The organism is Aeromonas rivipollensis (assembly GCF_010974825.1).
Taxonomy (GTDB): Bacteria; Pseudomonadota; Gammaproteobacteria; order Enterobacterales; family Aeromonadaceae; genus Aeromonas; species Aeromonas rivipollensis.
In genome coordinates, this window is sequence record NZ_JAAILA010000004.1 from 1 (window position 1) to 56057 (window position 56057).

The 56057-nt window shown below is 61.8% G+C and carries 52 protein-coding genes and 1 pseudogene (1 of these 53 running past the window's edge); 33 read left to right on the forward strand and 20 right to left on the reverse strand.

Translation table 11 applies throughout. The features are described from left to right. Window positions 1-25: 25 nt before the first annotated feature. A pseudogene (locus G4923_RS02570) lies at window positions 26-235 on the reverse strand (hypothetical protein). Window positions 236-370: 135 nt separating this feature from the next. On the opposite strand from G4923_RS02570, the gene G4923_RS02575 reads away from it, so the two are divergent. From G4923_RS02575 to G4923_RS02635, 13 genes are all read left to right on the forward strand, one after another. Further along, window positions 371-1636, forward strand: coding sequence for a cytosine deaminase (locus tag G4923_RS02575; protein WP_163135429.1), 1266 nt, complete (start codon window positions 371-373; stop codon window positions 1634-1636). 89 nt (window positions 1637-1725) lie between these two features. Continuing rightward, the gene (gene crcB, locus G4923_RS02580) at window positions 1726-2103 is read left to right on the forward strand and encodes a fluoride efflux transporter CrcB (protein WP_106885397.1); all 378 of its coding nucleotides are present in this window, start codon (window positions 1726-1728) and stop codon (window positions 2101-2103) included. Between the two features lie 65 nt (window positions 2104-2168). Beyond that, window positions 2169-2921 (forward strand): bifunctional demethylmenaquinone methyltransferase/2-methoxy-6-polyprenyl-1,4-benzoquinol methylase UbiE, encoded by a 753-nt coding sequence (gene ubiE, locus G4923_RS02585; protein ID WP_163135430.1) that lies wholly within the window; start codon window positions 2169-2171, stop codon window positions 2919-2921. An 8-nt stretch (window positions 2922-2929) separates the two neighbouring features. Beyond that, the gene (locus G4923_RS02590) at window positions 2930-3538 is read left to right on the forward strand and encodes a ubiquinone biosynthesis accessory factor UbiJ (protein WP_111913007.1); all 609 of its coding nucleotides are present in this window, start codon (window positions 2930-2932) and stop codon (window positions 3536-3538) included. Beyond that, complete coding sequence (gene ubiB, locus G4923_RS02595; RefSeq protein ID WP_163135431.1) at window positions 3538-5178, forward strand: ubiquinone biosynthesis regulatory protein kinase UbiB; 1641 nt, start codon at window positions 3538-3540, stop codon at window positions 5176-5178. Before G4923_RS02590 ends, ubiB begins: the two co-directional genes overlap by 1 nt. Window positions 5179-5218: 40 nt before the next feature. Next, window positions 5219-5467 carry a Sec-independent protein translocase subunit TatA gene (gene tatA, locus G4923_RS02600; RefSeq protein WP_025328841.1) on the forward strand — a complete coding sequence of 83 codons (249 nt, stop codon included), beginning with the start codon at window positions 5219-5221 and terminating at the stop codon, window positions 5465-5467. A gap of 3 nt (window positions 5468-5470) precedes the next feature. Then, window positions 5471-5923: a Sec-independent protein translocase protein TatB gene (gene tatB, locus G4923_RS02605; protein ID WP_163135432.1), complete on the forward strand. Its 453-nt coding sequence runs from the start codon at window positions 5471-5473 to the stop codon at window positions 5921-5923. Then, window positions 5920-6675, forward strand: coding sequence for a twin-arginine translocase subunit TatC (gene tatC, locus G4923_RS02610; protein WP_163135433.1), 756 nt, complete (start codon window positions 5920-5922; stop codon window positions 6673-6675). The genes tatB and tatC overlap by 4 nt, the downstream gene beginning before the upstream one ends. 111 nt (window positions 6676-6786) lie before the next feature. Further along, window positions 6787-7572 carry a TatD family hydrolase gene (locus tag G4923_RS02615; RefSeq protein ID WP_163135434.1) on the forward strand — a complete coding sequence of 262 codons (786 nt, stop codon included), beginning with the start codon at window positions 6787-6789 and terminating at the stop codon, window positions 7570-7572. Between the two features lie 3 nt (window positions 7573-7575). Next, window positions 7576-8595 carry a porphobilinogen synthase gene (gene hemB / locus G4923_RS02620; RefSeq protein WP_106885403.1) on the forward strand — a complete coding sequence of 340 codons (1020 nt, stop codon included), beginning with the start codon at window positions 7576-7578 and terminating at the stop codon, window positions 8593-8595. 221 nt (window positions 8596-8816) lie between these two features. Next, window positions 8817-10859: an oligopeptidase A gene (gene prlC / locus G4923_RS02625; protein ID WP_163135435.1), complete on the forward strand. Its 2043-nt coding sequence runs from the start codon at window positions 8817-8819 to the stop codon at window positions 10857-10859. A 205-nt stretch (window positions 10860-11064) separates the two neighbouring features. Further along, entirely contained in the window at window positions 11065-13629 is a 2565-nt protein-coding gene (locus tag G4923_RS02630) for a putative bifunctional diguanylate cyclase/phosphodiesterase (RefSeq protein WP_163135436.1), read from the forward strand. A 51-nt stretch (window positions 13630-13680) separates the two neighbouring features. Continuing rightward, entirely contained in the window at window positions 13681-14442 is a 762-nt protein-coding gene (locus tag G4923_RS02635) for a class I SAM-dependent methyltransferase (RefSeq protein WP_205597092.1), read from the forward strand. Between the two features lie 69 nt (window positions 14443-14511). On the opposite strand, the gene G4923_RS02640 is transcribed toward G4923_RS02635, so the two are convergent. The 3 genes from G4923_RS02640 to rhlB are packed head-to-tail and all read right to left on the reverse strand — an operon-like array spanning window position 14512 to window position 17590. Then, window positions 14512-14766 (reverse strand): Rho-binding antiterminator, encoded by a 255-nt coding sequence (locus tag G4923_RS02640; RefSeq protein WP_163135437.1) that lies wholly within the window; start codon window positions 14764-14766, stop codon window positions 14512-14514. A gap of 30 nt (window positions 14767-14796) precedes the next feature. Further along, a complete protein-coding gene (gene gppA, locus G4923_RS02645; RefSeq protein WP_111913021.1) occupies window positions 14797-16287 on the reverse strand; it encodes a guanosine-5'-triphosphate,3'-diphosphate diphosphatase in 1491 nt (496 codons plus the stop codon). Between the two features lie 13 nt (window positions 16288-16300). Then, window positions 16301-17590 (reverse strand): ATP-dependent RNA helicase RhlB, encoded by a 1290-nt coding sequence (rhlB, locus tag G4923_RS02650; protein WP_106885407.1) that lies wholly within the window; start codon window positions 17588-17590, stop codon window positions 16301-16303. Window positions 17591-17703: 113 nt separating this feature from the next. On the opposite strand from rhlB, the gene trxA reads away from it, so the two are divergent. The 5 genes from trxA (at window position 17704) to fre (ending at window position 22971) form a co-directional block, all read left to right on the forward strand. Further along, window positions 17704-18030 carry a thioredoxin TrxA gene (gene trxA, locus G4923_RS02655; RefSeq protein WP_025328829.1) on the forward strand — a complete coding sequence of 109 codons (327 nt, stop codon included), beginning with the start codon at window positions 17704-17706 and terminating at the stop codon, window positions 18028-18030. Between the two features lie 206 nt (window positions 18031-18236). Next, the gene (rho, locus tag G4923_RS02660; RefSeq protein ID WP_041206691.1) at window positions 18237-19502 is read left to right on the forward strand and encodes a transcription termination factor Rho; all 1266 of its coding nucleotides are present in this window, start codon (window positions 18237-18239) and stop codon (window positions 19500-19502) included. Between the two features lie 108 nt (window positions 19503-19610). Beyond that, window positions 19611-20615 (forward strand): hypothetical protein, encoded by a 1005-nt coding sequence (locus G4923_RS02665; RefSeq protein ID WP_163135438.1) that lies wholly within the window; start codon window positions 19611-19613, stop codon window positions 20613-20615. A 33-nt stretch (window positions 20616-20648) separates the two neighbouring features. After that, a complete protein-coding gene (gene ubiD / locus G4923_RS02670) occupies window positions 20649-22118 on the forward strand; it encodes a 4-hydroxy-3-polyprenylbenzoate decarboxylase (RefSeq protein ID WP_163135439.1) in 1470 nt (489 codons plus the stop codon). 154 nt (window positions 22119-22272) lie between these two features. Beyond that, a complete protein-coding gene (gene fre / locus G4923_RS02675) occupies window positions 22273-22971 on the forward strand; it encodes an NAD(P)H-flavin reductase (RefSeq protein ID WP_025328826.1) in 699 nt (232 codons plus the stop codon). 172 nt (window positions 22972-23143) lie between these two features. On the opposite strand, the gene ubiK is transcribed toward fre, so the two are convergent. Next, window positions 23144-23401 carry a ubiquinone biosynthesis accessory factor UbiK gene (gene ubiK / locus G4923_RS02680; RefSeq protein ID WP_025328825.1) on the reverse strand — a complete coding sequence of 86 codons (258 nt, stop codon included), beginning with the start codon at window positions 23399-23401 and terminating at the stop codon, window positions 23144-23146. A gap of 302 nt (window positions 23402-23703) precedes the next feature. Between ubiK and G4923_RS02685 the strand changes: the two genes are divergently transcribed. Further along, window positions 23704-26121: a VolA/Pla-1 family phospholipase gene (locus G4923_RS02685; RefSeq protein WP_163135440.1), complete on the forward strand. Its 2418-nt coding sequence runs from the start codon at window positions 23704-23706 to the stop codon at window positions 26119-26121. Window positions 26122-26331: 210 nt separating this feature from the next. On the opposite strand, the gene glpG is transcribed toward G4923_RS02685, so the two are convergent. Together glpG and glpE are read right to left on the reverse strand one after the other, a co-directional pair. Further along, window positions 26332-27165, reverse strand: a complete 834-nt coding sequence (gene glpG, locus G4923_RS02690) for a rhomboid family intramembrane serine protease GlpG (protein WP_163135465.1) — start codon at window positions 27163-27165, stop codon at window positions 26332-26334. A 29-nt stretch (window positions 27166-27194) separates the two neighbouring features. Next, window positions 27195-27518 (reverse strand): thiosulfate sulfurtransferase GlpE, encoded by a 324-nt coding sequence (glpE, locus tag G4923_RS02695; protein ID WP_025328822.1) that lies wholly within the window; start codon window positions 27516-27518, stop codon window positions 27195-27197. A 167-nt stretch (window positions 27519-27685) separates the two neighbouring features. Between glpE and G4923_RS02700 the strand changes: the two genes are divergently transcribed. Beyond that, a complete protein-coding gene (locus G4923_RS02700; RefSeq protein WP_205597093.1) occupies window positions 27686-28279 on the forward strand; it encodes a LysE family translocator in 594 nt (197 codons plus the stop codon). On the opposite strand, the gene G4923_RS02705 is transcribed toward G4923_RS02700, so the two are convergent. The 6 genes from G4923_RS02705 to G4923_RS02730 all read right to left on the reverse strand — a co-directional run bounded on the left by G4923_RS02705 (window position 28258) and on the right by G4923_RS02730 (window position 33979). After that, window positions 28258-29103, reverse strand: coding sequence for an AraC family transcriptional regulator (locus G4923_RS02705; RefSeq protein WP_163135441.1), 846 nt, complete (start codon window positions 29101-29103; stop codon window positions 28258-28260). The two genes, G4923_RS02700 and G4923_RS02705, sit on opposite strands and share 22 nt — an antisense overlap. A gap of 2 nt (window positions 29104-29105) precedes the next feature. Further along, complete coding sequence (locus G4923_RS02710; RefSeq protein WP_106885413.1) at window positions 29106-29807, reverse strand: ABC transporter ATP-binding protein; 702 nt, start codon at window positions 29805-29807, stop codon at window positions 29106-29108. Between the two features lie 10 nt (window positions 29808-29817). Further along, the gene (gene livG / locus G4923_RS02715; RefSeq protein WP_111913035.1) at window positions 29818-30603 is read right to left on the reverse strand and encodes a high-affinity branched-chain amino acid ABC transporter ATP-binding protein LivG; all 786 of its coding nucleotides are present in this window, start codon (window positions 30601-30603) and stop codon (window positions 29818-29820) included. Continuing rightward, window positions 30600-31868, reverse strand: a complete 1269-nt coding sequence (locus G4923_RS02720; protein WP_163135442.1) for a high-affinity branched-chain amino acid ABC transporter permease LivM — start codon at window positions 31866-31868, stop codon at window positions 30600-30602. The genes livG and G4923_RS02720 overlap by 4 nt, the downstream gene beginning before the upstream one ends. Further along, a complete protein-coding gene (livH, locus tag G4923_RS02725; RefSeq protein ID WP_111913037.1) occupies window positions 31865-32791 on the reverse strand; it encodes a high-affinity branched-chain amino acid ABC transporter permease LivH in 927 nt (308 codons plus the stop codon). The genes G4923_RS02720 and livH overlap by 4 nt, the downstream gene beginning before the upstream one ends. A 66-nt stretch (window positions 32792-32857) precedes the next feature. Continuing rightward, on the reverse strand, window positions 32858-33979 hold the full coding sequence (locus G4923_RS02730; RefSeq protein WP_162520030.1) for a branched-chain amino acid ABC transporter substrate-binding protein: 1122 nt from the start codon (window positions 33977-33979) through the stop codon (window positions 32858-32860). Between the two features lie 435 nt (window positions 33980-34414). Between G4923_RS02730 and G4923_RS02735 the strand changes: the two genes are divergently transcribed. Then, window positions 34415-35419, forward strand: coding sequence for a substrate-binding domain-containing protein (locus G4923_RS02735; RefSeq protein ID WP_106885418.1), 1005 nt, complete (start codon window positions 34415-34417; stop codon window positions 35417-35419). A gap of 76 nt (window positions 35420-35495) precedes the next feature. On the opposite strand, the gene norR is transcribed toward G4923_RS02735, so the two are convergent. Next, window positions 35496-37019, reverse strand: coding sequence for a nitric oxide reductase transcriptional regulator NorR (gene norR, locus G4923_RS02740; RefSeq protein WP_163135443.1), 1524 nt, complete (start codon window positions 37017-37019; stop codon window positions 35496-35498). A gap of 171 nt (window positions 37020-37190) precedes the next feature. On the opposite strand from norR, the gene norV reads away from it, so the two are divergent. The 10 genes from norV to G4923_RS02790 all read left to right on the forward strand — a co-directional run bounded on the left by norV (window position 37191) and on the right by G4923_RS02790 (window position 47472). Then, window positions 37191-38672: an anaerobic nitric oxide reductase flavorubredoxin gene (gene norV, locus G4923_RS02745; RefSeq protein WP_163135444.1), complete on the forward strand. Its 1482-nt coding sequence runs from the start codon at window positions 37191-37193 to the stop codon at window positions 38670-38672. Then, window positions 38669-39835 (forward strand): NADH:flavorubredoxin reductase NorW, encoded by a 1167-nt coding sequence (gene norW, locus G4923_RS02750; RefSeq protein WP_163135445.1) that lies wholly within the window; start codon window positions 38669-38671, stop codon window positions 39833-39835. Before norV ends, norW begins: the two co-directional genes overlap by 4 nt. 51 nt (window positions 39836-39886) lie before the next feature. Beyond that, window positions 39887-40240 (forward strand): TehB family protein, encoded by a 354-nt coding sequence (locus tag G4923_RS02755; RefSeq protein ID WP_163135446.1) that lies wholly within the window; start codon window positions 39887-39889, stop codon window positions 40238-40240. A gap of 141 nt (window positions 40241-40381) precedes the next feature. Further along, window positions 40382-41599, forward strand: a complete 1218-nt coding sequence (locus G4923_RS02760) for a 4Fe-4S binding protein (RefSeq protein ID WP_163135447.1) — start codon at window positions 40382-40384, stop codon at window positions 41597-41599. Between the two features lie 154 nt (window positions 41600-41753). Beyond that, window positions 41754-41816 carry a tryptophanase leader peptide gene (gene tnaC, locus G4923_RS21430; RefSeq protein WP_226173187.1) on the forward strand — a complete coding sequence of 21 codons (63 nt, stop codon included), beginning with the start codon at window positions 41754-41756 and terminating at the stop codon, window positions 41814-41816. A 202-nt stretch (window positions 41817-42018) separates the two neighbouring features. Next, complete coding sequence (gene tnaA / locus G4923_RS02770) at window positions 42019-43485, forward strand: tryptophanase (protein ID WP_163135448.1); 1467 nt, start codon at window positions 42019-42021, stop codon at window positions 43483-43485. A gap of 70 nt (window positions 43486-43555) precedes the next feature. Further along, on the forward strand, window positions 43556-44770 hold the full coding sequence (locus G4923_RS02775; protein WP_163135449.1) for an aromatic amino acid transporter: 1215 nt from the start codon (window positions 43556-43558) through the stop codon (window positions 44768-44770). Between the two features lie 238 nt (window positions 44771-45008). Next, complete coding sequence (locus G4923_RS02780; protein ID WP_163135450.1) at window positions 45009-46226, forward strand: aromatic amino acid transporter; 1218 nt, start codon at window positions 45009-45011, stop codon at window positions 46224-46226. A 160-nt stretch (window positions 46227-46386) separates the two neighbouring features. Continuing rightward, entirely contained in the window at window positions 46387-46767 is a 381-nt protein-coding gene (locus tag G4923_RS02785) for an amino acid-binding protein (protein ID WP_163135451.1), read from the forward strand. A 24-nt stretch (window positions 46768-46791) separates the two neighbouring features. Then, the gene (locus G4923_RS02790; protein WP_163135452.1) at window positions 46792-47472 is read left to right on the forward strand and encodes an ArsR/SmtB family transcription factor; all 681 of its coding nucleotides are present in this window, start codon (window positions 46792-46794) and stop codon (window positions 47470-47472) included. A gap of 177 nt (window positions 47473-47649) precedes the next feature. Here the strand turns inward: G4923_RS02790 and G4923_RS02795 are convergent, their stop codons facing one another. The 5 genes from G4923_RS02795 to glyQ form a co-directional block, all read right to left on the reverse strand. Continuing rightward, a complete protein-coding gene (locus tag G4923_RS02795; protein ID WP_163135453.1) occupies window positions 47650-47877 on the reverse strand; it encodes a lipoprotein in 228 nt (75 codons plus the stop codon). Window positions 47878-48400: 523 nt separating this feature from the next. After that, window positions 48401-49351, reverse strand: coding sequence for a transposase (locus G4923_RS02800; RefSeq protein ID WP_163135454.1), 951 nt, complete (start codon window positions 49349-49351; stop codon window positions 48401-48403). 737 nt (window positions 49352-50088) lie between these two features. Continuing rightward, window positions 50089-51138, reverse strand: coding sequence for a DUF2971 domain-containing protein (locus tag G4923_RS02805; protein WP_163135455.1), 1050 nt, complete (start codon window positions 51136-51138; stop codon window positions 50089-50091). Window positions 51139-51242: 104 nt separating this feature from the next. Then, complete coding sequence (gene glyS, locus G4923_RS02810) at window positions 51243-53312, reverse strand: glycine--tRNA ligase subunit beta (RefSeq protein ID WP_163135456.1); 2070 nt, start codon at window positions 53310-53312, stop codon at window positions 51243-51245. A gap of 9 nt (window positions 53313-53321) precedes the next feature. Then, the gene (gene glyQ / locus G4923_RS02815) at window positions 53322-54245 is read right to left on the reverse strand and encodes a glycine--tRNA ligase subunit alpha (protein WP_163135457.1); all 924 of its coding nucleotides are present in this window, start codon (window positions 54243-54245) and stop codon (window positions 53322-53324) included. Between the two features lie 221 nt (window positions 54246-54466). On the opposite strand from glyQ, the gene G4923_RS02820 reads away from it, so the two are divergent. Continuing rightward, a complete protein-coding gene (locus G4923_RS02820; RefSeq protein ID WP_106885430.1) occupies window positions 54467-55048 on the forward strand; it encodes a DNA-3-methyladenine glycosylase I in 582 nt (193 codons plus the stop codon). A gap of 62 nt (window positions 55049-55110) precedes the next feature. Here the strand turns inward: G4923_RS02820 and G4923_RS02825 are convergent, their stop codons facing one another. Continuing rightward, window positions 55111-55671: a cysteine hydrolase family protein gene (locus G4923_RS02825; protein WP_106885431.1), complete on the reverse strand. Its 561-nt coding sequence runs from the start codon at window positions 55669-55671 to the stop codon at window positions 55111-55113. Window positions 55672-55959: 288 nt separating this feature from the next. Between G4923_RS02825 and G4923_RS02830 the strand changes: the two genes are divergently transcribed. Beyond that, a protein-coding gene (locus G4923_RS02830; RefSeq protein WP_163135458.1) for a hypothetical protein crosses the window boundary here: on the forward strand, window positions 55960-56057 show its beginning. It continues 157 nt past the right edge of the window; 98 of the gene's 255 nt are visible here — the first part of the coding sequence; its start codon is at window positions 55960-55962; the stop codon falls past the right edge of the window.

Here is a 56057-nt window from a genome sequence, read left to right on the forward strand (position 1 = left end):
CCTATTTCAGGACTAGACATACCATTCAGTTCATCGAGATCTGTCTGGCATCGAGATAGAAGCGGGCCCGCCCGGACGCCTCTATCTGAATGGCTGCGACCAGCTGTTCGTTCCACCTCTACTCCCACTGTTCGTCGAAAGCTGTCAATGGGGGCTTGTTGATGCCCAGCGTCTGCAGATATTCGTGAAACAAGCCTGCGCTGCCGATCTCGGTCAATCCTGCTTTCATCCCCATCCACTCTCTTTATTCTTGCTGTTCTTCAATGATGTCAGCCCCATATGCATTCTGTGTGAATGCTTTTCTATTAAATTGATCCGAGCTAAGTTGTGGATTGGCAAAGGCAACCAGCGTCTCGAAGGGGAAAGGAACATGTTGATAAAGAATGTGCGTCTGAGTGGCTGGGAGGGGCTGTGGCAGATCCTGTGTCAGGATGGCCTGATCAGGACCATAGCCCCCATGAGCCAGATCCTCCTCTCTACCCGGGAACTGGATGGGGAGAAGGGGATGGCGATAGCCCCCTTTATAGAGCCCCACATTCACCTCGATACCACCCAGACCGCCGGTGAGCCGAGCTGGAACCTCTCAGGTACCCTGTTCGAGGGGATAGAGCGCTGGGCCGAACGCAAGGCGCTGCTGACCCATGAGGATGTGAAGCGACGGGCCATACAGACGCTGAAGTGGCAGATCGCCAACGGCATCCAGTTCGTGCGCACCCATGTGGATGTCTCCGACCCCAACCTGGTTGCCCTGAAAGCCATGCTGGAGGTGCGGGAGGAGATGAAGGGGTGGGTCGAGCTGCAGATCGTCGCCTTCCCGCAGGAGGGGATCCTCTCCTATCCCAACGGCAAGGCCTTGCTGGAAGAGGCACTCAGGCTGGGAGCCGACGTGATAGGCGCCATTCCCCATTTCGAGTTCACTCGGGAATATGGGGTCGAAAGTCTGCATTATGTCTTCGATCTTGCCGAGAAATATCAGGTTTTGGTGGATGTGCACTGTGACGAGATCGATGACGAGCAGTCCCGCTTCATCGAGACCCTGGCGACCCTGGCCTACGAGCGAGGTATCGGCCACCGGGTGACCGCCAGCCACACCACCGCCATGCACTCCTACAACGGGGCCTATGCCTCTCGCCTGTTCCGACTGCTCAAGATGGCGGACATCAACTTCGTCGCCAATCCGCTGGTGAACATCCATCTGCAGGGGCGTTTCGATACTTACCCCAAGCGCCGTGGTATCACCCGGGTGAAGGAGATGCTGGAGGCGAACATCAACGTCTGCTTCGGTCATGACGATGTGTTCGATCCCTGGTATCCCATGGGGACGGCCAACATGTTGCAGGTGCTGCACATGGGGCTGCATGTCTGCCAGATCATGGGTTACGAGCAGATCAACGACGGCTTGAAGCTGATCAGCAGCCACAGCGCCCGTACCCTGAACGTGCAGGACCGCTACGGCATCGAGGTGGGAAAACCGGCCAACCTGCTGATCCTGCCCGCCGAGAACGGCTTCGATGCGGTGCGTCGTCAGGTGCCTGTGCGCTACTCCATCCGTCATGGCCGCGTGATTGCCGAGACCCGGCCAGCGCAGACCTCCCTGCATCTGGATCAGATAGAGCCGGTGGATTTTCGTCGATGAGGCGGCTCATCCCCGTAGATTAATTGCCCCGCTATCCCCGCTTGCCGGCATTTTGCATAATGTCAGCCTGACACTTATGGAGCCTCCCCATGCAAACCTGGTTATTTGTCGCGGCCGGCGGTGCCATCGGCGCCTGCCTTCGTTTTGGTATCGCCGAGTTGATGGCGTTGCTGCTGGGGCGCCACTTCCCCTATGGCACCCTGGTGGTCAACGTGGTGGGCTCCTTCATCATGGGGGTGGCCTATGCCCTCATTCTGCACGGGCATGTTGCCGAGCACCCGCTCAAGCCACTCTTGATGGTGGGTATATTGGGTGCCCTGACCACCTTCTCTTCTTTTGCCCTGGATACTGTGGTGCTGGCTCAACACGGAGCCTATCTGAAGGCGCTGCTCAACATAGGCCTCAATCTCTTCCTCTGCCTGGCCATGGTCATGCTGGGGATGCAGTTGGTTGCCAGCCGGGTTTAAGGTGTCCGCAGGTCACTGGCTCTGGTAAACTGGCGGCCATTCTTTGCTCTATGGGTGTTTGAGGGATGTCGGAACAGACTAATACTACGCATTTTGGCTATAAAACCGTGGCGGCGACCGAGAAGGAAACTCTGGTGGCTGGCGTCTTTCATTCGGTGGCGGCCAAGTATGATCTGATGAACGATCTGATGTCGTTCGGCATTCACCGCCTGTGGAAGCGCTTCACCATCGATTGCTCCGGCGTGCGCAAGGGCCAGAAGGTGCTGGATCTGGCCGGTGGTACCGGCGATCTGACCGCCAAGTTCTCCCGCATCGTCGGCGAGACAGGTCAGGTGGTGCTGGCGGACATCAACGATTCCATGCTGAAAGTGGGCCGCGACAAGCTGCGCAACCTGGGGGTGACGAACAACGTCTCCTACGTGCAGGCCAATGCCGAGGCTCTGCCCTTCCCGGACAATCACTTCGACGTCATCACCATAGGCTTCGGCCTGCGCAACGTGACCGACAAGGACAAGGCGCTGGCCTCCATGTTCCGGGTGCTCAAGCCGGGTGGTCGCCTGCTGGTGCTGGAGTTCTCCAAACCCGCCAGCGAGGTGATCGCCAAGCTCTACGATCTCTACTCCTTCAAACTGCTGCCGAAAATGGGCGAAATCGTCGCGAACGACGGTGAAAGTTACAAATACCTGGCGGAATCCATTCGCATGCACCCGGATCAGCAGACCCTGGCTGGCATGATGGAGCAGGTTGGCTTCGAGCAGGTGGAATTCTACAACCTGACTCAGGGTGTGGTCGCCCTGCACCGTGGTTACAAGTTTTAAGGTCGCCTATGCCGATGGATGCCATGGTCACAGCGGTGATCGAAACCAGCCTCAACCAGTTGCTGGCACTCGACAAGCAGAGCCCGGCGCGGCTGCGCAAGCTCGCGAGCAAGGTGCTCAAGCTGGAGCTGCGTGAGCTCAAGCCGCTCTGGTTTGTCTTCTCCGAGCGTCGGCTGGACGTGCTGGCCCGCTATGAGGGGGAACCAGACGCCGTGCTGAGCCTGTCGCTGACGGCGATCGGCCTGCTGAAGGATCCTTCCGCCCTGACTCGCTACATCCGCGAGGATAAGCTGGACTTGAGCGGCGATCCCCAGCTAGTACAGGCCTTCAGCGCTTTGCTGGGGGAGCTGGACATCGACTGGGAAGAGGAGCTGTCGCGCTATACCGGCGACGTGCTGGCTCACACCCTGTGCGGTGGCGCCCGTCAGGCCCGTCGCGTGGTGGGCCGCGAGCTGTGCCGCTCCCAGCGCCAGCTGGCCGAGTATCTCACCGAGGAAGCCCGTCTCGCCCCAGGCCCCCTGGAAGTAGCGAGTTTCAACGACGACGTCGAGGTGCTGGCACAGCACATGAAAGCGGTCGAGTTGCGGCTGGCCCGCCTCGAGCAGCAGGTGAGCTGATGACCCCCAAGGAGTTCAAGCGCCTCTATCGCATCGTCAGCATCCTGCTGGAGCAGGGCATCGACGAGCTGGTGCCCGCCCGCTATCAACCCTGGCCCGGACGCCTGGTGCGCCGCAGCCTGTTCTGGCTCAAGAACAAGCAACCTGAGCTGTGCCGTGGTGCCCGCATTCGCCTAGCCTTCGAGGCCCTGGGCCCCATCTTCATCAAGTTCGGCCAGATGCTGTCGACCCGCCGGGATCTGCTGCCGCCTGACATCGCCGAAGAGCTGGCCCTGCTGCAGGACAGGGTGCCCCCCTTCTGCGGGCAGGAGGCCAGGCGCCAGATAGAGGCGAGCCTGGGCTGCCCCATCGAAACCCTGTTCGATGACTTCGACGAGACGCCGCTGGCGTCCGCCTCCATTGCCCAGGTCCATACCGCCCGCTTGAAGGAGAATGGCCGGGAGATCGTCATCAAGGTGATCCGTCCCGACATAGAGCCCGTTATCGAGGCCGATCTGCGCCTGATGCAGGCGCTGGCTCGTCTGGTGGCCCGTTTCGTGCCCCAGAGCGCGCGGCTGCGCCCCGTCGAGGTGGTGGAGGAGTACCGCAAGACCATACTCGACGAGCTGAACCTGATGCGAGAAGCGGCCAACGCCATCCAGCTGAGGCGCAACTTCACCGGCTCAGAGGCGCTCTATGTGCCCGAGGTCTACACGGATCACTGCCGCGAGCAGGTACTGGTGATGGAGCGCATCTACGGCATTCCTGTCTCCGACATAGCCGCGCTGGAGGCCAACGGCACCAACATGAAACTGCTGGCGGAGCGCGGGGTTGAGGTCTTCTTCACCCAGGTGTTCCGTGACAGCTTCTTCCACGCCGACATGCACCCCGGCAACATCTTCGTCTCCAATGAGCACCCGGAGAATCCACTCTGGATCGGCATCGACTGCGGCATAGTCGGCACCCTGAACCGGGAAGACAAACGCTACCTGGCGGAGAACTTCCTCGCCTTCTTCAACCGTGACTATCAACGGGTGGCGCAACTGCACGTGGAGTCCGGCTGGGTACCGCCCGACACCAAGGTGGACGAGTTCGAGTTCGCCATCCGCACAGTACTGGAGCCCATCTTCGAGAAGCCGCTCTCGGAAATTTCGTTCGGTCACGTGCTGCTCAACCTGTTCAACACAGCCCGTCGCTTCAACATGCAGGTGCAGCCCCAGCTGGTGTTGCTGCAGAAGACACTGCTCTATGTGGAAGGGCTGGGGCGTCAGCTCTATCCCCAGCTGGACCTGTGGCAGACAGCCAAACCCTACCTGGAAAGCTGGATGCACGAGCAGGTTGGCCCCAAGGCGGTGCTCAATGCGATCCGCGAGAAGGCCCCCTTCTGGGCGGAGAAGCTGCCTGAGCTGCCGGAGCTGGTCTACGAGACCCTGCGCCAGGCGCGGCATCAGCAGCACCATTTCGAGCAGATGTTCGCCGATTTTCGCCTGCACAGCCGTCGTCAGGGACAGGCCCGCTACCTCTTAGGGGTGGGAGCCAGCCTACTGTTGGTGGGTGTATTCTTGCTGACCCAGAAACAACATATTGAGTGGGGACAAATCAGTCTCGCCGGCGCCGGGTTATGCTGGCTGCTGGGCTGGTTGAAGACCCGCATTCATTAATTAAACTGCGCCATCAGGCGCCTATCCTGGAGAGAAAGTCATGGGTGGTATCAGTATTTGGCAATTGTTGATCATCGCAGTCATAGTCGTGCTGCTGTTCGGTACCAAGAAGCTGCGCGGCATAGGTGGCGATCTGGGTGCCGCTGTGAAGGGGTTCAAGAAGGCGCTGTCGGATGATCCGGCCGATGCCAAGCCTGAGCAGAAGGATGCGGAGTTTCCGGCCAAGCAGCTGAACGAGACGGCCAGCAGTGCCGAGACCGCCAAGCAGAAAGACAAAGATCAGGCCTAAGCCATGTTCGACATCGGTTTTTGGGAGCTGGTCGTCATCGGTGTCGTCGCCCTGGTGGTGCTGGGTCCCGAGCGGTTGCCGGTTGCCATCCGTACCGCCAGCCACTGGATCAAGCTGATCCGCAGTACCGCCAACTCGGTCAAGACAGAGCTGGAGCAGGAGCTCAAGTTGCAAGAGCTGCACAATGATCTGAAGAAGGCCGAGCAGTTGCAGATGAACAACCTGAGCCCCGAGCTGCAGGAGTCCATCGAGCAGCTGAAGGCGGCGGCCCAGTCGGTGAACCGTCCCTATCAGCCACAGCATGAGGCGCAGAACGAGATCCGCCCGCCCGTCACCCAGGCTGAACCTGCCACGCCGGTGGAACCTGTGGTGCAGCTGACCCGTGAAGTGCCGCCGGTCAACAGCCAGCGCGAGCCGGTCAGCGAGTCTGTCGGCAAAGGGGAGGTGAAGCCATGAGTCAGGCCGAGCAACCCCTTATCAGCCACCTGGTGGAGCTGAGAACCCGTCTGCTACGTTCCATCTCTGCCATCCTGCTGGCGTTCGTCGCGCTCATCTATTTCTCCAACGACATCTACGATTTCGTGGCCCGGCCGCTGCTCAGCCAGCTGCCTGAAGGGACCAGCATGATAGCGACGGATGTGGCGACCCCCTTCATCACGCCCATCAAGCTGACCCTGGTGGTCTCCTTCTTCGTGGCCATCCCTTATCTGCTCTATCAGGCCTGGGCCTTCATCGCCCCCGGCCTGTACCAGCACGAGCGGCGTCTCGTCATGCCGTTGGTGGCCTCCAGTGCCGTGCTCTTCTATGCCGGCATGGCGTTCGCCTACTACGTGGTGTTCCCCCTGGTGTTCGGCTTCTTCACCAGCACGGCCCCCGCCGGGGTGACGGTGGCGACCGACATTGCCAGCTATCTGGACTTCGTGCTGACCCTGTTCTTCGCGTTCGGGGTGGCGTTCGAGATACCAGTGGCCACCATACTGCTCTGCTGGACCGGGGTCACCACCCCCAAGAGCCTGAGGGAGAAGCGCCCCTACGTCATCGTCGGGGTCTTCGTGGTCGGCATGCTGCTGACCCCGCCCGATGTCTTCTCCCAGACCCTGCTGGCGATCCCCATGTGGGCCCTGTGGGAGATAGGTCTCTTCTTCGCCCGCTTCTATGTGAGGAAAGAGGACCAGGAAGAGCAGGAACAACCGGAAGAGGGGAGCTGAGGCTCCCTTCCTCTTTTCATGCATCCGTTCGAGGCGTATGGTGATGCCCCATCGAGTAGATGGTTTTCAAATACCTGATATGTATTCCTTTTGTTCGGAACCTCTGATCCCATGATCGACATTGGTCTCAACCTCACCAGCCCCCAGTTTGCCGGCGAACAGGCCGACCTGGTGGCCCGTGCCCGTGCCGCCGGGGTGGAGGCGCTGATCCTGACCGGTACCGATCTGGCCGGCAGCCGCGAGAGTGCCGAACTGGCCGCCGAGTGGCCCGGTTACTGCTTCTCCACCGCCGGGGTGCATCCCCACGACGCCAAGGGTGTGGATGAGCAGACCCTGCCCGCCCTGCGCGCGCTGGCGGCACTGCCCCAGGTGGTGGCTATCGGCGAGTGCGGCCTCGACTACAACCGCGACTTCTCCCCCCGTCCGGTGCAGGATGCGGTGTTCGACGCCCAGCTGGCGCTGGCCGCCGAGCTCGGGATGCCGGTGTTTCTCCACTGCCGCGATGCCCATGCCCGTTTCATCGAGATCCTCCGTCCCTGGTTGTCCAGCCTGCCGGGGGCCGTGCTGCACTGCTTCACCGGATCCGACCAGGAGCTGGACCAGTGCCTGGCCCTGGGGCTGCACATAGGGGTGACCGGCTGGCTCTGTGACGAGCGGCGCGGTCAGCTGCTGCGCGAGCAGGTGGCGCGCATCCCCGCCGGTCGCCTGATGATCGAGACCGACGCCCCCTATCTGGTGCCGCGGGATCTGAAACCCCGCCCCAAACGCAACGAACCCGCTTTTTTGCCGCACATCGCCCAGGTGGTGGCGGCCTGCCGTGGTGAAGCGCCCGAGGCCTTGCTGGCCCATACCCGGGCCACCTCCGCCGCATTTTTCCAACTTCCTCTTTTGGAGTGATTCATGGCCATAACTCTTCCGGGCGCCTTTCCGGGTCGCCGCCTGCGCCGGGTGCGCAAACATGATTTCAGCCGTCGTCTGGTGCGCGAGAACCAGCTGACCGTCAACGATCTCATCTATCCGGTGTTCGTGCTGGAGGGGGAGGGTCAGCGTGAGGCCGTCGCTTCCATGCCGGGGGTGGATCGTCTCTCCATCGATCTGCTGCTGATCGAGGCCGCCGAGCTGGTTGAGCTGGGCGTGCCCGCCATCGCCCTGTTCCCGGTGACGCCGCTGGCGCAGAAGAGCCTGCTGGCGGAAGAGGCCTATAACCCGGACGGCCTGGCCCAGCGTGCCACCCGTGCCCTCAAGGCCCGCTTCCCTGAGCTGGGTGTCATCACAGACGTGGCGCTGGATCCCTTCACCACCCATGGTCAGGACGGCATCATAGATGACGAAGGCTATGTGCAAAACGACATCACCACCGAGATCCTGGTGAAGCAGGCGCTCTCCCATGCCGCCGCCGGGGCTGACATAGTGGCGCCGTCCGACATGATGGATGGCCGCATCGGTGCGATTCGCGCCGCGCTGGAAGAGAACGGCTTCGTCAACGTCCAGATCATGGCCTACTCCGCCAAGTACGCCTCCAGCTACTACGGCCCGTTCCGCGATGCGGTGGGCTCCGCCGCCAACCTCGGCAAGAGCAACAAGGCCACTTATCAGATGGATCCGGCCAACGGCAACGAGGCGCTGCACGAGGTGGCGCTGGACATCGCCGAAGGGGCTGACAGCGTCATGGTCAAGCCGGGCATGCCCTATCTGGATGTGATCCGTCAGGTGAAGGATCAGTTCGGGGTGCCGACCTTCGCCTACCAGGTGAGCGGTGAGTACGCCATGCACATGGCGGCGATCCAGAACGGCTGGCTTAAGGAGCGGGAGTGCGTCCTGGAGTCTCTGCTCTGCTTCAAGCGGGCCGGTGCCGACGGCATCCTCACCTACTTCGCCAAGCGGGTCGCCCAGTGGCTGAAGGAAGACGCCCGGCGCTGATGCAAGCGGCGTCATCCCCTTCACAATGCCGGCCCCAGGGCCGGCATTGTCGTCTCTGGATGCCGGATCGCTGCATTAATGAGCAGGTTTTGGCGAAATCTGGGCAGCGGGCCCGGCTCTGGGTGGCAAAGGCTTGATAAATGGGGTTTCTGCCTACATCTTAGATGGTCCAAGCAAGCTTCTGGACGGCAGGGGCTGCAGAGCATTTAGAGGTACCGCAGATGACTAACCCTTTGCTGACAATGGACTCGCTGCCCCCCTTCAGCCAGATCCAGCCCGATCAGGTGCAGCCTGCCGTGACGCAGGCCATCGCCGATTGCAAACAGAAGATTGAGGATGTGCTGGCGCAGCGGGACCCCCACACCTGGGACAGCCTGATAGCCCCGCTGGAAGAGGTCAATGACCGCCTGTCCCGAGTCTGGTCGCCGGTCAGTCACCTCAACGCCGTACTCAACAGCGAGGCGCTGCGCGCGGCTCACGACGCCTGCCTGCCGCTGCTCTCCGAATTCCAGACCTATGTGGGCCAGCATGAAGGGCTCTATCAGGCCTATCTTGCCCTCTCCGAGAGCGACGACTTCCTCCTGCTGAGCGGCGCCCAGCGCAAGGAGATCCAGAATACCCTGCGCGACTTCCGCCTCTCCGGCATAGGTCTGCCCGCCGAGGCGCAGCAGCGCTATGGGGAAATTCAGGCCCGCCTCTCCGAGCTGGCCTCCCGCTTCAGCAACAACGTGCTGGATGCGACCCAGGGCTGGAGCAAGCTGGTGACCGACGAGGCCGAACTGGCCGGTCTGCCTGCGAGCGCGCAGGCGGCCGCCCGCCAGATGGCTGAACTCAAAGGCAAAGAGGGCTGGCTGTTCACCCTGGATATTCCTTCTTATCTGCCGGTGATGATGTACTCGGACAACCGTGCACTGCGCGCCGAACTGTATGAGGCCTTCACCACCCGCGCCTCCGACCAGGGCCCGAACGCCGGCAAGTGGGACAACTCCGCCATCATGAGCGAGCTGCTGACCCTGCGCCGCGAGCTGGCCCAGCTGCTGGGTTTTGCCAACTACGCCGAGCTGTCCCTTGCCACCAAGATGGCGGACAAGCCGGACCAGGTGGTGAGCTTCCTCACCGATCTGGCGGCCAAGTCCCTGCCGCAAGGCAAGGCCGAGCTGGAGGAGATCCGCGCCTTCGCCGCTGAGCAGCACGGTCAGAGCGAGCTGGCCGCCAGGGATCTCGCCTACTACGCCGAGAAGCTCAAGCAGCACAAGTTCTCCATCTCCGACGAGCAGCTGCGTCCCTACTTCCCCGCCAGCCGGGTGGTGAAGGGGCTGTTCGAAGTGGTCAAGCGGGTGTTCGGCATCAAGGTGCGCGAGCGCCTCGGCATCGACACCTGGCATCCCGACGTGCGCTTCTACGACATCTTCGATGCCGAGGATGAGCTGCGCGGCAGCTTCTACCTCGACCTCTACGCCCGGGAACACAAGCAGGGCGGTGCCTGGATGGATGTCTGCCTGGGCCGTCGCTACCGTCAGGATGGCTCACTGCAAAAGCCGGTAGCCTACCTGACCTGCAACTTCAACGGCCCCGTAGATGGCAAGCCGGCCCTGTTCACCCACAACGAAGTGGTCACCCTGTTCCACGAGTTCGGCCACGGCATTCACCACATGCTGACCCAGATCGATGTGGCCGGTGTGGCCGGCATCAACGGCGTGGCCTGGGATGCGGTGGAGCTGCCGAGCCAGTTCCTGGAGAACTGGTGCTGGGAGTCCGAGGCGTTGGCCTTCATCTCCGGTCATCATGAGACCGGCGAGCCGCTGCCCGCAGATCTGCTGGAGAAGATGCTGACCGCCCGCAACTTCCAGGCGGCGATGCAGATGCTGCGTCAGCTGGAGTTCGCCCTGTTCGACTTCCGCCTGCACCAGGAGTTTGACCCGGCCAATCCGGATCAGATCCCGACCCTGCTGAGTGAGGTGCGCAGCCAGGTGGCCGTGATGACGCCACCGGCGTTCAACCGCTTCCAGCACAGCTTCTCCCACATCTTCGCGGGCGGCTATGCGGCGGGCTACTACAGCTACAAGTGGGCCGAGGTGCTCTCCGCCGATGCCTTCTCCCGCTTCGAGGAGGAGGGGATCTTCAACCCGGCCACCGGCCAATCCTTCCTGAAGAACATTCTGGAGAAGGGGGGCTCCAAGGAGCCGATGGAGCTGTTCCGTGCCTTCCGCGGTCGCGAACCCAAGGTGGATGCCTTGCTACGCCATAGCGGGATTGCCGCATGAGGCCCAGCGCCCTTCACCGGCGTGAGCTTCAAGCAGGTACAGATTTGCGACATAGTGGGATCACAGCGTGATTTTTGAGATAAAAAGGGACCTTTTGGTCCCTTTTTTCAAGGGTTTTTAATATCTTGCGGAGTGCATGTTTGCACTGGCCCCGCCTCTTCAGTAGAGTCGGGTTCTACCTTCCAAGGAGAGAAAGAACCTTGCCATGAGGCGAGCACTCGAGTCTGTCTATCAAATCATCTCAAGCCTGTCTCATTCGAGTGGTCAGGGATATTTTGATACCTTTGTGAGTGAAATCGCCAACGCGGTCGGGGCTGACTTCGTCCTGGTTTCAGGCAAGGATCAGGCTGGGCTCTTCTTCACTGTGCATGCCGCCTATCCCGCCTCTCTCGACATCAATTCCTACAGCTTCCCCCTCGCGGATACCCCGGGGGAGATCGCCATGCAGCAGGGAGAAGCCTGGTTCAGCGATCGTACCCGGGAGCTGTTTCCCCATGCGGCCGTGCTGGAGCGCTGCCAGGTCCGGGGCTATGCCGGCGTCGCACTGAAGAGTGCCGAGGGCGAGACCATAGGGCTGTGCAGCGTCATGTTCAAGCGGGCCACCCCCAGAATGGACAAGATCATGGGGCTGCTGCGGCTGCTGGCGCCGCTCGCCGGCCGTGAACTGGCACTGATGTATCAGCAGCAGCGTCAGTCGCTCCCCGCCCAGCCGGAATGCCCCGACTTCCTGGACACCATGATGTCCCATGCGCCGGTCGGCATCGGCAAGCTCGATCTGAACGGCACCATCCTCTGGGTCAACCCGGCCATCGAGAAGATGCTGGGCTACAGCCAGCAGGAGCTGCTGCGGCTCACCGTCGCCGAGCTCAACCACCCCGACGACTGGCTGACCAGCATCCCTCTCTACGACGCGCTCAAGCGGGGAGAGCGCCCCGCCTTCACCCAGGAGAAGCGCTACCTGCACCGGGATGGCTCTGTGCTCTGGGGCCGGGTGACTGTGACCCTGATCCGCAACGAGCAGATGCATCCGGACTACCTCATGGTGGTGCTGGAGAACATAGACCCCATGAAGCGCCATGCGGAGCAGCTCAAGCTCTCCCACCGGGTCTATGACAACCTCTCCGAGGCCATACTGGTGTGCGATGCCGACAGCCGCATCATCTCGGTGAACCCGGCGTTCGAGAAGATCACCGGCTACAGCGAGGAGGAGGCCCGCGGCCAGCGCCCCAGCCTGCTCAAGTCCGGGCTGCACGATCAGACCTTCTACGCCGACATGTATCACGCCTTGGAGCGGGTGGGGATCTGGCGCGGCGAGGTGTGGAACAAGCGCAAGAACGGCAAGCTCTATCCCCAGCAGCTGATGATCAGCGCCCTGCGGGAAGGGGGCAGGATCAGCCAGTACATCGCCATCTTCAGCGATCTCTCCCAGACCAAGCTGGCGGAGCAGAAGATCGCCGCCCAGGCCAACTACGACAACCTCACCGGGCTGCCGAACCGCTGGTTGTTCGGCCGCTGCCTCGCCCGCTTCTGCGAGCGGGGGGAGCGCTTCGCCCTCATGGTGCTGGATCTCAACAACTTCAAGGCGGTCAACAACAGCATGGATCACCATGTCGGCGATGCCCTGCTGCGAGAGGTGTCGGATCGGCTGGTGAGCCGGGTGCGCACCGAGGATCTGGTGGCCCGCATCGGCGGCGACGAGTTCGCCTTCCTGGTGCCCGGCATAGTCAACCGCCGCCAGGCCGAGGTGTTCGCCAAGCAGGTGATCGGCGGCTTCGCCCGTCCCTTCATGCTGGCGAACCAGCATCTCTATGTGACCGCGACCCTGGGCATCACCCTCTGCCCCAATGACGGGGCCGACAGCGACGAGCTGCTGCGCAACGCCGAGCAGGCGCTGTTTGTCGCCAAGCGGCAGGGGCGCTCCCTCGGTACCTACAGCGCCTCCATGCGCGAAGAGGTGAGTCAGCGCCACCAGATGCAGCAGGATCTGGCGGAGGCCATCAAGCTGGCACAGCTGACCATGGCCTATCAGCCCATCTGGGACAACCGCAGCGGCCGGGTCGCCAAGCTGGAGGCCCTGGTGCGCTGGTATCACCCCCACTGGGGTCAGGTCTCGCCGGCGGACTTCATCCCGCTGGCGGAAGAGGCAGGGCTCATTCAGGGGTTGGGGGCTCTGGTGCTCTGGCAGTCGTGCCGGGATCTGGCCCGCCTGCAGCAGTCCGGCTTCCCGGATCTGCAGATGTCCATCAACCGCTCCACCCTGGAGTTTCAGACCATAGATCCCGAGGCGAACGAGTGGCTGCGAGTGATCCGCCACTTCGACCTGGACCCGGCGGACATCATCATAGAGATCACCGAATCCCTGTTGATGGAGAGCAGCGATCAGCACAGGGTGCGGATCGATTCCCTGCGCGAGGCGGGCTGCAAGCTGGCCATCGACGACTTCGGCACCGGCTACTCGGCGCTGAACTACCTGCGCACCTTCCCGGTGGATCTGGTCAAGATAGACCGCTCCTTCGTGCGCCACATCCCCTTCAACGAGCAGGACAGGCTGCTGCTGGACGGCATCATCAACATAGTGCACAACCTCGGCATGCAGGTGGTGATCGAGGGGGTGGAGACCCGGGAGCAGCTCAACTTCCTGTGTCAGAAGGGTTGTGCCTTCACCCAGGGCTATCTGCTCAGCCGCCCGCTTCCCTACGACGACCTGGTGGAATACCTGACCCTCAATCGCCAGGGGATGAACCTGGCCAATCTGACCACAGTGAGCTGATCCCCCGCTTCTGCTATCATGCCCGCTTCCGTGCCGCCATGAGTCTTCGTTATGCCCCATATCCAGGTTTTCAGTGAAGTGCCCGCCCGCGATGGCGAGCTGGACGCCCTGCGACTGCGTCTGGCCGAGGTGGAGTTTCCCGCCCCTTTTGCGCTGGTGCTGACTGACACCAGGCTGGAGCTGCGCAAGCTGGACGAGCCCAAGCTGGGTGCCGTCTATGTGGACTTCGTGGATGGGGCCGTGGCCCACAGGCGCAAGTTCGGTGGTGGCCGCGGCCAGTCCATCGCCAAGGCGGTGGGGCTGAAGTCCGGGGCCATGCCGACAGTGGTGGATGCCACCGCCGGGCTCGGCCGTGACGCCTTCGTGCTGGCCTCCCTCGGCTGCAAGGTGACCCTGATAGAGCGCAGCCCCGTGGTGGCGGCCCTGTTGCAGGACGGGCTGGCACGGGCGGCGCAGGATCCCGAGATTGGCCCTTGGGTCAGCGAGCGCATGCATCTCTTGCAGGGGCCTGCGGTGGACAACCTGCTGGCGTTGAGCGAGCGGCCTGAGGTCATCTATCTCGATCCCATGTTCCCCCACAAGCAGAAGTCGGCGCTGGTGAAAAAAGAGATGCGGGTGTTCCAGTCCCTGGTGGGGCCGGATCTCGATGCGGATGCCCTGCTGCCTGCCGCGCTCAAGATGGCGAACAAGCGGGTGGTGGTAAAGCGCCCAGCCTATGCGGGCTGGCTCAATGAACATAAACCCAGCATGGCCATAGAGACCAAGGGTAACCGCTTCGATGTCTACGTGATGGCGGCACTGGTGGCAGGTTAACGGCCGGTGTGAGTCGCGGATGCAAAAAAGGAGGGCCAACATATGTTGGCCCTCCTTTTTGCTTTGGGATCAGCGGGCGGGTGCGAAGCGGATATGCCGCGCCTCCCCCTGCCAGACGAGATCCAGGGTCGCGAGATCGGTGAGGCTGAGGCGCTCGCCGCTCTCCAGCAGCAGATACTCGACGCCGTCGCTGGCCGCTATGGTACGGATCAGGTCAGCCCACTGGCGACCGTCGCGGCTGGCCAGGGTCACCGGCAGTTGCCAGCGGGCGGCAATTTCGAGCCAGTCGTAGAGGTCACAGCTGATGGGTTGGTAATCCGGCATGATCGACTCCCAGACTGGCAGGTGATGAGGTCAGGCTTCCTGTACGCGGGTGGGCCAGCCCATCTTCTGCTGGCGCTCCACCTCGAGCCGCAGCTCGCTGGCGCGCAGGTAGTGTTCGTCCATCCACCCCTTGGGCAGGGTCAGGGTCAGCGACTCCTCCTCGGCCTGCAGGGTGAAGCTGGGCACCGTGCCCTGGGTGCGGCGCATGCAGAGGATCAGCGCGATGCGCAGGATGCGGGCCAGCCGGATCGCCTGGCGACCGGTGACGGCGCCCTGCTTCTCCAGGGTGTCCAGCTTGAATTCGTCCCGCTGGTTGAACAGCAGGGCCGACAACAGCTTCTTCTGCGCCGGGGTGAAGCCCGGCATGTCGATGTTGTCGATGATGTAGGCGGCGTGTTGCGGCGCCTTCTTGTACTCGATGCAGAGACCGATCTCGTGCAGCAGGGCCGCATAACGCAGGATGGGGCGGCCGTAACGCTTGGAGAGTCGCCAGGCCGGTTGCAGCTGGTTGAAGGCCTCGACGGCGGTGTCGCGCACCCGCTCGGCGTGCTCTTTATCCAGCTGATAGCGGCTGATCAGGCTGTCGGCGGTTCTGTCCCTGGCATCACAGTCGTGATTGTTGCCGAGCAGGCCGTAGATCAGGCCTTCCCGCAGGGCGCCACCCGCCAGCGTCATGCTCTCTATGTTCAGGGTTTCGAAGATGGCGATCAGGATGGCGAGGCCGGAGGGGAACACGGTCAGCCGCTCGGCGGCCAGCCCTTCCAGCTGCAGCCGATCCAGCCTGCCGCAGGCGATGGCCTGACCCATCAGCTCCTGCAGCTTGGGCAGGGTGACCCGCTCGCTCTTCCCTTGCGCCAGCATGATCTCCTGCAGCGCCTGGACAGTGCCGGAGGCGCCGACGCAGGTGCGCCAGCCGAGAGCGCGGTAATCTTCCGCCACCTTCTCCAGTACCGTCTTGGCGGCGGCAATCGCCTGCTGGAAACGGGCCTCGGAGAGCTCGCCGTCACCGAAGTGATTGTTGAGCCAGGTGACGCAGCCCATGTGCAGGCTGTTGAGCAGTTTGGCTTCGCTGTGTTCGCCTATCACCAGCTCTGTGCTGGCGCCGCCGATGTCGATCACCAGGCGGTTGCCTTCCCCGGCGGAGGTCCAGGAGACCCCCTCGTAGATGGTCTTGGCCTCTTCCTCGCCCGAGATGATCTCGATGCTGTGGTTGAGCACCCGTTCCGCTTCGCTCAGGAACTCGTCGACGTTGGTGGCGAGGCGCAAGGTGGCGGTCCCCACCACCCGGATGTTGTCGGACGGAATGTCCTGCAACTGCTCGGAGAACAGGCGCAGGCAGTCCCAGCCCCGCTCCATGGCGGCACGGCTGAGACGAAACTCCGGATCGAGACCGGCGGCGAGGCGAACCTTGCGCTTGACCTTGGTGACGGTGCGCAGGGCACCGGCGACCTCGCGCACCACCAGCATATGAAAGCTGTTGGAGCCGAGGTCGATGGCGGCATAGAGCGGCGAGTTGTGCAACTGGGCCAGTCCCTTAGTTCTTGCGTGGCGGACGGCGGCGGTTGTTGCTGTTGCCACCACCCTGGCGATCCCGCATGTTGCGGTTCACCGGCTGACGGTTGCGGAACACCCGTTTCGGGGCGGTCACATCATCCAGCAGGGAGTCGCGATCGTACTTGCTGACCGGGATGGCGTGATGGATGTACTCCTCGATGGCCGGCAGGTTGAAGGCATAGTCTTCACAGGCCAGGCTGATGGAGTGACCGCTCTTGCCGGCACGACCGGTACGACCGATACGGTGTACATAGTCTTCGGCATCGTCGGGCAGGTCGTAGTTGAAGACGTGGGTCACGTCGGGGATGTGCAGACCACGGGCGGCCACGTCGGTGGCGACCAGGATGTCCAGGGTGCCCTTGGTGAAGTCTTCCAGGATCTTCATCCGCTTCTTCTGCGGCACGTCACCGGTCAGCAGGCCGACGCGGTGGCCGTCATTCTCCAGCCACGCATGCACGTCTTCGCAGACATGCTTGGTGTTGGCGAAGACGATGGCCTTTTCCGGCCACTCCTCTTCCATCAGGGAGAGCAACAGCAGCATCTTGTCTTCGTTGGAGGGGTAGAACAGCTCCTCCTTGATCCGCACGCCGGTCATCTGTTCCGGCTCTATCTGCACGTGTTCCGGGTGGTTCATGTGCTCGTAGGCCAGCTCCTGCACCCGCAGGGAGAGGGTGGCGGAGAACAGCATGCTCAGACGCTCGGTGGCGGGGGGCATGCGGCGGAACAGGAAGCGGATGTCCTTGATGAAGCCGAGATCGAACATGCGATCCGCTTCATCCAGCACCACGACCTGGATGTTGCCCAGATCGATCACCTTGGACTTGAAGTAGTCGATGATGCGGCCGGTGGTTCCGATCAGGATGTCGACACCCTGTTCCAGCACGGCCAGCTGCTTGTCATAGCCTTCGCCACCATAGGCGAGACCGAGCTTGAGCCCGGTGGAGGCAGACATGCCTTCTGCATCGTTGTAGATCTGGACCGCCAGCTCCCGGGTCGGGGCCATGATGATGGCGCGGGGCTGGTTGACGAGGCGCGGCCTGGTCAGGGGATGGGTCAATAAATAGTTGAAGGTCGCGGCCAGGAAGGCAAGGGTCTTGCCAGTCCCCGTCTGGGCCTGACCGGCGAGGTCATGGCCTTCTACCAGCAGCGGCAGAGACAGTGCCTGGATGGGCGTACAATAGTGAAATCCCTTTGATTCCAGACCAGCCAGAACTTCGGGTTCGAGGCCCATTTGGGCGAATTTTTCGGTCGTTAGATGTGTTTTGCTCATGGCGGTAGGTTATCAGGTTAGGCTTGCAATAATAAACAGGATCATTTCAAATAGGGCAACTATTGCCTTTGTTGAACCATCAATAAAGCCTTAATTACTGACTGGAGTTGGAGATGAGTGACAAGATTGTTCAGCTGAGCGATGCCAGCTTCGAGGCCGATGTAATCAAAGCCGACAGCCCCGTTCTGGTCGATTTCTGGGCTGAATGGTGCGGTCCGTGCAAGATGATTGCCCCGATCCTGAACGAAGTCGCCCAAGAATATGCCGGTCGCGTGACAGTGGCGAAATTGAACATCGATCATAACGCCGACACTCCGCCCAAGTATGGCATTCGCGGTATCCCGACCCTCTTGCTGTTCAAGAATGGCGAAGTGGCAGCGACCAAGGTCGGCGCCCTGTCCAAGACTCAGCTGAAAGAGTTCCTGGACGGTAACCTGTAATAATCAAGAAGGAGCGCATTGCAATAATGCGCTCCTTGTGTTTTATCACCTAGACGCTCATCCCGATTGGTGCTAGTTTATCGCTCGTTTGCTAACCTTTTTGCCTGACTCCTTGCTTAACAGCAGCCTGGCAAGTCAAATCCGATCAGCATCAATCCAGCAGACTGTCTCCTCATTTCAATCCTTGCTTACAGACTTTCACCACTATGAATCTGACTGAACTAAAGAACACTCCTGTGTCTGAGCTGGTACAGCTTGGCGAATCCATGGGGTTGGAAAATCTGGCTCGGGCGCACAAGAAAGACATCATCTTCGCGATCCTCAAGGCGCACGCCAAGGGTGGCGAGGATATCTTTGGCGACGGTGTGCTGGAAATCCTGACCGACGGCTTTGGCTTCCTGCGCAGCGCAGACGGCTCCTATCTGGCCGGCCCTGACGATATCTACGTCTCCCCGAGCCAGATCCGCCGTTTCAACCTGCGAACCGGCGATACCGTTTCCGGCAAGATCCGGCCACCGAAAGAGGGCGAACGTTATTTCGCGCTGCTCAAGGTCAACGAGGTCAACTACGACCGCCCGGAAAACGTCCGCAACAAGATCCTGTTCGAGAACCTGACTCCGCTGCACGCCAACGAGCGTCTGCGCATGGAGCGCGGCAACGGCTCGACCGAAGACATCACAGCCCGCGTGCTGGACCTGGCTGCCCCCATAGGTAAAGGCCAACGTGGCCTGATCGTGGCGCCGCCCAAGGCCGGTAAGACCATGCTGCTGCAGAACATCGCCCAGAGCATCGCCTACAACCACCCGGACTGTGAACTGATCGTGCTGCTCATCGACGAGCGTCCCGAAGAAGTGACCGAGATGCAGCGCATGGTGAAGGGTGAAGTGATCGCCTCCACCTTCGACGAACCTGCTTCGCGCCACGTTCAGGTTGCCGACATGGTGATCGAGAAGGCCAAGCGCCTGGTCGAACACAAGAAGGATGTGGTCATCCTGCTGGACTCCATTACCCGTCTGGCGCGTGCCTACAACACCGTCATCCCCTCATCCGGCAAGGTACTGACCGGTGGTGTGGACGCCAACGCCCTGCACAGGCCCAAGCGCTTCTTCGGTGCCGCCCGCAACGTTGAGGAAGGCGGCAGCCTGACCATCATAGCGACCGCACTGGTGGATACCGGCTCCAAGATGGATGAAGTCATCTACGAAGAGTTCAAGGGTACCGGCAACATGGAACTGCACCTCTCGCGCAAGATTGCCGAGAAGCGTGTCTACCCGGCCATCGACATCACCCGCTCCGGCACCCGCAAGGAAGAGCTGCTGACCGCGCCGGACGAGCTGCAGAAGATGTGGATACTGCGCAAGATCATTCACCCCATGGGCGAGATCGACAGCATCGAGTTCCTCATCGACAAGCTGGCAGCCACCAAGACCAATGACGAGTTCTTCGACTCCATGAAGCGTCAGCAGAAATAACTGCATCTTGGAATGACAGAACCGCGGCCCAGGTCGCGGTTTTTGTTTATCTATTTCACGGCTGGCTTAGTAGTATGTGAGCCTCGATGTCACAAGGACAGGGACGTCATGAAGCTGGTATTTCTCATAGGGCTCTGCTGGATGCTGGCCGCCCCGGTGCAGGCCGATTCGTTCCCGCCGCAGCGGGCGCCGCTGGTGGCTGACGAGGGGTTGCAAGGTCACAGTGAATATCTGAACGGCCGGCTGGCCCTCGGCCAGTTTGACGCCATGGATGCCCTGCTGGAGAGTCTGGCGGTGGGGCAGCGGGAGTATTTGCTGCATCAGCTGCTGAGCGGGCTCAAGTCATCGGATGCCCCCAGCCCCGATCTGCTGGCCTGGGTGCGCAAGCAAGCCGCCAAGGCGCCGCAATGGCTGGTGGAGGGGGAGGTGGACGGCTTCCTGGTCCAGCTGCCCGCCTATGATTTTGCCGCCGAGGCCCGGCTGGTGCTCAACCACTGGCAGCAGCTGGCCTGGCAGGACAACTACCGCCAACTGCTGGAGCAGAACCGCTTCGACTACAAGCAGGTCTACTACAGCCGCAACCCTGAGCTGGCCCGGCAGCAACAGGCGCTGCTGAGTGTGCTCGATGAGCAGCCCACCCCGGTGCTGCGGCGCGAGGCCGACCGGCTCGCCTCCCTCAACCTCTTCCTGCCCGACAACCAGTTGCTGCTGCACCTCATCGAGCGGACCGGCGATACCGCGCTCTACCTGAAGCTGTGGCGTCAGCCTGTTGATCACGACAGCCTGACGGCCCTGCACTCCATTCCTCGCTTCCATACCGGCCAGGAGGCGAGCGATCTGCTGATCGCCGCCAGTCGCAACGGGCGGCTGATGATCCCCGCCCTGCAGCAGCTCAGCCGGCTCTCGCCGCTGCCGGACGGTGCCCAGCAATACCTGCTGGCGGAGCTCGGCAAGCACCAGTATGGCGGCCTGGTGGCCGGTCTCTTGCTGCAGATGGACGAGCCCAGGCTGCTGGGCCAGCTGGCGGACAGACTCACCCGGCAGGAGCGACGTCACGCCTCGTCCGTCATGCTGCCCGATACGGGTACACCGGATGCGCGGCCAGGGTTATAATGCGGAACCTCCTGACCCCGCTAGGGTACCTGCATGAAATACAAGGACTTGCGTGATTTCATCGCGCAGCTGGAACAAACCGGACAGCTCAAGCGCATCACTCGCGAGATAGACCCCTATCTGGAGATGACCGAGATCAGCGACCGCACCCTGCGTGCGGGCGGCCCGGCCCTGCTGTTCGAGAATCCCAAAGGCTACTCCATGCCGGTGTTGACCAACCTGTTCGGCACCCCGGATCGGGTCGCCATGGGCATGGGCCAGCCCAACGTCGGTGCCCTGCGCCAGGTCGGTGTCTGGCTCTCCTATCTCAAGGAGCCCGAGCCGCCCCGTGGTCTCAAGGAGCTGATGGAGAAGCTGCCCATCTTCAAGCAGGTGCTCAACATGCCGACCAAGCGGCTCTCCTCCGCCCCCTGTCAGCAGGTGGTGCTGGAGGGGGACGCGGTGGATCTGGACCAGATCCCCATCCAGCACTGCTGGCCCGGCGATGTGGCGCCCCTGGTAACCTGGGGGCTGACCATCACCCGCGGCCCCTACAAGAAGCGCCAGAACCTCGGCATCTACCGTCAGCAGAAGATCGGCAAGAACAAGCTCATCATGCGCTGGCTGGATCACCGCGGTGGCGCCATCGATTTTCGCGAGTGGCAGGAGGCCCACCCGGGTGAGCGTTTCCCGGTGGCGGTGGCGCTCGGCGCCGATCCTGCGACCATACTCGGCGCTGTGACGCCGGTGCCGGACAGCCTCTCCGAGTACGCCTTCGCCGGCCTGCTGCGGGGCAGCCGCACCGAGGTGGTGAAGGCCCTGAGCTGCGATCTCGAGGTGCCCGCCAGCGCCGAAATCGTGCTGGAAGGCTATCTGGAGCCGGGGGAGATGGCGCCCGAGGGTCCCTACGGGGATCACACCGGCTACTACAACGAGGTGGACGAGTTCCCTGTTTTCACCATCACCCACATGACAATGCGCCGCGATGCCATCTATCACAGCACCTACACCGGCCGTCCGCCCGATGAGCCGGCGGTGCTCGGGGTGGCGTTGAACGAGGTGTTCGTGCCGCTGCTGCAGAAGCAGTTCCCCGAAATCGTGGACTTCTACCTGCCGCCAGAAGGCTGCTCCTACCGGATGGCGGTGGTGACCATCAAGAAGCGTTACCCCGGCCATGCCAAGCGGGTGATGCTGGGGGTCTGGTCCTTCCTGCGCCAGTTCATGTACACCAAGTTCGTGATCGTCTGCGACGACGACATCAACGCCCGGGACTGGAAGGACGTGATCTGGGCCATCACCACCCGGATGGACCCGGCGCGGGACACCACCTTGATCGAACACACGCCCATCGACTATCTCGACTTCGCCTCGCCGGTCTCGGGGCTCGGCTCCAAGATGGGGCTGGATGCCACCAACAAGTGGCCGGGGGAGAGCAACCGGGAGTGGGGTCAGCCCATAGTCCAGGACGAGGCGGTGAAGCAGAAGATCGACGGGATCTGGGACGAGTTGAAGATCCTCGACTGAGCGACCCGCCCGGGCTGGCGGCCATGTCGACGCAAAAGTGCGGTATTGCCGTGCCGAATTGGGTATGCTCGACTGACTTGACCACAAGCTGGTCGCCAGAAAACAGTGAAACCATGAGCGAAGCGGGCCGGGCAGGCCCCTCACAAGGACAAGAATGCAACGTATCAAGTGCCGCGTAGAGGAACTGCGCGAATATGTCGACACCATCTGGCACGTGGCCCTGACGCCGCAGCAAGCGGTGAGCTTCAAGCCTGGCCAGTATCTGCTGGTGGTGATGAGCGATTCGGACAAGCGCCCCTTCTCCATCGCCAACTCGCCGACCCGCTCCGGTGTGCTGGAGCTGCAGATCGGTGCCACCCCGGAGAACGCCTACGCCGGTCAGGTGCTGGCCCGCATGCGCGAGCAGGGGGAGATCGAGATCGAACTGGCGGCGGGCAAGGCCTTCCTGCGTGACGAATCGCCGCGTCCCCTGATCCTGATGGCAGGCGGCACCGGCTTCTCCTACGCCCGCGCCATCCTGGAGTATCTGATCGATACCGGCAGCAAGCGCCCGGTGTTCCTCTACTGGGGCGTGCGCCAGGCGCACTGGCTCTATGAGCAGGGGCTGATGCAGCAGTGGGAGCGCGACTATGCACCGCTGACCTTCATCCCCGTGGTGCAGGAGCCACAAGCGGACTGGACCGGCAAGACCGGCCTGGTGCACAAGGCCATCATGGACGACTTCGTCAGCCTGCATGACTACGACATCTATGTGGCCGGTCGCTTCGAGATGGCGGGTGCCGCTCGCGAGGAGTTCAAGGTGCTGGGTGCCGAGCCCGAGCGCATCTTTGGTGACGCCTACGAGTTCATCTGATCACCGTCTACTACCCGAGGAGCGCCGATCTGCTCCCTTCTCCCCTCGCGGGAGAAGGGGGGGATGAGCAACTTGGTTTGCCAGCCCGTATCGGCCCCCCTTGGGCATCAGAAACAACAAACCCCAGCCTGGCTGGGGTTTGTTTTATGTGCCGACGGGACGTCGAACCGTATTACTCGCCCTTGGCGCCGAGCTGCTGTTCCAGCTGGGCCAGCTTGGCCTCGAGGGCGGTCAGCTTCTCCCGGGTGCGCAGCAGCACCTTGGTCTGCACGTCAAACTCTTCGCGGCTCACCAGATCCAGCTTGTTCAGCTGGGCCTGCAGCACCTGACGGGTCTTCTTCTCCACCTCTTCACCCATGCTGCGAATGCCAGGCGGCAGGGCGTTGTGTATCTGTTTGGCGATCTCTTCCAGTTTTTTCGGGTCGATCATGGGGTTCTCCTTAAGCAATGGCGCCATTCTACCGACAAATCCCCCCCTTTGCCGAGATCGGGGTGGCTTTTTGCGCCACTGGCGCTGAAAGGTTCTGGTCGGGTCTGGTGATAAGGGGGAGGCTGTTACCCTCTGGCGCCGGGGATCAATTCCAATTCCTTGATGTTGTACACAAAAAAATCAGATCAGATGACCGACCAGAGGCTTATTAATTGTTGCGTTGCTGTTAATATGACTCGGTCGGGTTTGGACCCTACCCCGTCAGGCTCATCATGGATAACAACATATAAAGAGATAAGGATATGAAAAAGAAGCTAATTTACGCGGCAGTCGTCAGTGCGCTGCTGAGCGGTTGTGGTGGCAGTGACGAAAACAAAGGCGATACCTCAAGCTATCTCGATTATCTGCTGAGCGGCACCAATGCGGCGCGCCCCAGCGCCCTGGCCGCCCGTGCCAGTGACGGCACCCTGAAGTTCTCGACCGAAACGGCCGATCTCTCCAATCCAGTCTCAGCCCTCTCCACCCTGGATGGCTGGTCCACTACCCAGGCGGTCCAGATAGTGCCAGTGACTGCCTCGGGCATCACAGTCAAGGCGCCGTCCGCCGCCGAATTTGGTGCCTCGGTGGCCCCGCTCTACCTGCTGGAGCTGGAGTTCGACAGCGCCGCCCTGCGCCCGAGTGGTGTGAAGAAGGTGCTGGCCTACGGGGTGGACTTCGTGGTCGCCGAGTCGGCGGGCAAGCTGAACCTGGTGCCGCTCAAGCCGCTCAATCCCTCTTCCTACTACATGATAGTGGCGACCGATTCGCTCAAGGACAGCAGCGGCAACCCCCTGCGGGCGGGCAGCGACTATAGCAACTACAAGAGCACCACCGGCAGCAATGCCCAGGAGCAGACCATCAGCGGCCTGATAGCGCTGCAGGAAGGGTTGTTCAAGGCGGCCACCGGCATCACCAGCGATCACGTGATCTTCTCCGACTGGTTCGGTACCCAGTCCGGTGCCGACGTGCTGGTGGCGGTGAAAGGCGCGGCTGCTTCCGTGCTCAAGAGCCCGACCCTGGACGCTGCCGCCCTGTGGAAGCAGGATGCCCTGGGCAACACCAACCTGCCCGGCACCTATACCCTGGCCGTGACCGGCAGCAACACCTTCCTGACCCAGCTGGATGCGGAGCAGTTCCTGCCGCAAGAGCAGAAAGATGCCATTGCCGCCGCCGTTGAAGCTAACCCGCAATTGAAGGGTCTTGCCGGTATGACCCAGGTCTTTACCGGTACGGTCAAGCTGCCTTACTTCCTCTCCTCACCGGCCACCGCCGGCTCCTGGGACAAGGCCAGGACCCAGTCCTGGCATGGTGCCATCCCCAGTCTCTATGCCATCGCCAATGCGCTGAAGGCACAGGATGCCGAGGTGATCGGCGGTCTGGTGGGCGCCGGTGTTGATCCGGCCCTGCTGGGCGAGCTCATTGCCGACCCGAGCCGTCAGGCCGAGTTGCTGGCGGAGGCGAGCAAGCTGATCGGGGTGACCCTCACCTCCGGTGGCAAGGCGCTGGATCCCGAGATGAACATAGGCCGCTTCAACCCGCTGCCCAAGCTGGAAGAGGTGCAGTCCGTGCCGATGCGGATCTTTGCCGCAACCAATGACCTGAAGACCATCACAGATGTGATCATCTATCAGCACGGCGTCACCTCGGTGAAGGAGAACGCCTACGCCCTGGCGCTGGGTCAGATCGGTGCCGGTGCCCAGGCGAGCAAGAACGTGGCCGTGGTGGTGATCGACCATCCGCTGCACGGGGAGCGTGGCTTCGCCCTGACCGGCAGTCCGGACTCGGTCACCACGGATAAGAACCCGACTCCCTACCTGAACCTGAGCTACCTGACGGTGGCGCGGGACAACCTGAAACAGAGCGTGGCGGATCTGCTGGGCCTGCGTCTGGCGGTGGGTCTGGCCAATGCCAAGGGTGCTATCGGTCAGAAGGGCCTCAAGGTGCACTTCCTGGGTCACTCCCTGGGCGCCATCGCCGGGGCCAACCTGTTGGCGGTGGCCAACCAGCCCATCGGCAACGCCCAGGCGGATGCCCTGTTCAAGTTCACCACCGGTGGCCTGGCCATGCCGGGTGGCGGCATAGCCCCGCTGCTGCTGAACTCGCCGACCTTCGGCCCGACCATCCAGATGAGCGTGCTGACCGGTGGCAGCGCCGCCCTGAAGACGGCCTTCACCGCCTATGCGCCGAACTGCAAGACGGCGGCGCCGACCTGCTTCGTCAACGAGTTCCTGCCGAGCCTGGACGCCGCCACCCAGGAGAGCGCGGCCGGTACCCTGCAGAGCTACAGCTTCGCGGCCCAGTCGGTGCTGGATTCGGCGGATCCGATCAACCTGGGTCGCGGCATAGCGGCGGACTTCCCGCTGTTTGCCACCGAAGTCGTCGGCGACGGCGCCCTGAGCCTGTCGGATCGGGTTATCCCGAACAGCATTGCCAACGCCCCCCTGGGTGGCACCGAGCCGCTGTTCAAGGTGCTGGCCCTGCAGCCGCTGAGCGCGACCGGCGCGGCCAATCACCACGCCACTCGCTTCGTGGCCGGCGGTCACAGCTCGCTGCTGGCACCGGACGAGAACTTCGATCCGACCGGCGCTGTCACCTCAGAGATGCAGACCCAGTTCGGCAGCTTCTTCGCAAGCGGTGGTACCGCAGTCAAGGTGACCGACGCCAGCCTGCTCAAGCAGTAAACCAGCTGGATAATAAAAACGCCGCCCTTAGGGGCGGCGTTTTGTTTTTGGGGTAATAGCGGTGGGCTGACTGTAGTAAACGCCTCACGCCGGTCTGTGATGTCTGTCCAGCCAACCTTGCAGCAGGCCGACCAGCAGACCCACCAGGTGTGCCATGTTGGCGGTCGCTATGGCTGCCGAGCGGGCCGTAGCAATCGCGACGATGAGACGTCAGGTGGGCCTGTGATGCCTGTCCAGCCAGCCTTGCAGCAGGCCGACCAGCAGGCCGATCAGATGGGCCATGTTGGCGGTGGGGGTGCCGAGCATGTCGAAGAAGCCGAGCACCAGCCAGATCAGCATGAAGCCCATCAGGGCCGGCGGCATGGTGAGGCCGCAGGCGGGCTGCAGTCTGGCCCGCATCCAGCTGTAGCCGAGCAGGGCATAGACCACCCCGGAGAGGCCGCCAAAGCGCGGGCCGCTCACGAAGAACTCGGCGATATTGGGTAGCGCGGCCCCGACCAGCAGCAGGATAAACAGCTTGCCGCTGCCGAGCCGCTGCTCGATCTGGCCGCCGAGATACCACCACCACAGCAGGTTGAACACCAGGTGCAGCACCGAGAAGTGGATAAAGGCCGGGGTGACGTAGCGCCAGGCCTGCCAGTCGGTGAACTGGGCCAGGGTCGGGTGGAACGCCAGCTCGTCGAAGATGGGCAGGCCTATGGCGTCGAGGGCATAGATGGCCAGGCAGGCGATGATGACCACCAGGGTCAGGGGGCCTGCCTGATGGAGGAAGTCGGTGACGGGATCCGTCATCCCCTTGCTGTAGTCGATGCGGGCATCCGCCCGGCCGGACTGCCAGGAGGCCTCCATGTAGCGGGGGTGATTGGGCTCGGCCAGGAAGCGCTTCACCTCCTGCTGGGCCTGGGCGAGGCGCAGCTCGTCCGCCAGCCAGACCGAGACGCCGAGCTCGGACTGGGTCAGCTCGCACGGGATGCCGAGGGTGGCGAGGTAATCCACCAGCGCCTGGGCCATGCGGGCGTCACCCAGTACCAGCAGCTGGATCATGCCGGCCGGGGAGGAGTGGCCCGCCCCTGTCATGCGTCGCCTGCCTGGATCGGGAACTCCCTGCGCCAGGCCTCGAAGCCGCCGTCCAGGCTGTAGACGGCGTCATAGCCCTGTTGCAGCAGATACTGGGCCGCCCCCTGGCTGCTGTTGCCGTGATAGCACATCACTATGACGGGGGTGTCGAAGTCCACCTCGTTCATGAAGCGAACCAGGGAACCGTTGGTGAGGTGGAAGGCGCCGACCGCGTGGGCCGTCTCGAAGGATTGGGGATCACGAATGTCCACGAGACGGGCCTCACCGGCCTCCAGCTTCTGGTGGGCATCCTGGGCGCTGATATGGGCAAACTGGTCCATTGAGATGTCCTGCAAATAGATGATTGAGGGCCAGTTTACCGCAAGCCGTGGCTAGCGCTAAGCCCGCAATGTGCCTTGCCATGTGCCGCGGGATCGCAATTTCCTTCAATATCGGCCCGGACAGGCCGGATAGGCTGGTGGCTCAATCCTTTGCGTGAGCATCATCCATGGAAATCAGTCTGTTGTTGTCCATGTCCGGGTTTGCCCTGGCCATGTCCATCTCCCCGGGGCCAGTCAACCTGGTCGCCCTCGGCACCGGCGCCCGTTACGGCTTCCCGGCCAGCCTGCGCCACGTGGTGGGAGCGACCCTCGGTTTCATACTGCTGCTCCTGCTGATGGGGCTGGGCCTCGGTGGTGCCCTGTCCCGGTGGCCGGTGGCGGCGGGCGCCATCCACTGGGGCGGCGTGCTCTTTCTCTGTTACATGGCCTGGCAACTGCTGGTGGACAGGGGGCAGCTGGAGCGGGTCGAGGGGGCGCCACCCGCCTTCTGGTACGGGGCCCTGATGCAGTGGCTCAATCCCAAGGCCTGGCTGGCGGCCAGCATGGGGATGGGGGCCTACGGGGTCGCGGGCGGGCTGGGGCAGATAGCCCTGTTTACCTCTCTCTATCTGGTGATCTGCCTCGGCTCCATCGCCTGCTGGGCCTATGCCGGCAGTTGCATGCAGGGGCTGCTGCTGGTGCCTCGCCGACTGCGCTGGTTCAACCGGGCCATGGCACTCTTGCTGCTGCTCAGCGCCGCCTATCTGGTGCGTTCAGCCTGACGGGCGAGCTGGGTCCTGTACTGGCCCGGGGTGGTGGCGACCCGGCGTTTGAACTGGCGCTGGAAGTGGGCCTGATCCGCAAAGCCGCTGGCCAGGGCGACCTCGGCCAGGGGCTGCCCCTGTTTGAGCAGGGTGCGGGCGTGGCGGATGCGCCTGTCCAGCAGATAGGCGTGGGGGGTCATGCCGTAATGCTGGCTGAAGGCGCGCACGAAGTGGGAGGGGGTGAGCCCGGCCACGGCGCTCAGCTGTAACAGGCTGAGGGGGCTGGCGCTGTCGTCCTGCATCAGCTCGGCGGCCCGTTGCAGGTGCTGGGGCGGGCGATCGTCCCAGCGTGCTGGGGTGAGCCTGGCCAGCAACTGGCGACTGAACAGGTGGCAGGCCACCTCGCGGGCCAGGGGATCCTGCGCCTGCACCAGCTGGTGATGGAGGTGTTGCAAGCCCTGGTAGAGCAGGGGATCCCGGCTCGCCGTCATGTCGAAGGGCCTAAACTCGCTGCCGAGGCCGGCCTCCTCCTGCTGGCTGCGCAGCCAGTCGGTATCGAGGTAGAACATCAGATAGGACCAGGGCTGGTCGGCGATGGGGTTGCAGGCGTGCACCTCCTCCGGGTTCATCAGCACCAGGGAACCCGGGCCGACCTCCTGAAGGCTCCGCTGGTTGAGGTAGTGGCTGTGGCCGCCGGTGATGGCGCCGATGGAGAAGTGGGCGTGGCTGTGCTTGTCGTAGCAGACGTGGCGGCCATCCTGCACCGCCCGCGCCTCAATGAAGGGCAGGGCAGGGTCGTGCCAGAAGCTGTGTCTGTCCGGCCCTGCCTCTGCCCTGCTCATGATCAGCCGCCGAGATAGGCCTGGCGCACTGCCGGGTTGGCGAGCAGGGCCGCCCCCGTGTCTTGCAGCACCACCCGGCCGTTTTCCAGCACATAGCCCCGATCCGCCAGCTTGAGCGCCTGGTTGGCGTTCTGCTCCACCAGGAAGATGGTCATCCCCTTCTGGCGCAGCTGCTCTATGGTGTCGAAGATCTGCTGGATGATGATGGGGGCCAGCCCCAGGGAGGGTTCGTCCAGCAGCAGCAGGCGCGGCTTGCTCATCAGGGCCCGGCCTATGGCCAGCATCTGCTGCTCGCCGCCGGACATGGTGCCCGCCCGCTGCTCCAGCCGCTCGTGCAGCCGGGGGAACATGGTGAACACCTGATCCAGCAGGGCAGGTTGCTCGGCCTTGTCGACGAAGAAGGCCCCCATCAGCAGGTTCTCCTGCACCGTCAGGCGGGCGAAGATGCGGCGCCCCTCAGGCACCACTGCGATGTCCTTGCGCATGATGCGGGCCGTGCTGAGGGAGTCTATCTGCTCCCCCTCGAACCAGATGCTGCCGCTGCTGGGCTTGGGTTCGCCACAGAGCGTCATCAGCAAGGTGGTCTTGCCGGCGCCGTTGGCGCCGATCAGGGTGACGATTTCCCCCTCTTTTATCTCGACGCTGACGTCGTGCAGCGCCTGGATCTTGCCGTAGTGGGTCGATACGTTGCGAAGTTCTAACATCTTGATTTCCTTACGACTCGCCCAGATAGGCCTTGATCACGGCCGGGTTGTTGCGGATCTCATCCGGTTTGCCATGGGCCAGCGGGGTGCCCTGATTCACCACGAAGATGCGGTTGGAGATCTCCATCACCAGCTTCATATCGTGCTCGATAAGCAGCACCGAGACGCCAAACTCGTCCCTCAGGTTGGAGATGAGGTCGTTGAGCTCGTCGGTCTCGTGCGGGTTGAGGCCGGCGGCCGGCTCATCCAGCATCAGCAGCTCGGGCCGGGTCGCCATGCAGCGGGCGATCTCGAGGCGGCGTTGCTGGCCATAGGCCAGGTTGCCGGCGGGGCGGTTGGCGAGATCCTTGAGACCCACCTTCTCCAGCCAGAAGGCGGACTGCTCCAGCCCCTCTTTCTCGGCGCGGCGGAAGGCCGGGGTCTTGAACAGCCCGGCGATGAAGCCGGTATTGAGATGCCTGTGCTGGGCCACCAGCAGGTTCTCCACCGCCGTCATCTCCTTGAACAGGCGCACGTGCTGGAAGGTACGCACTATGCCCTTGCGGGCGATGAGGTGGCCGGGCAGCCCCTGGATCTCCTCGCCACGGTAGCGGATGGTACCGCCGGTCGGGCGGTAGAAACCCGTCAGGCAGTTGAAGATGGTGGTCTTGCCCGCCCCGTTGGGGCCAATGATGGAGATCACCTCGCCCTTGTCCACATCCAGCTTGACGCCGTTGACCGCCAGCAGGCCGCCGAAGCGCATCGACAGATCAGAGACGTCGAGCAATTTGTTGTTGGTATTGTTCAGCTTGCTCATTTGCGCAGCTCCATGTGGGGTCGGCTCATGGGCAGCAGTCCCTGCGGCCGCCAGATCATCATGAACACCATCAAGAGGCCGAACATCAGCATGCGGTACTCGTTGAACTCACGGGCCAGCTCAGGCAGTACCGTCATGACGATGGCTGCCAGCACCACCCCTATCTGGGAGCCCATGCCCCCCAGTACCACGATCGCGAGGACTATGGCCGACTCGATGAAGACGAAGGACTCCGGGCTGATGAAGCCCTGGCGCGAGGCGAAGAAGCTGCCGGCGAAGCCCGCGAAGCAGGCGCCTATGGTGAAGGCGGTCAGCTTGATGATGGTGGGGTTGAGCCCCAGCGACTTGCAGGCGATCTCGTCTTCCCGCAGCGCTTCCCAGGCACGGCCCAGCGGCATGCGCAGCAGACGGTTGATGACGAACAGGGTCGCCACCACCAGCACCAGCGCCATCAGGTAGAGGAAGATCACCTTGTGGTTGGCGTTGTAGGCGATGCCAAAGAAGTCGTGGAAGGTGCCAAAGCCCCCATCCTTGACGGTGCGGTTGAACTCCAGGCCGCCCAGGGTCGGCTTGGGAATGCCGGAGATCCCGTTCGGGCCGCCGGTCAGGGTGGTCATGTTGTTGAGCAGGATGCGGATGATCTCGCCAAAGCCCAGGGTGACTATGGCCAGATAGTCCCCCCGCAGCCGCAACACTGGGAAGCCGAGTAGGAAGCCGAAGGTGGCCGCCATCAGGCCGGCGATGGGCAGGCACTCCCAGAAGCTCAGGCCGAAGTAGGTGTTGAGTAGGGCGTAGCTGTAGGCGCCGACCGCGTAGAAGCCGACGTAACCGAGATCCAGCAGGCCGGCGAGGCCCACCACCACGTTGAGCCCCAGCCCCAGCATGATGTAAATCAGCGCCAGGGTGGCGAGATCGATGGCACCGCGGGACGCCATGAAGGGCCAGCTGACCGCAAACAACAGCACCAGGATGGCGGTGAGGTTGTAGAGCTTGGGCGCCTCCTCCGGGCTCGGCAGCACCAGCTTGGTGAAGCCGACGGAGAAGCCGCTGATGGAGGCCTGGAACAGGCGACTGATCTGGCCGCGCAGCATCTGGAACCAGAAGACGATGGTGGCGCCCCCCAGCAGCCAGGCCAGGGAGACATCGAGCCGGCTCACCACCAACAGGCGGGAGCCATCGGTCTCCAGCTTGAAGCCGAGCAGCCAGAAGGAGAGCACCAGCAGCATCAGGCTGGCGATACAGGCATGGATAAATTGTTTTTTCATACCTTCTCGACCTCCGGGCGACCCAGAATGCCAGTAGGCATAAACAGCAACACGAAGATGAGCAGGGCGAAGGCCATCACATCCTTGTACTCGGTGCTGAGGTAACCGGCGGTGAGCGCCTCGACCACGCCGAGCAGCAGGCCGCCGATCACGGCGCCAGGAATGCTGCCGATGCCGCCCAATACCGCTGCCGTAAACGCCTTGAGACCGGCCATAAAGCCGAGATAGGGGTTGATGACGCCGTAATACATGCCGAGCAGCACGCCCGCGACGGCGGCCAGGGCGGCCCCCAGCACGAAGGTGATGGAGATGACCACATGGGTATCTATGCCCAGCAGGTTGGCCATCTTGATGTCTTCCGAACAGGCGCGACAGGCGCGGCCCATGCGGGAGCGGTTGATGAACTGGGTCAGCGCCAACATGGTGATGAAGGTCACCACGAAGATGATGAGCTGCATGTAGGAGAGGCTGGCCTGGAAGCCCTCCTCACCACCCAGGGTCCAACCCCCGGAGATCAGGGTGGGCATGGCGATATCGCGCGAGCCCTGTGCCATTCGCATCATGTTCTGCAAGAAGATCGACATGCCGATGGCGGAGATGAGGGGGATGAGGCGATTGCCGCCCCGCAGCGGGCGATAGGCGACCCGCTCTATGGTCCAGCCATAGCTGCCTGTGATGAGGATACTGATCAGAAAGGCGCCGCCCAGCAGCAGCACTGTGCTGTCGATGCCCATCATCATGAGCCCGGCCATCACCATGAAGGCGACATAGGAGCCGATCATGTAGACCTCACCGTGGGCGAAGTTGATCATGCCTATGATGCCGTAGACCATGGTGTAGCCGATGGCGATCAACGCATAGGTGCTGCCTATGGTTAACCCGTTCAGCAGCTGCTGAACCAGATAAAGAAGGTGTTCGGACATACTGCGTTCCCTGTACTTGCCCGCAAAGAAAGGAGGGGGTGACGCTTGTCACCCCCGACCGGCAGATTATTTGAGTTGAGTGGAGGTACCGTCGGCGTGCCACTGGAAGACACCGAACTCGAAGCCCTTCAGGTCACCGTTCGGTGCCCAGGTCAGGGGACCCATGACGGTGTCGATCGGTGCGGCCTTCATGGCGGCAGCCACGGCAGCGGGATCATCCTCGCCCGCCTTGGCGATACCGGCTGCCAGAGCTTGCATGGCCGCGTAGGTGGTCCAGACGAAGGGACCCGAGGAGTCCTGACCCTTGGCCTTGAAGGCTTCTACTATGGAGGCGTTGGCAGGCAGCAGGTCGTACTTGTTCGGCAGGGTGACCAGCAGGCCTTCGGAGGCCGGGCCACCGATGGCGGAGATGTCCTTGTTACCCACACCTTCCGGACCCATGAACTTGGCTTTCAGGCCTTTCTCGCCAGCCTGGCGCAGGATCAGGCCCAGCTCCGGGTGGTAGCCGCCGTAGTAGACGAAGTCCACGTTCTCTTTCTGCAGCTTGGCGATCAGGGCGGAGAAGTCCTTGTCCCCGGCGGTGATGCCTTCGAATGCCACTACCTTGACGCCAGCCTTGTCCAGAGCCGCCTTGACGCTGGAGGCGATGCCTTCACCGTACTGCTTCTTGTCGTGGATGACGGCCACGCGCTGGGGTTTGACCTGCTCGATGATGTACTTGGCGGCGGTCGGGCCCTGGTCGCTGTCCAGGCCAATGGTGCGCATGGTCAGCTGGTAGCCACGCTCGGTGATCTTGGGGTTGGTGGAGGCCGGGGTCACCATCAGCACACCTTCATCTTCATAGATGTCGGAGGCGGGCAGGGTGTTGTCTGAGCAGAGGTGGCCGACCACGAACTTGACGCCGTCGTTGATCACCTTGTTGGCGATGGCCACGGCCTGCTTGGGATCGCAGGCGTCGTCATAGATGACGGCTTCGATCTGTTTGCCCTTGATGCCGCCCGCCTTGTTGATCTGCTCGACCGCCATCTTGCCGCCGGTGAACTGCATGTCACCGTACTGGGCGACCGGGCCGGTCAGGGGGCCGGCGATGCCGATCTTGATGGTATCGGCCGCATTGGCCATGGAGACTGATCCAAACAGAGCCAAAGAAACCGCTGCCCTGACTGCCATTTTGCTCAAGTTATTCATTGATTCGTCCCTTAATCAGTGGATTGTTTCATTTTCCGTGTGTCATTCCGAGCCTGTGTCCCGCCAGCCCGGCAATAGATAAGGTTCTATCATTCCTCGCCGTGCAATAACAAGATGTTAAAGATACTAACCGGAACGGGTTGGGTAGGGCTTTTATGAAACAAATGCCCTGCTTAAGTTTTTATTTTGGAGTTTAATATCGCATATGTCGATTAACATACTGACAACAAATTGTCACGGTGACAATTTTCAGAGTAAAAAACTGACGATATTTCATTCTGCGTCCGCTCTCATTTTGACCAAATTCCGTTTGCGCAAAAAGAAATGACCGCCTAGATTAGCCAAGATTGACAATTCGCTGGCAGCTCTCGTTAAAACCAAGCCTTTATTCGGGAAATCTGCTACTGTTCCGCCTTTGTTATTCAGGAGACAGAGATGGCCACTATCAAGGATGTCGCCTCCAGGGCAGGCGTATCCATCTCCACCGTCTCACATGTACTCAATCACACCCGTCGGGTCAGCGAAGATGCAACCCAGAAAGTGCTTGAGGCGGTGGCAGAACTCAACTACGCGCCCAATTCGGTAGCGCGCAGCCTCAAGATCAACTCGACCAAGACCATAGGCATGCTGGTCACCACCAGTGCCAACCCCTTCTTCGCGGAAGTGGTGCAAGGGGTGGAAGCCTACTGCTTCGAACAGGGTTACAGCCTGATCCTGTGCAACACCGAGAACCAGCCCCCCCGTCAGCAGCACTATCTGCGCATGTTGATGGAGAAGCGGGTCGACGGCTTGCTGGTGCTGGGGACCGACATCGACACCCCGCTGCGGGACATGCTGCGGATCCACAAGAACGTGCCCCAGGTGGTACTGGACTGGGGAACCGAGTGCGACTTTGCCAACGTGATCAACGACAACGCCCGCATTGGTGCGCGCCTGGCCGTGCGTCATCTGCTGGAGCAGGGTCACACCGAGATCGTCTGCATCACGGGCCAGATCGACAAGCCGACCACCCAGCAGCGCTTGGACGGGGTGCGTGACGCCCTGGGCGAGCATGGCCTGACCCTGAAGGACGAGCAGATCTTCGAAGGGGACTACGAGAGCCAGAGCGGCTACGATGCCATGCAGCGGATCCTGGCCCTCAAGCCGCGGCCGACGGCGGTGTTTGCCTTCGACGATCCCATGGCCATAGGTGCCATCTGCGCCGCCTGGGAAGCCGGGGTCAAGGTGCCGGACGACATCTCCATGATCGGCTACGACGATGTGGAGATGGCGCGCTTCTCCAGCCCGCCGCTCACCACCATTCGCCACCCCAAGGCCGAGCTGGGCCTGCTGGCGGTGCAGCATCTGGTGAGCCGGATCCGCAACAAGGCCCTGGAAGTCGAGTCCATGACGGTTCAGCCCGAGCTGATCGTTCGTCGCTCGGTCAAGTCCCTGCGCTGATCGCCCGGCCTCAGGCACCACGAAAAACCCCCTCCCTCGCGAGGGGGTTTTTGTTTTTGGGGCCCGGCGCCGCCCCTCAGGCCTTGAGGCCGAGCCGCCTGGCGAGCCGGTGCAGGTTGCCGCCGTCCAGCGCCAGCGCCCGGGCGGTGGCGGCCCAGTTGCCGTCCTGGGCCGCCAGGGTCTGCTCTATCAGCTGGAGCTGGAAGGCGTCGGTGGCGGCGCGCAGGCCGAGGCCGGTGGCGACGGACGGGGCCGGGGTGGCCGTGCTGGCGGCAAGCGGCGGCGAGACCGCCGCCCCCAGATTGAAGTGGTGGGCATCCAGGGCCGGGGACTGGCTGCCCTGTTCGGCCCTGGCCAGCACGGCGGCTCTGTGGATGGCGTGCTCGAGTTCGCGCACGTTGCCCGGCCAGTCGTGACTCTCGAGCAGTGCCAGCGCCCCGGGCAGGATGCGCAGCCGCTCCAGCCCCAGGCTGACCCGGCAGCGTTCGCAAAAATAACCGGCCAGCAGGGGAATGTCGCCGGGGCGTTCCCGCAGTGCCGGGGCCTGGATCGGGAAGACGCTCAGGCGGTGGTAGAGGTCGGCCCTGAATTGCCCCTCGACCACAGCCTGCTTCAGATCCCGGTTGGTGGCCGCCAGGATGCGCACATTGACCCTGAGGGGGGTGTCGTCACCTATGCGCTGCAGATCCCCGTATTGCAGCACCCGCAGCAGCTTGGCCTGCAGCGCCAGCGACAGCTCGCCAATCTCGTCCAGAAACAGGGTGCCCTTGTCGGCCAGCTCGAACTTGCCCGCCCTGTTGTGGATGGCGCCGGTGAAGGCCCCCTTCACGTGACCGAACAGCTCGCTCTCCGCCACCGACTCCGGCAGGGCGGCGCAGTTGAGATAGACCAGGGGGGCACTGGCGCGGGGTGAGCCCTGATGCACCGCCTTGGCGATCAGCTCCTTGCCGACCCCCGTCTCCCCCAGGATCAGCACGTTCAGCTCCGAGCTCGCCACCACGTCTATCTCGTGGCGCAACCGGGCCATGGCGGGGGAGTGGCCTATCATCTCCGGCTGGCCCTCGGCATGGGGGGCTGAGGCGAGGGGCTCGCTGCTCTGGCGGGCGAGGCGTTCCAGCAGCAGGGCGTTGCTGAGGGCGGCGGCGGCCAGGGCTCCCACCAGCCGCAGCTCCTCGTCGCTGATGCCGTCGAACTGGGTCGGGTTCATGCCGTCTATGGTCAGGGCACCGATGAGGGTCTGATCCGAGAAGAGCGGCAGGCCTACGCAGGCGTGCACCTTGAAGTCGTCGTGATCCGGGATCAGGCCGTCATAGGGGTCGGGTAGGGAGCTGTCGGCGGGAAAGCGCACCACGTCGCCAGCCCGGGCTATGGCCTCCATGCGCGGGTGATCCTTGAGGGCGAAGCGGCGGCCCAGCACGTCCTGCATCAGGCCGTCGATGGCTAGCGGGATGAACTGGCCCCCCTCGTAGCGCAACAGGGCAGAGGCGTCCGAGTGCAGCAGGCTGCGCACGCTCTGGATCAGACGGTGGAACCTGTCCTGATGGGAGATGCCGAGTTGCAGGTCGAGGGCGATGCGCGCCAGGCTGTCGGTCGAGATCACGATGATTGTCCAAATGACAGTGTATTTGTGATTTTGACTATAGAGAGAGGCTGTCTAAATGACAATGACAGATATTGTAATCTAGTAAAAACAATAAGTTATAAGTTGGCACGTCCGCTGCAATAGGGAATTCAGTCACACATTCACTATTGCCTGCTGAGGAACTGCCTGATGAGCATTCACGTCAAGAACAACATCCACTGGGTCGGCCAACGGGACTGGGAGGTGCGCGACTTCCACGGCACCGAGTACAAGACCCACAAGGGCACCAGCTACAACAGCTACCTCATCCGCGAAGGGAAGAACGTGCTGATCGATACCGTCGATCACAAGTTCAGCCGGGAGTTCGTGCAGAACCTGGCGGCGGAGATCGATCTCGCCGCCATCGACTTTGTGGTGATCAACCACGCCGAGGAGGATCACGCCGGCGCCCTGACCGAGCTGATGGCCCGCATCCCCGGCACCCCCATCTACTGCACCCACAACGCCATCGACTCCATCACAGGTCACCATCATCACCCGGAGTGGAACTTCCAGCCGGTCAAGACGGGCGACAGCCTGGACATCGGCAACGGCAAGCAGCTGGTATTCATCGAGACCCCCATGCTGCACTGGCCCGACAGCATGATGACCTATATGACAGAGGACGCGGTGCTCTTCTCCAACGACGCCTTCGGCCAGCACTACTGCGATGAGCACCTGTTCAACGACGAGGTGGATCAGACCGAGCTGATGGAGCAGTGCCAGCGTTACTACGCCAACATACTGACCCCCTTCAGCCCCCTGGTGACCGCCAAGATCAAGGAAGTGCTCGGCTTCAACCTGCCGGTGAGCATGGTGGCCACCTCCCACGGCATCGTCTGGCGCGAGGATCCCACCCAGATCATCCTCAAATATCTGGAGTGGGCCGACCACTACCAGGAGGATCGCATCACATTGTTCTACGACTCCATGTCCAACAATACCCGCATGATGGCCGACGCCATCGCCCAGGGCATCCACGAGGTGGATCCCGGGGTGGCGGTGAAGATCTACAACGTGGCGCGCCACGACAAGAACGAGATCCTGACCCAGGTGTTCCGCTCCAAGGGGATACTGGTGGGCTCCTCCACCATGAACAACGTCATGATGCCCAAGGTGGCGGGCATGCTCGAGGAGATCACCGGCCTGCGCTTCCGTAACAAGCGGGCTTCGGCCTTCGGCAGCTACGGCTGGACCGGTGGCGCCGTGGACCGGATCCAGACCCGGCTGATGGATGCTGGCTTCGACATCAGCCTCTCCCTCAAGGCCAAGTGGCGCCCGGACGGCTCGGCGCTGGCACAGTGCCGCGAGCACGGTCGCCAGCTCGCCCGTCAGTGGGCCCTGCACCCGCTGGAGGCACCCCGCCCGATCACCACAACCCAGGCGGCAGTGACGCCTGCCCCCGTGATCGCCAAGGCGCCGCAAGCCGCACCGGCCGCCGCTGAATGGGACGACGATCAGCCCATGCTCTGCACCGTCTGCCAGTGGGTCTATGACCCGGCCCAGGGGGAGCCGGATCAGTTGGTGGCGCCGGGCACTCCCTGGGCCCAGGTACCTGACAGCTTCCTCTGCCCGGGCTGCGGCATCGGCAAGGAGGTGTTCGAGCCCTGCGCCGTGGAGGCCTGTGTATGAACGCAGTCACTCCGAATGAGGTCGGCATCAGCCGGGAGATAGTGGTGATCGGCAGCGGCTTCGCCGCCCAGCAACTGGTCAAGAGCCTTCGCAAGCTCGATGGGGAGCGGCCCATCCGCCTCATCACCGCCGACAGCGGCGACGAGTACAACAAGCCGGACTTGAGCCACGTGGTGAGCCGGGGCTGCGCCGCCGCAGCCATGACCCGGCTGACTGGCGCCGACTTCGCCGAGCAGCAGCGCATCACGCTGCTGCCCCACTGCCAGGTTCTCGGCATAGATCCCGCCCGGCGCACCCTGTTGACCTCGCAGGGCAGCTTCCCCTATGGCCAGCTGGTGCTGGCCACCGGCGCCAGTGCGGCGCGCCCCGAGATACCGGGCAGCGAGCATCTGGTGACCCTCAACAGCCAGCAGGAGTACGCCGCCGCCGAGGGGCTGATCCAGCAGGCCAGACGCATCATGATATTGGGGGCCGGGCTGATTGGCTGCGAGCTGGCGATGGACATAGCGAGCGACGGTCGCGAGGTGACACTGGTGGATCTGGCGGGCAGCCCCCTCGGCAGCCTGCTGCCCGCCGCCCTGACCCAGCCGTTGCAACAGGCGCTGCGCAGTCAGGGAGTCAGGCTGCAATTCGGGACAGGTCTCGCCAGAGTGGACGCCCAGCCCGGCGATGGCTGGCGAGCAACCCTGAGTGACGGCCGCGTTAGCTCGCAGGATCTGGTGATCGCCGCCATAGGCCTTACGCCCAATCTGGACCTGGCCCGTGGGGCCGGGCTGGCAGTGGAGCGCGGCATCCTGGTCGACGATCGGCTGCAAACCAGCGATCCCCATATCTTCGCGCTGGGGGATTGCGTGCAGTGGCGGGGTCAGCTGCTTCCCTTCCTGCAACCAATAGTGCTGGGGGCCAATACCCTGGCCAAGACCCTGCTCGGTACCCCGACCCTGCTGACCCTGCCCCCCATGCTGGTGAAGGTGAAGACCCCGCGTTACCCCTTGCAGCTGGCGGGCCGCACCCAGGGCGAGGATCTCGCCTGGCAGTGCCGCTGGAACAGCCAGGGCATGGTGGCCGAGGCGCACGGCGAGGATGGCGAGCTGTGCGGCTTCGTGGTGGGGGGCGATCAGATGAGCGCCGCCTTCCCGCTGCTGCGCCAGCTGCCCCGCTGATCCACTTTATCGATTGAGGCCGGGCCGACCGGCCATCTGAGGAGAATGTCTATGTCACTGCACCTTATTCCCGCCCATTCTATTCCTACAGATTGGGTGGTTCGTCGCTCCACCCCCTTCTTCACCCGCGCCAACGTGCCCCAGGCCCTGCTCAGTCACCACAACACGGCAGCCGGGGTGTTCGGCCAGCTCTGCGTGATGGAGGGCACCGTCACCTATCACGGCTTTGCCGACGAACAGGCCGAGGAGCCGGAGCTGAGTCTGGTGATCCGGGCCGGGCAGTTTGTCACCAGCCCGCCCCGGTACTGGCACAGGGTCGAGCTGTCGGAAGATGCCCGCTTCAATATCCACTTCTGGGCCGAGCAGGGTTCGTCGGATCAACCCCTGTTCAACAGCCGAAAATAATAAGGTTCAACAGCCGCAAAGGGTGAGAACGGGTGGGGCCAATCCGGGTGAATGGCCCCTCTGCCCATGCAGATCAAAATAATCAACTCAGATGTTCGTTATCCTGCCCCCTTATCCGAATGAGTTCTGTGAGGGAGATGCATGAGCCTGATTGAAGCCATGACCATGGTGGCTGGCCTGGTCTATCTGGTGCTGCTGGCGTGGCAGGCGCGATCGGGCTGGCAGTGGCGTCTTGCCCTCGGCCTGCTGCTCATGCTCTGGTTGCTGGTGGCGGACAGCCTGCTCTGGATCGGGTTGGGGCTGGTGGTCGTCCCCCTCGCCCTGTGGCACAGATACAGGCCGCTGCCGGTACTCGGCGGGATCAACAGCCAGTCGCTGCGGGCTTGGACTCGCAAGCTGCTGCTGCTCTGCTGGGGGCTGGTGACTGTGCAGTACGGCGTCCATATCTGGCAGCTGGGGCAGGGGATCCCCCCCTGGCTGGTGCGTCCGGATGTGGTGGACGGCTTCCTGCCCATCGCAGGCGGTCTCGGGCTGCGGGCCTGGCTCGGGCAGGGGCTGGTGGATCCGCACCATCCGGCGGCCACCATCACAGTGCTGGTGCTCTGCCTGTCGGCCCTGCTGCTGGGGCGGGCATTCTGCGCCTGGTTCTGCCCGCTAGGGCTGGTGGGTGAGTGGCTGCATCGACTGCGTACTCGCCTGTTGCCGGGGGAGTGGGTGCCGCCCCGCTGGCTGGATTGGCTGCTGCGGGCCCAGAAGTTTCTGGTGCTCGGTTTCCTGCTCTTCATCATATTGCTGGCGGTGCCCGCCGCCGCCCTGCCCGGCTACTTCACCAGCCCCTACCATCAGGCAGCGGACATGAAAATGGGGGCCTTCTTCTTCAACCTGACCCTGATCTCGGGCCTCTGCCTTGGCTGGGTGCTGCTGCTCACCGTTGCCTTCCGCCAGGGCTTCTGCCGCTACCTCTGCCCCTACGGCGCCTGGCTCTCTTTACTCGGCCTGCTGACACCTCTGCGCATTCGCCGCGACCCGGACCGCTGCCTGCGAAGTGCTGGCCATGACTGCGACAGGTGCAGCCGGGCCTGCCCGTCCCGCATCCAGGTGCACCAGCTGATCGCGGTGCAGAGCCTCGAGTGCAGCAGCTGCATGAGCTGCGTCGCCGCCTGCCCCAAAAGCGCCGATGCACTGTACTTGGGCAGCAAGGCACGCAGGCTGGAGCCCCAGTGGCTGCTGGGTCTGCTCTGCCTGTTGCTGCTGGTGTTGCCGCTGCTCGCTTACGGCCTGCTGGAGTTCTGGGTCAGCCAGACGCCGCTCGCCGACCGCTACGAGTTGCTGCAGCGGCTGCCCTGGTTGAATCATTGAGCCGTCGGCGGGGGTGTATAAAAATCCCCCGCCAAACTGTTAGCGCCATCCCAAATTGCTTATGTCGCAATTGATCCTTGGGCGGGGCCCCCCATAATGGATTGCGTTATTGGTCGTTGTTAATTTCAACCAGATGAGCAACAACATGAATATCATGATCACCTCACCCAAGTGGTTTACCCTGGATCATAAAATCGCTTTCTTCTTCCCGCTGTAATATCCCCCGCGGCGCTTGTGCATTTATATGGATGCAACGAGTCCGTCTGAATTCCTGATCTGAAATAGTCTGCACTTTCGCTCGCCTTATTTATTGGCGAGGCGATGTGGTGCACCCGATCTCATTATTTGCCAGCTGCCAACCATTATTGATGGTGGGTGATGAGACTCATCCTGAATATTTAAAGCTAGGGTGTCTATCCATGGAAAACTTCAAGCATCTTCCCGAACCGTTCCGCATTCGTGTCATCGAGCCGGTCAAGCGCACCACCCGCGCCTACCGGGAGGAGGCCATCATAAGGGCGGGCATGAACCCCTTCCTGCTGGACAGCGAAGACGTCTTCATCGACCTGCTGACCGACAGCGGCACAGGCGCCATCACCCAGGACATGCAGGCCGCCATGCTGCGCGGCGACGAGGCCTACAGCGGCAGCCGCAGCTACTACGCCCTGCAGAAGGCGGTGCTGGAGATCTTCGGCTACTCCCTCACCATCCCCACCCACCAGGGGCGCGGCGCCGAGCAGATCTACATCCCGGTGCTGATCAAGAAGCGGGAGCAGGAGAAGGGGCTGGATCGCAAGAAGATGGTGGCGCTCTCCAACTACTTCTTCGACACCACCCAGGGCCATACCCAGATCAACTGCTGCGTGGCGAAGAACGTCTACACCAAGGAGGCGTTCGATACCTCGGTCACCGCCGACTTCAAGGGCAACTTCGATCTGGTCAAGCTGGAGGAGGCCATCCTGGAGGCGGGCCCGGCCAACGTGCCCTATATCGTCAGCACCATCACCTGCAACTCCGCCGGTGGCCAGCCGGTCTCCATCGCCAACCTCAAGGCGGTCTACGAGATCGCCAGAAAGTATGACATTCCCGTCATCATGGATTCGGCCCGCTTCGCCGAGAACGCCTACTTCATCCAGCAGCGCGAGCCCGGCTACGCTGACTGGAGCATAGAGGCCATCACCATGGAGTCCTACAAGTACGCCGACGGCCTCGCCATGTCGGCGAAGAAGGATGCCATGGTGCAGATGGGGGGGCTATTGTGCTTCAAGGATGACAGCATGCTGGATGTCTACACAGAGTGCCGCACCCTCTGCGTGGTGCAGGAGGGCTTCCCGACCTACGGCGGTCTGGAGGGGGGCGCCATGGAGCGGCTCGCGGTCGGGCTGCGGGACGGCATGCGCCAGGACTGGCTGGCCTACCGCATCGGCCAGGTGCAGTACCTGGTGGACGGCCTGGAAGCCATAGGCGTGGTGTGCCAGCAGGCTGGGGGACATGCGGCCTTCGTGGACGCGGGCAAGCTGCTGCCCCACATCCCGGCGGATCAGTTCCCGGCCCACGCCCTGGCGTGCGAGCTCTACAAGGTGGCCGGCATCCGGGCGGTGGAGATAGGCTCCCTGCTGCTGGGGCGGGATCCCGCCACCGGCAAGCAGCACCCCTGCCCGGCGGAGCTGCTGCGCCTCACCATACCACGCGCCACCTATACCCAGACCCACATGGACTTTGTCATCGAGGCCTTCGGCGAGGTGAAGAAGAACGCCAAAAACGTGAAGGGGCTCGACTTTATCTATGAACCGGCTGTGCTGCGCCACTTCACCGCCAGATTGAAGGAGGTCGAGCCTCAGGGTCAGGCGGTCAGCAAGAAGAGTGAAAAATTAATAGAAGCATAACGAGTCAGGGGCACTTAATCAGGTGCCCCTTTTTTTTCACAGCTCTGTGAAATTTCGGGAGTGACAACACATGACATCGAAACCATCCGTGACGGGAGGGGCCTGCATTATTGCCAGCGTCTGTGTCGGCGCCGGCATGTTGGGGTTGCCGAGTGCGGGGGCAGGCGCCTGGACCAGCTGGTCCTCGCTGGCCATTATTCTCACCATGATCATCATGACGGTCTCCGGCTGGATGTTGCTGGAAGCCTTCAAACCCTATGAATTGACTGCCTCCTTCAATTCGGTGACCAAGGATCTGCTCGGTCACAAGATAAATATCTTCAACAACCTGACCGTCTATTTCGTCGGCGGCATTCTGCTGTACGCCTATATCACCTCCTCGGGTCTGATCCTGAGCGGCCTGCTCGGCATCAATAGTCAGTTGGCCTCGGTGCTGTTCGTGCTGGTGTTCTCCTGCTTCGTCTGGCATTCGACCCGGGCGGTGGATCGGATTTCGGTCGTCTTGATCGTCTTCATGGTGCTGAGCTTCGTGTTCGGGGTGTCGGGCCTTGCCGCCAACATAGACGCGACCATGCTGTTCCACTCCCTCACCGAGGAGTTGGGTCAGGCGCCCTATGCCCTGGCCATGCTGCCGGTGGCGCTCACCTCCTTCGGCTATCACCACTCTGTGGCGTCGATGCGGGCCTATTACGGCGAGGAGCAGAAGGCCAAGCAGGCGATCCTGGGGGGCACCCTGATCGCGCTGGCGCTCTACCTGCTGTGGCTGCTGAGCATCTTCGGCAACCTGCCTCGCAATGCCTTCGGCCCCATCATCGCCAAGGGGGGCGACGTCGATGTGCTGCTCGGGGCGCTGGCCTCGGTGATCGAATCCAAGCGGGTATCCAATGCCATCAACCTCTTCTCCATGGCGGCCATTCTTTCCTCCTTCATCGGGGTGGGCCTGGGGGTGTTCGACTATCTGGCGGATCTGTTCAAGTTCGACAACAGCCGCCAGGGCCGTGCCAAGTCCTGGGGCGTCACCTTCCTGCCGCCTCTGCTGTTCTCCTTGCTGTTCCCCTTCGGCTTCGTGGTGGCCATCGGCTATGCCGGGGCGGCGGCGACCGTCTGGGCCTGCATCATCCCCGCCCTGCTGGCGAAAAAATCCCGGGAGCTGGCGCCACAAGGGGGCGGCTTCAAGGCCCCCGGCGGCCAGCCCATGGTGGTGGCCGTCATCCTGTTCGGGGTGCTGACGGCCATCTTCCACCTGATGGCCATGGCGGGCATGCTGCCCATCTATACCGGTTGACCTCAACCCTCCGGCAAGCCGACAGGGAGCGCCTGCGGGCGCCCCCTGTGGTATCTGGCGCCTGAACCGCCCAAAACTTGGTACTAATGGCCGGATATCGCCCCCATTTCCCATCAATTCGCCCCCGGATTTGATACCCGAAGGCATGAAGGGTAAAGTCCCCCGGCGCCAGCATTGGCGAACGCAGGAGAAGCACGGCGGCGCGCCGTGACCAGTCAACAATCCGTTTGGGGGAGTAATGGAACAGAAACCATCGTTGGTGGGCGGGGCATGCATCATTGCCGGCGTCTGTGTGGGAGCCGGTATGTTGGGACTGCCGAGTGCGGGCGCGGGTGCCTGGAGCCTCTGGTCCATGCTCGCGGTGGCGCTGACCATGGTGGTGATGACGGTCTCTGGCTGGATGCTGCTCGAATCCTACAAGGGCTATCCGCTGCGCGTCTCCTTCGATACCGTGACCCGGGATCTGCTGGGGAACAAGGTCAATGCCCTCAACAACCTCAGCGTCTATTTCGTCGGCGGCATTCTGCTCTACGCCTATATCACCTCGGCCGGTCTCATCATAGATGGCATGACGGGGATGGGCAGCCACTGGGCTTCCGTGCTGTTCACCCTGGTCTTCTCCGTGCTGGTGTGGCACTCCACCCGGGCGGTGGACCGCATCTCCGTGCTGCTGGTGATCCTGATGGGGCTGAGCTTTGCCTTCGGCATCTCTGGTCTGTCGATGAACATCCGTCTCGATCTCTTGCTCGACAGAGTCGGCAGTGAGACCCACTACGCCCCCTATGCCCTGGTGATGCTGCCGGTGGCGCTCACCTCCTTCGGTTATCACCACTCGGTGTCGTCCATGCGGGCCTACTACGGCGAGGAGCGCCGCGCCAGCCGCGCCATCCTGGGGGGGACCGTCATCGCCCTCACCTTCTACCTCATCTGGCTGGTGAGCGTGTTCGGCAACCTGCCCCGCAGCGAGTTCGGCCCGGTGATCGAGCAAGGGGGCAACGTGGATGCCCTGCTCAAGGCCCTGGGCTCGGTGATCGAATCCAAGGCGGTGGCCAATGCCCTCAACGCCTTCTCCATGGCGGCCATTCTCTCCTCCTTCATCGGGGTGGGCCTGGGGGTGTTCGACTATCTGGCGGACCTGTTCAAGTTCGACAACAGTCGCGCCGGTCGCGCCAAGTCCTGGGGCGTCACCTTCCTGCCGCCTCTGGTACTCTCCTTGCTGTTCCCGTTCGGCTTCCTGGTGGCCATCGGCTATGCGGGTGCCGTGGCCACCCTGTGGACCTGCATCATACCGCCGCTGCTGGCCTGGAAGGTGCGCAAGGCCGCGCCTGCTGGCAGCGCGGGCTTCCGCGCTCCCGGCGGTATCCTGATGATAGGGCTGGTGATCCTGTTCGGGGTGCTGACCGCCGCCTTCCATCTGCTCAACATGGCGGGGCTGCTGCCTGTCTATACCGGCTGATCGGCATCCCTTGCGATCTTATGTAGAAATAGCGGCGCCTTTGGGCGCCGTTTTGCTTGGGTCGTCACGGGCAGAAGGGGTGGACACTTCGTCCGCCATCGAAGCGTTGCCCCGGCCATGGCATTACTCTGCGGACTCGAGTCACCAAGGAGAAGCAGGGATGTACGATATTCACGTGATGCTGCCCGATAACCCGGGCACACTGGGGCAGTTCGGGATCTTGATGGGGCGGGCCGGTGTCAGCCTGGAAGGGGGCGGCATGTTCACCCTGGGGGGCGCAGGCCATGCCCACTTTCTGGTGGAGGACGGCGCCGCTGCGGCCCTGGCCGCCGAGCAAGGGGGGCTGGAGGTGGTGGCGGTGCGCGAGGTGCTGGTGCGCCGCCTCAAGCAGGAGGTGCCGGGGCAGCTGGGGGCCATCTGTAGCGCCTTGGGGGATGCCTCGGTCAACATCATTACCCTGTACAGCGACCATGCCAACCAGCTGATCCTGGTTACCGACGACATCGACAAGGCCCGCAGGGTCACGGCAGAGTGGCAATGACAGGGGCAAGCAGAGAGTAGCGAGATGAGCAAACAGGAGAGCCTGGAACAAGGCCTGGCGCAGGTGGCGGCCGCCATAGCCGATGGCAGCCGCGCCCGCATGCTGTGCGCCCTGATGGATGGGCGCGCTTGGACGGCGACCGAGCTGAGCCTGATGGCCGAGGTGTCGGCGTCAACCGCCAGCAGCCACCTGGCCCGGCTCCAGCAACAGGGGTTGACGGCCTGCGTCCGGCAGGGCAAGCATCGCTACTACCGCATCGCGAGCCATGAAGTGGCGCTGGTGGTGGAGCAGCTGATGGGGCTGGTGGACATGGGCACGGGTGCGCTCAGGAGCAAAACCCCGGAGCGGCTGCGCTTTGCCCGTAGCTGTTATGACCATCTGGCGGGCGAGCTGGGGATGAGGCTCCATGACGGCCTGATGAGTCAAGGCTGGCTGGAGGCTGAGGGCTATGGGCTGACCCCGCAGGGGGAGCAACATCTCGGTCAGCTTGGCATCGACTGCGTGGCGACTGGCAAGCGCCCCTTTGCCTGCCACTGTCTCGACTGGAGCGAGCGACGCATGCATCTTGGCGGCCAGCTAGGTGCCCGCCTGCTCGGCCATATGCTGGACAATGGGTGGCTGGTGCGCGGGCTGGAGAGCCGTGAACTGACCCTGACCCCCAAGGGGCAACGGCAGTTGCAACGGCAGCTCGGCATTGTGCTTTGAGGCGCCATGGTCTTGCCGGGGGTATGGCGGCAACAGCAAGGTGAGAGTCGGGAGATCGGCCGCAGGTTGATTGATCGCAACCTCTTCATCACGGCCTAAGGACAGAAAACCCCAAACATGGTCGTCATGCGGGGCTTTTTATTTTGGGCAGATATTGTTTCAGGTGGTCATGGGGGGTTATTCAACCAGGGTCAGACGGAAGCCTTTGCCTTGCATGCACAGGTTGATCAGTTCTGCCTGCTCTTCATCTTCGATCTTGTTGAGTTTGACCTGATATTGGCACTCGGATAAGGCATCTGTTCTCTGGGCTTCAGAGGCACCCGCTTTCGTATATTCACTGCTGGGAGTGGAGGAGCAAGCGCTCAGTACCAGAATGGCGCCAAGAAGAATAAGGTGACGTTTCATGAAAATGCCCTTTGCAGTGATGCATATTGAAAATGCTGCCAATATGTTGCTCTAGTAGTTGGCCCGGCAGCTATTTTGGCCAACCCAATGACAGATATTTCGCCATTATATAGACCCCTGACTTTCAGATATTAACCGGGGCTGAATGAAGGCGCAGAAAACATGATTGCCTTGCCGTCCAATCCATCCCCTCCAAGACATAACCCATCGAAAGACACCTGCAGATCGGCATCTCTCCTCCCTGAATTGGTCTCTTAATTGGGACACCCACCTGAAACTCATTTGGATGGTCTCTCATTGGGACACCCACCTGATGAGAAATGGCGGATAACCTGAAAACCTGAAAACCCCATTTGTGTGCAGGCTGATTCCGGGGATGGAAGGCATGAAACGGTGGTGGTAGTGCGATCCATGAGCTTTAGCGAGCGTCAGTGGTTGCCAGTTGGCAATCAGTGCCCGTGCAGCGTCAACGAGGACTGCTGTAATCGATCTATTGGTGGTGAACTCGCGAGTTTTTCAGGTATCAAGGATTGGGTTGGTAACATCGCGTCTGGCCACAATGGGCGGCGTAGCGCTGGCAGCAAAGCTTGTCACCAATGGCTCTGATACCGTGGCGCCGAAACAGGGTGACTTGCCCCAACCATTGCCCCTCTGCTATGCCCAGGCGCTGGAGCACTGGTGCGAGATGATGCGGGATATGGCCATGCTTATCGAGGCGAATGGCTCGCCCTGTCCAATCCACCAGCGCCAGATAATCGGCAAAATAGCAGGGGAGCGCCTCTGGCTTCCCCTCTCTCGCAAAAGGCAGCAGCAAGGGGGTCTGTGTGGCTAGATCAGCGGTTTGCTCGATACGTTGCTGGATGCTGGTGAAGTCGCTCTCCTCCGGTGTGGTCGCGATGCCAGCTCGAATGGGATTGAGGTCGACATAGGTCATGCAGGCCAGCAGTGCCGACTCGGTGAGCAGGGCCTGGCTTTTGAAGCGTCCCTCCCAAAAGTGGCCCTTGCAGCCATCTTCCTGATTGGCCTGGCGGGCCAGCGACTCGTTCAGCAAGCGCACCAGCCAGCTGATGGAATGGAGGCGCTCCCGCCACTGGGCGATCAGCTGGTGCACAAGGTCCAGCTCGGGTGCTATCAGTTCCTCTCCCTGATACCAGCGCCGCACCAGCAAGGGCCACTGGAACAGGCGGGACCAGCGCTCTGCCACTTCCCGTTCACTCCACTCATGGGCAATGTTGGCCTGCACCTTGAGTACCAGGTGATAGTGATTGCTCATCACGGCATAGGCGCAGATGCCGATGGCAAAGACCTGCGACAGCTGGCCCAGCTTGTCGGCAACCCATTGGCGTCTGTGCTCGTAGCTTTGGCCTGAGTGATCATCCTGGCCGCAAAGAAAGGCGCGCCGGACGCAGCGGCTGACCACGTGGTAGTAAGGCGTATCGGCGAGGCTGATCTGGCGTGAACGGGCGATGGTCATGGCGGCTCTCTCCTCGGGTCTCTCGATTTAAGGAAAGTGTGAGGTGAGTGAGTTGTCAAAGCTGGGATTGGGTGGGTGTCCCAGCTTTCTTGGTGTCCCAGCGTTTCCTGACCACGTGGTAGTAAGGCGTATCGGCGAGGCTGATCTGGCGTGAACGGGCGATGGTCATGGCGGCTCTCTCCTCGGGTCTCACGGTTTAAGAAAAGTGGAGGAGGCGTGAGTTGTCAAAGCTGGGATTAGGTGGGTGTCCCAGCTTTCGCGCCACATGGTAATAGGGCGTATCGGCGAGGCTGATCTGGCGTGAACGGGCGATGGTCATGGCGGCTCTCTCCTCGGAATTCTCAGTTTAAGGAAAGTGGAGGGAGAGTGAGTTGTCAAAGCTGGGATTAGGTGGGTGTCCCAGCTTTTGCTCGATTTAAGGAAAGTGTGAGGTGAGTTAGTTGTCAAAGCTGGGATTGGGTGGGTGTCCCAGCTTTTGAGGGGGAGTGAGTTGTCAAAGCTGGGGTTAGGTGGGTGTCCCAGGTGGGTGATAGTAAGGCGTATCGGCGAGGCTGATCTGGCGTGAACGGGCGATGGTCATGGCGACTCTCTCCTCGGGTCTCTCGGTTTAAGGAAAGTGTGAGGTGAGTGAGTTGTCAAAGCAGGGATTAGGTGGGTGTCCCAGCTTTTTTTCTTGATGTGAATGTGAATGTCGATGTTAATGTTTAGGAGTTCAGGCTAGGCTGATTTCATCGAATCTAAAATATATCATATGCTTGAAGATGCCCATAAATGTTAAAACGCATTCTCTTTACCTTCATATGTGACAACTCAGAGTTTTTCTTGATAAGGATTATTATTTTTTCAATGTTTTCTGGTGGTGTCTCATACCCAAAATACAAAGTATCAAAAGCTGAAAATGGTATTCTCTTGAGGTTTATTTCGCTAGATGTAAGAAAAATTCCAGGAGCACAATCCTGTAGTTCATTAGCTGCTGTAAATGTTATTTCTTTTCCACATTTATATTCGCATGAACTTAAAGGTAATAGTATTCTGGCCTCATTTTCTATAGACCAGTGATTAGCTTTTGAAAAAAGCAGACGGCGCGTCAAGTCTTCTATATCAATGCCATTGGATAAAAGTGACATAAAAAGTTCGGTATCACTTTTAGTTGAAACATTAATAAAGCTACGAGATGGATAACCGTTCACTCTTAAAGCGCCTTTATAATATGTTATTGTCGCTCTATCCTTTGGCTTGTAGCTTACATCTTGTGGTTTATTAATTTTGAAAAATGGATGTTCTTCATTGAATGAAATGGCAATTCCTCTTCCTTCACTGGCATAATGAGTCCACATATGCTCATTATTTTCTGATTTGCAGAGAGAAAATATTCCTATATTGTGGCTTAGAAGATCAGTTATTGCTTTATTAAAAGCGTAAACGGTACTTTCAAAAGTATCTCGGTCATATTCATCTATTGATTGATGACCACTTTGAATTTTTACTAAGTGTGGGGCGATTTCTCCAACTCTTACACCAGTTGGCCTTAGGTAATAGTTTATTAGTTCATTGTCGCTTAATTCTTCAGAGCCTGCTCTAGATATAGAAACATCCTTTTTTCTCGCCCATTCAATATCAGCAGGAGAGAATTCATTAAAATATGGGAAAAATTTTCCTTCACTACCTTTATCATTCAGGAAGGCTGGCTGTGTAAATCGGAAAAGGCCATCGGTTAGGAAACTGACTCTTGGCAATGGATTGCTTGTATTATCAGTAGTGATCTCACTGAAATATTTAAACAACATATTACCTCCTTGGCAATAAATATATTATACATGGAAGTTAATTATTTTTGGAATAAAAACGGCGCCAAGAGGCGCCGTTTTGAGAGCTTGCTAACAAGTCCCAATCACTGCAGCAGGGAGATATCCGCTACTTGCAGGAACAGGTTGCGCAGGTTGTTCAGCAGTGCCAGACGGTTGGCCTTGAGGGCCTCGTCGTCGGCCATCACCATCACCTCGTTGAAGAAGGTGTCGACCGGCTCGCGCAGGGCGGCCAGACGGGTGAGGGCGGCCTGATAGTCACCGGCGGCGAACAGCGGTGCCAGCTCACTTTGCAGGGCGGCAACCTGAGTTGCCAGCGCCTGCTCGGCGGCATCCTGCAACAGTTCCGGTTTGACGGCAGTCGGCAGTTCGCCTTCGACCTTGGCCAGGATGTTGCTCACGCGCTTGTTGGCGGCAGCCAGTGCCAGTGCGGCATCCAGGCTGCGGAAGTGGCTGACGGCCTTGACGCGACGATCGAAGTCGAGCGGGCGGGTCGGGCGGCGGGCCAGTACGGCCAGCACCACGTCGGCACCAATGCCTTCGTCCTGATAGGCGGCGCGGAAGCGGCCCAGCATGAAGTCGACCACGTCGGTGACGACGGTTTTGTTGGTCAGCTTGTCGCCGTAGACACGTACCGCTTCTTCAACCAGTTCAACCAGATCCAGATCCAGCTGCTTCTCGGTCATGATGCGCAGGGCACCTATGGCGGCGCGGCGAAGGGCGAAGGGGTCTTTATCACCTTTGGGCAGCATGCCGATGCCGAAGATGCCGGCCAGGGTGTCGAGCTTGTCGGCCAGCGCCACGGCGCAGGCTTCCAGCGCGGACGGCAGGGCATCACCGGCGAAGCGCGGCATGTACTGCTCGTTGAGGGCCACGGCCACCACTTCGTCTTCGCCATCGTGACGGGCGTAGTGCATCCCCATGACACCCTGGGTGCTGGCGAACTCGCCGACCATGTTGGTCATGAGATCACACTTGGAGAGCAGACCGGCACGCTTGGCCTGAGCCACATTGGCACCGATACGCTCGGCGATGAAGCCTGCGACAGTCTCGATGCGCTCGACCTTGGCCTTGACTGTGCCGAGCTGCTGCTGGAACAGCACGGTTTCGAGGCGCGGCAGGCGGGAGGCCAGGGTCTGCTTGAGGTCGGTCTTGAAGAAGAACTCTGCGTCAGACAGACGGGGGCGAACCACCTTCTCGTTGCCGCTGATGATCTGGCTCGGGTCTTTGGACTCGATGTTGGTGACGAAGATGAACTTCGGCAGCAGCTTGCCGCTCTTGTCGTAGACCGGGAAGTACTTCTGGTCACCCTTCATGGTGTGAACCAGCGCCTCGGCGGGAACGGCCAGGAACTTCTCTTCGAAGTTGGCGGTCAGCACCACAGGCCATTCGACCAGGGCGGTGACCTCTTCCAGCAGGGCGTCGTCCAGATCGGCGACGCCACCGAAGGCGGCCGCGGCCGCTTCGACGTCAGCCTTGATCTTGGCCTTGCGGGCCATAAAGTCGGCCACCACCATGCCGCGTTCCAGCAGGATCTGCGGGTACTGGTCGGCATTGTCGATGGTGAACTCGCTCTCGCCCATGAAGCGGTGACCGCGGATGGTGCGGGCGGAGTCGATCCCCAGGATGTGGGCGGGCACCAGATCGCCGTCCAGCAGCAGGGTCACGGTGAACACCGGACGCACGAACTGGATGGTCTTGTCGCCCCAGCGCATCATCTTGGGGATGGGCAGCTTGGCCAGTGCGGCCGCAACCAGCTCACCCAGCAGATCCTTGGCCGGACGGCCTTCGACCTTGGCGGTGTGGACCAGCCACTCGCCCTTGTCGGTGACCAGACGCTCGGCCTGTTCGACAGTGATGCCGTTGCCACGGGCCCAGCCTTCGGCTGCCTTGGTCGGCTTGCCTTCGGCATCGAACGCCTGAGACACGGCCGGGCCGCGCTTCTCGACGCTCTTGCTCGGCTGCTCGCCGGCCAGCTCACTTACTTTCAGCGCCAGGCGGCGCGGTGAGGCGAACCACTCGACGTCGCCGAAGGCCAGATCGGCCTTGGTCAGCTCGGCTTTGAAGTTGTCGGCAAAGGCTTCGGCCAGGGTGCGCAGCGCCTTGGGTGGCAGCTCAGCGGTACCGATCTCTACCAGAAATGTATGTTGTGCCATGTCCGTTCCTTAACCTTGCTTGTTCTCAGTGCGCTGACACATGGGGAAGCCCAGCGCCTCGCGGGAGGCGTAGTAAGCCTCGGCCACGGCCTTGGTCAGGGTGCGAATGCGCAGTATGTAGCGCTGACGCTCGGTGACCGAGATGGCCTTGCGGGCATCCAGCAGGTTGAAGGAGTGGGCGGCTTTCAGAATACGCTCGTAAGCGGGCAGCGGCAGCGGCGTTTCCAGAGCCAGCAGGTGCTGGGCCTCTTTCTCGTACTGCTCGAAGCAGTGGAACAGGAAGTCCACGTCTGCGTGTTCGAAGTTGTAGGTAGATTGCTCCACTTCGTTCTGGTGGAAGACGTCGCCGTAGGTGGTCTTGCCCAGGGGGCCATCGGACCAGACCAGGTCATAGACGCTGTCCACGCCCTGGATGTACATGGCTAGACGCTCGAGACCATAGGTGATCTCGCCGGTCACCGGCTTGCATTCGAGGCCGCCAACCTGCTGGAAGTAGGTGAACTGGGTCACTTCCATGCCGTTGAGCCAGACTTCCCAGCCCAGACCCCAGGCACCCAGCGTCGGGTTTTCCCAGTTGTCTTCCACGAAGCGGATGTCGTGGATCTCGGGATCCATGCCCAGCTCTTTCAGGGAGCCGAGGTAGAGTTCCTGGATGTTGTCGGGGGACGGCTTGATGATCACCTGGAACTGGTAGTAGTGCTGCAGGCGGTTCGGGTTCTCACCGTAGCGGCCGTCGGTGGGACGGCGGGACGGTTGCACGTAGGCGCAGGCGATGGGCTCCGGGCCCAGGGCGCGCAGGCAGGTCATGGGGTGGGAGGTACCGGCACCCACTTCCATATCCAGCGGCTGAATGATGGTACAGCCCTGGCGGGACCAATAGTCCTGCAGCTGCAGGATCAGGCCCTGAAAGGTTTTGACATCGAATTTTTGCATAGTGTTTTTCGCGCGAAGTGAAATCAGAGCAAGATTTGCTGAATGTGAACCGAAGGAGTATACCGTCTGGCATGGTCGGATAATAGGCGAAATTGTAGGGGATTCATGGGGCGGGGCTGCGCCGGGCCTGGTTGGCCCGGGATGGAAGCCCCGTCATGTGGCCGATGAAATCCCCTTGTCGGACAGAGAGTCGGACAGAGAAAAATAACAGGAGACGAGGAATGGAACTGCGCTGCGCCTGGGTGACCAAGGACCCGGAATATATCGAATACCATGACAATCAGTGGGGGCGGCCGGTGCGCGACTCCCGCGAGCTGTTTGCCAAGCTCTGCCTCGATGGCCAGCAGGCGGGGCTCTCCTGGATCACCATCTTGAAGCGCACCGACAGCTATTACCGCGCCTATGCCGACTTCGATCCCAACCTGATCGTCCGGTTCGACGAGCAGGATGTGGAGCGGCTGATGCAGGACAAAGGCATCATCCGCAACCGCCTCAAGGTGCAGTCGATCATCAAAAACGCTCGCGCCTATCTGGCGCTGGAGGCGCAGGGCATCGACTTCGCGGACTACCTGTGGGGCTTTGTCGGCGGCGCCCCCATGGTCAATCGGCGGCAGGGCAACGGCGACATTCCCGCCACCTCGACAGAGTCGGATGCCATGGCCAAGGCCCTCAAGAAGCTCGGCTTCACCTTCGTCGGCAGCACCATCTGCTATGCCTTCATGCAGGCGGTGGGCATGGTGAACGATCATCTGGTGACCTGCCCCTGCCACGCCGAGTGCCAGCAGTCAGGGACGCCGGAATAAGCGGCCGGAGCTGAGCGAAGAAGGGAGGCAGATTGCCTCCCTTCTTCGTTGTGGCGCCGTCATCAATCGGGTTGAAGGGGGTGGCTCAGCGCCTCGCACAGCTCGTCGCTGCTCATCAGCCGCACGAAGGGGCCGGCCAGGGTGGCGTTGTGGTGGGCGATGATCTGGGTTGCAGCAAGCTGCGGGGTATCCATGCAGGTGTGGGCATCGCTCACCAGCACCACGGCGTAGCCGAGATCTGCCGCCGCCCGGCAGGTGGTATCGATGCAGTACTGGGTCTTCATGCCGGTGACTATCAGGGTCTGCACCCCGCCCTCCTTCAGCCAGCCATCGAGGCCGGTGCCTTGAAAGGCGTTGGGTCTGTGCTTGTCGAACACCCGATCGGCGTCGTCGACCGCCAGTTCAGGTGCCAGTTGCCAGAACGGACTGCCGGCGGCTATGGGGCTACCGGCCGGGCCCGTGTGGCGCACCGCCAGCACGGGGGCACCGGCGGCGCGGGCCGCCTGACTCAGGCGATTGATATTGGCCAGGGTCTCGGCACCGGCATGGGGCGCCTCCGGGCCGTGAAGAAGGCCGACCTGGAGGTCGATGACGAGCAGGGCGGGGTGGGGCATGGATGACATGGGCATGGCTCCGTGAGGAATGTCCCCCACTCTGGGGTCACCGGCCGTCGAGCGGCAACCCCGCATCTGGGGGGAGGCAGGCGCTGCCCCACCTTGCCCGCCCTGCCGCCGCGCCAGCCCCATCCTCCTTGCCCTTATGCCGGCGCCGGGAGTGATGAGCGATCACCTCGTCGGCCGCTGCTGCCAGGTCAGGTGTCAGCGGGGCAGGGGCCCATTTCCGCTGTTCGGTACAGCTGGCATACAGTCACTCCTGCTCAAAATCGGTCCATCAACATTGAGGGTTAATCCATGTCACTGAATTCATCTCGCATTCGCACGGCCGGCAGTCTGATCCTGGCGGTTTGCTCTCTGCTGGCCGTCCTGCCTGCCCATGCGGCCGATCGCCA

What these genes read in the sequence shown, in the direction of transcription:
- G4923_RS02575 (WP_163135429.1), top strand. Translation starts at nt 371, where the DNA reads ATGTTGATAAAGAATGTGCGTCTGAGTGGCTGGGAGGGGCTGTGGCAG.
- crcB (WP_106885397.1), top strand. Translation starts at nt 1,726, where the DNA reads ATGCAAACCTGGTTATTTGTCGCGGCCGGCGGTGCCATCGGCGCCTGC.
- ubiE (WP_163135430.1), top strand. Translation starts at nt 2,169, where the DNA reads ATGTCGGAACAGACTAATACTACGCATTTTGGCTATAAAACCGTGGCG.
- G4923_RS02590 (WP_111913007.1), top strand. Translation starts at nt 2,930, where the DNA reads ATGCCGATGGATGCCATGGTCACAGCGGTGATCGAAACCAGCCTCAAC.
- ubiB (WP_163135431.1), top strand. Translation starts at nt 3,538, where the DNA reads ATGACCCCCAAGGAGTTCAAGCGCCTCTATCGCATCGTCAGCATCCTG.
- tatA (WP_025328841.1), top strand. Translation starts at nt 5,219, where the DNA reads ATGGGTGGTATCAGTATTTGGCAATTGTTGATCATCGCAGTCATAGTC.
- tatB (WP_163135432.1), top strand. Translation starts at nt 5,471, where the DNA reads ATGTTCGACATCGGTTTTTGGGAGCTGGTCGTCATCGGTGTCGTCGCC.
- tatC (WP_163135433.1), top strand. Translation starts at nt 5,920, where the DNA reads ATGAGTCAGGCCGAGCAACCCCTTATCAGCCACCTGGTGGAGCTGAGA.
- G4923_RS02615 (WP_163135434.1), top strand. Translation starts at nt 6,787, where the DNA reads ATGATCGACATTGGTCTCAACCTCACCAGCCCCCAGTTTGCCGGCGAA.
- hemB (WP_106885403.1), top strand. Translation starts at nt 7,576, where the DNA reads ATGGCCATAACTCTTCCGGGCGCCTTTCCGGGTCGCCGCCTGCGCCGG.
- prlC (WP_163135435.1), top strand. Translation starts at nt 8,817, where the DNA reads ATGACTAACCCTTTGCTGACAATGGACTCGCTGCCCCCCTTCAGCCAG.
- G4923_RS02630 (WP_163135436.1), top strand. Translation starts at nt 11,065, where the DNA reads ATGAGGCGAGCACTCGAGTCTGTCTATCAAATCATCTCAAGCCTGTCT.
- G4923_RS02635 (WP_205597092.1), top strand. Translation starts at nt 13,681, where the DNA reads ATGCCCCATATCCAGGTTTTCAGTGAAGTGCCCGCCCGCGATGGCGAG.
- G4923_RS02640 (WP_163135437.1), bottom strand. Translation starts at nt 14,766, where the DNA reads ATGCCGGATTACCAACCCATCAGCTGTGACCTCTACGACTGGCTCGAA.
- rhlB (WP_106885407.1), bottom strand. Translation starts at nt 17,590, where the DNA reads ATGAGCAAAACACATCTAACGACCGAAAAATTCGCCCAAATGGGCCTC.
- trxA (WP_025328829.1), top strand. Translation starts at nt 17,704, where the DNA reads ATGAGTGACAAGATTGTTCAGCTGAGCGATGCCAGCTTCGAGGCCGAT.
- rho (WP_041206691.1), top strand. Translation starts at nt 18,237, where the DNA reads ATGAATCTGACTGAACTAAAGAACACTCCTGTGTCTGAGCTGGTACAG.
- G4923_RS02665 (WP_163135438.1), top strand. Translation starts at nt 19,611, where the DNA reads ATGAAGCTGGTATTTCTCATAGGGCTCTGCTGGATGCTGGCCGCCCCG.
- ubiD (WP_163135439.1), top strand. Translation starts at nt 20,649, where the DNA reads ATGAAATACAAGGACTTGCGTGATTTCATCGCGCAGCTGGAACAAACC.
- fre (WP_025328826.1), top strand. Translation starts at nt 22,273, where the DNA reads ATGCAACGTATCAAGTGCCGCGTAGAGGAACTGCGCGAATATGTCGAC.
- ubiK (WP_025328825.1), bottom strand. Translation starts at nt 23,401, where the DNA reads ATGATCGACCCGAAAAAACTGGAAGAGATCGCCAAACAGATACACAAC.
- G4923_RS02685 (WP_163135440.1), top strand. Translation starts at nt 23,704, where the DNA reads ATGAAAAAGAAGCTAATTTACGCGGCAGTCGTCAGTGCGCTGCTGAGC.
- glpG (WP_163135465.1), bottom strand. Translation starts at nt 27,165, where the DNA reads ATGATCCAGCTGCTGGTACTGGGTGACGCCCGCATGGCCCAGGCGCTG.
- glpE (WP_025328822.1), bottom strand. Translation starts at nt 27,518, where the DNA reads ATGGACCAGTTTGCCCATATCAGCGCCCAGGATGCCCACCAGAAGCTG.
- G4923_RS02700 (WP_205597093.1), top strand. Translation starts at nt 27,686, where the DNA reads ATGGAAATCAGTCTGTTGTTGTCCATGTCCGGGTTTGCCCTGGCCATG.
- G4923_RS02705 (WP_163135441.1), bottom strand. Translation starts at nt 29,103, where the DNA reads ATGAGCAGGGCAGAGGCAGGGCCGGACAGACACAGCTTCTGGCACGAC.
- G4923_RS02710 (WP_106885413.1), bottom strand. Translation starts at nt 29,807, where the DNA reads ATGTTAGAACTTCGCAACGTATCGACCCACTACGGCAAGATCCAGGCG.
- livG (WP_111913035.1), bottom strand. Translation starts at nt 30,603, where the DNA reads ATGAGCAAGCTGAACAATACCAACAACAAATTGCTCGACGTCTCTGAT.
- G4923_RS02720 (WP_163135442.1), bottom strand. Translation starts at nt 31,868, where the DNA reads ATGAAAAAACAATTTATCCATGCCTGTATCGCCAGCCTGATGCTGCTG.
- livH (WP_111913037.1), bottom strand. Translation starts at nt 32,791, where the DNA reads ATGTCCGAACACCTTCTTTATCTGGTTCAGCAGCTGCTGAACGGGTTA.
- G4923_RS02730 (WP_162520030.1), bottom strand. Translation starts at nt 33,979, where the DNA reads ATGAATAACTTGAGCAAAATGGCAGTCAGGGCAGCGGTTTCTTTGGCT.
- G4923_RS02735 (WP_106885418.1), top strand. Translation starts at nt 34,415, where the DNA reads ATGGCCACTATCAAGGATGTCGCCTCCAGGGCAGGCGTATCCATCTCC.
- norV (WP_163135444.1), top strand. Translation starts at nt 37,191, where the DNA reads ATGAGCATTCACGTCAAGAACAACATCCACTGGGTCGGCCAACGGGAC.
- norW (WP_163135445.1), top strand. Translation starts at nt 38,669, where the DNA reads ATGAACGCAGTCACTCCGAATGAGGTCGGCATCAGCCGGGAGATAGTG.
- G4923_RS02755 (WP_163135446.1), top strand. Translation starts at nt 39,887, where the DNA reads ATGTCACTGCACCTTATTCCCGCCCATTCTATTCCTACAGATTGGGTG.
- G4923_RS02760 (WP_163135447.1), top strand. Translation starts at nt 40,382, where the DNA reads ATGAGCCTGATTGAAGCCATGACCATGGTGGCTGGCCTGGTCTATCTG.
- tnaA (WP_163135448.1), top strand. Translation starts at nt 42,019, where the DNA reads ATGGAAAACTTCAAGCATCTTCCCGAACCGTTCCGCATTCGTGTCATC.
- G4923_RS02775 (WP_163135449.1), top strand. Translation starts at nt 43,556, where the DNA reads ATGACATCGAAACCATCCGTGACGGGAGGGGCCTGCATTATTGCCAGC.
- G4923_RS02780 (WP_163135450.1), top strand. Translation starts at nt 45,009, where the DNA reads ATGGAACAGAAACCATCGTTGGTGGGCGGGGCATGCATCATTGCCGGC.
- G4923_RS02785 (WP_163135451.1), top strand. Translation starts at nt 46,387, where the DNA reads ATGTACGATATTCACGTGATGCTGCCCGATAACCCGGGCACACTGGGG.
- G4923_RS02790 (WP_163135452.1), top strand. Translation starts at nt 46,792, where the DNA reads ATGAGCAAACAGGAGAGCCTGGAACAAGGCCTGGCGCAGGTGGCGGCC.
- G4923_RS02795 (WP_163135453.1), bottom strand. Translation starts at nt 47,877, where the DNA reads ATGAAACGTCACCTTATTCTTCTTGGCGCCATTCTGGTACTGAGCGCT.
- G4923_RS02800 (WP_163135454.1), bottom strand. Translation starts at nt 49,351, where the DNA reads ATGACCATCGCCCGTTCACGCCAGATCAGCCTCGCCGATACGCCTTAC.
- G4923_RS02805 (WP_163135455.1), bottom strand. Translation starts at nt 51,138, where the DNA reads ATGTTGTTTAAATATTTCAGTGAGATCACTACTGATAATACAAGCAAT.
- glyS (WP_163135456.1), bottom strand. Translation starts at nt 53,312, where the DNA reads ATGGCACAACATACATTTCTGGTAGAGATCGGTACCGCTGAGCTGCCA.
- glyQ (WP_163135457.1), bottom strand. Translation starts at nt 54,245, where the DNA reads ATGCAAAAATTCGATGTCAAAACCTTTCAGGGCCTGATCCTGCAGCTG.
- G4923_RS02820 (WP_106885430.1), top strand. Translation starts at nt 54,467, where the DNA reads ATGGAACTGCGCTGCGCCTGGGTGACCAAGGACCCGGAATATATCGAA.
- G4923_RS02825 (WP_106885431.1), bottom strand. Translation starts at nt 55,671, where the DNA reads ATGTCATCCATGCCCCACCCCGCCCTGCTCGTCATCGACCTCCAGGTC.